58 protein-coding genes, 1 other RNA gene and 2 other annotated features (2 of these 61 running past the window's edge) are annotated in these 57671 nt (G+C 44.1%); of the genes, 6 read left to right on the forward strand and 53 right to left on the reverse strand.

Annotated features, from left to right (window positions below):
• Both mnmH and QT716_RS06045 read left to right on the forward strand, forming a co-directional pair.
• Positions 1-878, forward strand: partial view of a tRNA 2-selenouridine(34) synthase MnmH gene (mnmH, locus tag QT716_RS06040; protein WP_317935149.1) — the 3' portion only. 166 nt of this gene lie to the left of the window's left edge; only the last 878 of its 1044 coding nucleotides appear in the window; the start codon falls outside the window, past its left edge; it ends in the stop codon at positions 876-878.
• 337 nt (positions 879-1215) lie between these two features.
• The gene (locus tag QT716_RS06045) at positions 1216-1386 is read left to right on the forward strand and encodes a hypothetical protein (protein WP_317935150.1); all 171 of its coding nucleotides are present in this window, start codon (positions 1216-1218) and stop codon (positions 1384-1386) included.
• Here the strand turns inward: QT716_RS06045 and QT716_RS06050 are convergent.
• The 4 genes from QT716_RS06050 to hisS form a co-directional block, all read right to left on the reverse strand.
• Positions 1383-2153, reverse strand: a complete 771-nt coding sequence (locus QT716_RS06050) for a tRNA threonylcarbamoyladenosine dehydratase (protein ID WP_317935151.1) — start codon at positions 2151-2153, stop codon at positions 1383-1385. The two genes, QT716_RS06045 and QT716_RS06050, sit on opposite strands and share 4 nt — an antisense overlap.
• 83 nt (positions 2154-2236) lie before the next feature.
• Positions 2237-2418: non-coding RNA, 6S RNA (ssrS, locus tag QT716_RS06055), on the reverse strand.
• 84 nt (positions 2419-2502) lie between these two features.
• The gene (aspS, locus tag QT716_RS06060) at positions 2503-4275 is read right to left on the reverse strand and encodes an aspartate--tRNA ligase (RefSeq protein ID WP_398292583.1); all 1773 of its coding nucleotides are present in this window, start codon (positions 4273-4275) and stop codon (positions 2503-2505) included.
• Between the two features lie 15 nt (positions 4276-4290).
• A complete protein-coding gene (hisS, locus tag QT716_RS06065) occupies positions 4291-5562 on the reverse strand; it encodes a histidine--tRNA ligase (RefSeq protein WP_317935152.1) in 1272 nt (423 codons plus the stop codon).
• Positions 5563-5628: 66 nt separating this feature from the next.
• Positions 5629-5864 (reverse strand) — a binding site (T-box leader).
• 115 nt (positions 5865-5979) lie between these two features.
• Here hisS and QT716_RS06070 point away from each other — a divergent pair.
• Positions 5980-7521, forward strand: coding sequence for an N-acetylmuramoyl-L-alanine amidase (locus QT716_RS06070; RefSeq protein WP_317935153.1), 1542 nt, complete (start codon positions 5980-5982; stop codon positions 7519-7521).
• 46 nt (positions 7522-7567) lie between these two features.
• Here QT716_RS06070 and dtd read toward each other — a convergent pair whose 3' ends face one another.
• From dtd to QT716_RS06105, 7 genes are all read right to left on the reverse strand, one after another.
• Positions 7568-8008, reverse strand: coding sequence for a D-aminoacyl-tRNA deacylase (gene dtd, locus QT716_RS06075; protein ID WP_317935154.1), 441 nt, complete (start codon positions 8006-8008; stop codon positions 7568-7570).
• 17 nt (positions 8009-8025) lie between these two features.
• The gene (locus QT716_RS06080; RefSeq protein ID WP_317935155.1) at positions 8026-10224 is read right to left on the reverse strand and encodes a RelA/SpoT family protein; all 2199 of its coding nucleotides are present in this window, start codon (positions 10222-10224) and stop codon (positions 8026-8028) included.
• 191 nt (positions 10225-10415) lie between these two features.
• Positions 10416-10928 (reverse strand): adenine phosphoribosyltransferase, encoded by a 513-nt coding sequence (locus QT716_RS06085; protein WP_317935156.1) that lies wholly within the window; start codon positions 10926-10928, stop codon positions 10416-10418.
• Positions 10919-13270, reverse strand: a complete 2352-nt coding sequence (gene recJ, locus QT716_RS06090) for a single-stranded-DNA-specific exonuclease RecJ (RefSeq protein ID WP_398292723.1) — start codon at positions 13268-13270, stop codon at positions 10919-10921. Before recJ ends, QT716_RS06085 begins: the two co-directional genes overlap by 10 nt.
• Positions 13271-13377: 107 nt before the next feature.
• A complete protein-coding gene (locus QT716_RS06095) occupies positions 13378-13722 on the reverse strand; it encodes a LapA family protein (protein WP_317935158.1) in 345 nt (114 codons plus the stop codon).
• A 94-nt stretch (positions 13723-13816) separates the two neighbouring features.
• Positions 13817-16096 carry a protein translocase subunit SecDF gene (gene secDF / locus QT716_RS06100; RefSeq protein WP_317935159.1) on the reverse strand — a complete coding sequence of 760 codons (2280 nt, stop codon included), beginning with the start codon at positions 16094-16096 and terminating at the stop codon, positions 13817-13819.
• A 124-nt stretch (positions 16097-16220) separates the two neighbouring features.
• Entirely contained in the window at positions 16221-16532 is a 312-nt protein-coding gene (locus QT716_RS06105) for a post-transcriptional regulator (RefSeq protein WP_317935160.1), read from the reverse strand.
• A gap of 100 nt (positions 16533-16632) precedes the next feature.
• Between QT716_RS06105 and QT716_RS06110 the strand changes: the two genes are divergently transcribed.
• Positions 16633-18153 (forward strand): putative polysaccharide biosynthesis protein, encoded by a 1521-nt coding sequence (locus tag QT716_RS06110; protein WP_317935161.1) that lies wholly within the window; start codon positions 16633-16635, stop codon positions 18151-18153.
• Here QT716_RS06110 and QT716_RS06115 read toward each other — a convergent pair.
• The 41 genes from QT716_RS06115 to QT716_RS06315 form a co-directional block, all read right to left on the reverse strand.
• Positions 18144-18785: a DUF421 domain-containing protein gene (locus QT716_RS06115; RefSeq protein WP_317935162.1), complete on the reverse strand. Its 642-nt coding sequence runs from the start codon at positions 18783-18785 to the stop codon at positions 18144-18146. The two genes, QT716_RS06110 and QT716_RS06115, sit on opposite strands and share 10 nt — an antisense overlap.
• Positions 18786-18899: 114 nt before the next feature.
• Entirely contained in the window at positions 18900-19175 is a 276-nt protein-coding gene (gene yajC, locus QT716_RS06120; protein ID WP_317935163.1) for a preprotein translocase subunit YajC, read from the reverse strand.
• 36 nt (positions 19176-19211) lie between these two features.
• Positions 19212-20351 carry a tRNA guanosine(34) transglycosylase Tgt gene (gene tgt / locus QT716_RS06125; protein WP_317935164.1) on the reverse strand — a complete coding sequence of 380 codons (1140 nt, stop codon included), beginning with the start codon at positions 20349-20351 and terminating at the stop codon, positions 19212-19214.
• Between the two features lie 2 nt (positions 20352-20353).
• Positions 20354-21403 carry a tRNA preQ1(34) S-adenosylmethionine ribosyltransferase-isomerase QueA gene (gene queA / locus QT716_RS06130; protein WP_317935165.1) on the reverse strand — a complete coding sequence of 350 codons (1050 nt, stop codon included), beginning with the start codon at positions 21401-21403 and terminating at the stop codon, positions 20354-20356.
• Between the two features lie 28 nt (positions 21404-21431).
• Entirely contained in the window at positions 21432-22436 is a 1005-nt protein-coding gene (gene ruvB / locus QT716_RS06135) for a Holliday junction branch migration DNA helicase RuvB (RefSeq protein WP_317935166.1), read from the reverse strand.
• A 39-nt stretch (positions 22437-22475) separates the two neighbouring features.
• Positions 22476-23081, reverse strand: a complete 606-nt coding sequence (ruvA, locus tag QT716_RS06140) for a Holliday junction branch migration protein RuvA (RefSeq protein WP_317935167.1) — start codon at positions 23079-23081, stop codon at positions 22476-22478.
• A 116-nt stretch (positions 23082-23197) separates the two neighbouring features.
• Entirely contained in the window at positions 23198-24085 is an 888-nt protein-coding gene (locus tag QT716_RS06145; RefSeq protein WP_317935168.1) for a phosphotransferase, read from the reverse strand.
• A gap of 6 nt (positions 24086-24091) precedes the next feature.
• Positions 24092-25252: a LysM peptidoglycan-binding domain-containing protein gene (safA, locus tag QT716_RS06150; protein WP_317935169.1), complete on the reverse strand. Its 1161-nt coding sequence runs from the start codon at positions 25250-25252 to the stop codon at positions 24092-24094.
• Between the two features lie 141 nt (positions 25253-25393).
• The gene (pheA, locus tag QT716_RS06155; RefSeq protein WP_317935371.1) at positions 25394-26278 is read right to left on the reverse strand and encodes a prephenate dehydratase; all 885 of its coding nucleotides are present in this window, start codon (positions 26276-26278) and stop codon (positions 25394-25396) included.
• A 14-nt stretch (positions 26279-26292) separates the two neighbouring features.
• Positions 26293-26748 carry an ACT domain-containing protein gene (locus QT716_RS06160; RefSeq protein WP_317935170.1) on the reverse strand — a complete coding sequence of 152 codons (456 nt, stop codon included), beginning with the start codon at positions 26746-26748 and terminating at the stop codon, positions 26293-26295.
• A 35-nt stretch (positions 26749-26783) separates the two neighbouring features.
• On the reverse strand, positions 26784-28076 hold the full coding sequence (gene obgE / locus QT716_RS06165) for a GTPase ObgE (protein ID WP_317935172.1): 1293 nt from the start codon (positions 28074-28076) through the stop codon (positions 26784-26786).
• An 11-nt stretch (positions 28077-28087) separates the two neighbouring features.
• Positions 28088-28612, reverse strand: coding sequence for a Spo0B domain-containing protein (locus QT716_RS06170; RefSeq protein WP_317935173.1), 525 nt, complete (start codon positions 28610-28612; stop codon positions 28088-28090).
• Between the two features lie 135 nt (positions 28613-28747).
• The gene (gene rpmA, locus QT716_RS06175; RefSeq protein WP_317935174.1) at positions 28748-29038 is read right to left on the reverse strand and encodes a 50S ribosomal protein L27; all 291 of its coding nucleotides are present in this window, start codon (positions 29036-29038) and stop codon (positions 28748-28750) included.
• 12 nt (positions 29039-29050) lie between these two features.
• Positions 29051-29377 carry a ribosomal-processing cysteine protease Prp gene (locus QT716_RS06180; protein WP_317935175.1) on the reverse strand — a complete coding sequence of 109 codons (327 nt, stop codon included), beginning with the start codon at positions 29375-29377 and terminating at the stop codon, positions 29051-29053.
• A gap of 6 nt (positions 29378-29383) precedes the next feature.
• A complete protein-coding gene (gene rplU, locus QT716_RS06185) occupies positions 29384-29692 on the reverse strand; it encodes a 50S ribosomal protein L21 (protein WP_317935176.1) in 309 nt (102 codons plus the stop codon).
• A gap of 14 nt (positions 29693-29706) precedes the next feature.
• Positions 29707-29781 (reverse strand) — a sequence feature (ribosomal protein L21 leader region).
• 44 nt (positions 29782-29825) lie between these two features.
• A complete protein-coding gene (locus QT716_RS06190; protein ID WP_317935177.1) occupies positions 29826-30437 on the reverse strand; it encodes a site-2 protease family protein in 612 nt (203 codons plus the stop codon).
• The gene (locus QT716_RS06195; RefSeq protein WP_317935178.1) at positions 30434-30985 is read right to left on the reverse strand and encodes a hypothetical protein; all 552 of its coding nucleotides are present in this window, start codon (positions 30983-30985) and stop codon (positions 30434-30436) included. Before QT716_RS06195 ends, QT716_RS06190 begins: the two co-directional genes overlap by 4 nt.
• A gap of 150 nt (positions 30986-31135) precedes the next feature.
• Positions 31136-31933 (reverse strand): septum site-determining protein MinD, encoded by a 798-nt coding sequence (minD, locus tag QT716_RS06200; RefSeq protein WP_317935179.1) that lies wholly within the window; start codon positions 31931-31933, stop codon positions 31136-31138.
• 1 nt (position 31934) lies between these two features.
• Entirely contained in the window at positions 31935-32606 is a 672-nt protein-coding gene (minC, locus tag QT716_RS06205; protein WP_317935180.1) for a septum site-determining protein MinC, read from the reverse strand.
• 26 nt (positions 32607-32632) lie between these two features.
• On the reverse strand, positions 32633-33154 hold the full coding sequence (gene mreD / locus QT716_RS06210; RefSeq protein ID WP_317935181.1) for a rod shape-determining protein MreD: 522 nt from the start codon (positions 33152-33154) through the stop codon (positions 32633-32635).
• Complete coding sequence (mreC, locus tag QT716_RS06215) at positions 33151-34044, reverse strand: rod shape-determining protein MreC (RefSeq protein WP_317935182.1); 894 nt, start codon at positions 34042-34044, stop codon at positions 33151-33153. Before mreC ends, mreD begins: the two co-directional genes overlap by 4 nt.
• Positions 34045-34063: 19 nt before the next feature.
• Positions 34064-35095, reverse strand: a complete 1032-nt coding sequence (locus QT716_RS06220) for a rod shape-determining protein (RefSeq protein WP_317935183.1) — start codon at positions 35093-35095, stop codon at positions 34064-34066.
• A gap of 89 nt (positions 35096-35184) precedes the next feature.
• On the reverse strand, positions 35185-35883 hold the full coding sequence (gene radC, locus QT716_RS06225; protein WP_317935184.1) for a RadC family protein: 699 nt from the start codon (positions 35881-35883) through the stop codon (positions 35185-35187).
• Positions 35883-36485 (reverse strand): Maf family protein, encoded by a 603-nt coding sequence (locus QT716_RS06230; protein WP_317935185.1) that lies wholly within the window; start codon positions 36483-36485, stop codon positions 35883-35885. The genes radC and QT716_RS06230 overlap by 1 nt, the downstream gene beginning before the upstream one ends.
• A 96-nt stretch (positions 36486-36581) precedes the next feature.
• On the reverse strand, positions 36582-37253 hold the full coding sequence (locus tag QT716_RS06235) for a hypothetical protein (protein WP_317935186.1): 672 nt from the start codon (positions 37251-37253) through the stop codon (positions 36582-36584).
• Between the two features lie 87 nt (positions 37254-37340).
• Positions 37341-38096: a prepilin peptidase gene (locus tag QT716_RS06240; protein ID WP_317935187.1), complete on the reverse strand. Its 756-nt coding sequence runs from the start codon at positions 38094-38096 to the stop codon at positions 37341-37343.
• Positions 38093-38797, reverse strand: coding sequence for a pilus assembly protein PilO (locus QT716_RS06245; RefSeq protein WP_317935188.1), 705 nt, complete (start codon positions 38795-38797; stop codon positions 38093-38095). The genes QT716_RS06240 and QT716_RS06245 overlap by 4 nt, the downstream gene beginning before the upstream one ends.
• Positions 38781-39512, reverse strand: coding sequence for a hypothetical protein (locus QT716_RS06250; protein WP_317935189.1), 732 nt, complete (start codon positions 39510-39512; stop codon positions 38781-38783). Before QT716_RS06250 ends, QT716_RS06245 begins: the two co-directional genes overlap by 17 nt.
• On the reverse strand, positions 39502-40473 hold the full coding sequence (gene pilM, locus QT716_RS06255; protein WP_317935190.1) for a type IV pilus biogenesis protein PilM: 972 nt from the start codon (positions 40471-40473) through the stop codon (positions 39502-39504). The genes QT716_RS06250 and pilM overlap by 11 nt, the downstream gene beginning before the upstream one ends.
• A gap of 37 nt (positions 40474-40510) precedes the next feature.
• On the reverse strand, positions 40511-40951 hold the full coding sequence (locus QT716_RS06260; protein WP_317935191.1) for a type II secretion system protein: 441 nt from the start codon (positions 40949-40951) through the stop codon (positions 40511-40513).
• 119 nt (positions 40952-41070) lie between these two features.
• Positions 41071-42282: a type II secretion system F family protein gene (locus tag QT716_RS06265; RefSeq protein ID WP_317935192.1), complete on the reverse strand. Its 1212-nt coding sequence runs from the start codon at positions 42280-42282 to the stop codon at positions 41071-41073.
• Positions 42283-42284: 2 nt separating this feature from the next.
• On the reverse strand, positions 42285-43322 hold the full coding sequence (locus tag QT716_RS06270; protein ID WP_317935372.1) for a type IV pilus twitching motility protein PilT: 1038 nt from the start codon (positions 43320-43322) through the stop codon (positions 42285-42287).
• A 13-nt stretch (positions 43323-43335) separates the two neighbouring features.
• Positions 43336-44994 carry a GspE/PulE family protein gene (locus tag QT716_RS06275; RefSeq protein ID WP_317935193.1) on the reverse strand — a complete coding sequence of 553 codons (1659 nt, stop codon included), beginning with the start codon at positions 44992-44994 and terminating at the stop codon, positions 43336-43338.
• 24 nt (positions 44995-45018) lie between these two features.
• Entirely contained in the window at positions 45019-46521 is a 1503-nt protein-coding gene (locus tag QT716_RS06280) for a G5 domain-containing protein (protein WP_317935194.1), read from the reverse strand.
• 44 nt (positions 46522-46565) lie between these two features.
• On the reverse strand, positions 46566-46799 hold the full coding sequence (locus QT716_RS06285; protein ID WP_317935195.1) for a hypothetical protein: 234 nt from the start codon (positions 46797-46799) through the stop codon (positions 46566-46568).
• Between the two features lie 10 nt (positions 46800-46809).
• The gene (locus QT716_RS06290) at positions 46810-48351 is read right to left on the reverse strand and encodes a DUF7305 domain-containing protein (RefSeq protein ID WP_317935196.1); all 1542 of its coding nucleotides are present in this window, start codon (positions 48349-48351) and stop codon (positions 46810-46812) included.
• Between the two features lies 1 nt (position 48352).
• Positions 48353-48796, reverse strand: a complete 444-nt coding sequence (locus QT716_RS06295) for a hypothetical protein (protein ID WP_317935197.1) — start codon at positions 48794-48796, stop codon at positions 48353-48355.
• Entirely contained in the window at positions 48789-49232 is a 444-nt protein-coding gene (locus tag QT716_RS06300; protein WP_317935198.1) for a type IV pilus modification PilV family protein, read from the reverse strand. The genes QT716_RS06295 and QT716_RS06300 overlap by 8 nt, the downstream gene beginning before the upstream one ends.
• Before the next feature lie 133 nt (positions 49233-49365).
• Complete coding sequence (locus tag QT716_RS06305) at positions 49366-51090, reverse strand: sensor domain-containing diguanylate cyclase (RefSeq protein WP_317935199.1); 1725 nt, start codon at positions 51088-51090, stop codon at positions 49366-49368.
• A 16-nt stretch (positions 51091-51106) separates the two neighbouring features.
• The gene (locus QT716_RS06310; RefSeq protein ID WP_317935200.1) at positions 51107-52810 is read right to left on the reverse strand and encodes a GGDEF domain-containing protein; all 1704 of its coding nucleotides are present in this window, start codon (positions 52808-52810) and stop codon (positions 51107-51109) included.
• Between the two features lie 57 nt (positions 52811-52867).
• A complete protein-coding gene (locus tag QT716_RS06315) occupies positions 52868-54091 on the reverse strand; it encodes a bifunctional folylpolyglutamate synthase/dihydrofolate synthase (RefSeq protein ID WP_317935201.1) in 1224 nt (407 codons plus the stop codon).
• A gap of 88 nt (positions 54092-54179) precedes the next feature.
• On the opposite strand from QT716_RS06315, the gene QT716_RS06320 reads away from it, so the two are divergent.
• Both QT716_RS06320 and QT716_RS06325 read left to right on the forward strand, forming a co-directional pair.
• A complete protein-coding gene (locus tag QT716_RS06320; protein ID WP_317935202.1) occupies positions 54180-55046 on the forward strand; it encodes an ATP-grasp domain-containing protein in 867 nt (288 codons plus the stop codon).
• Entirely contained in the window at positions 55043-55843 is an 801-nt protein-coding gene (locus QT716_RS06325; protein ID WP_317935203.1) for an ATP-grasp domain-containing protein, read from the forward strand. Before QT716_RS06320 ends, QT716_RS06325 begins: the two co-directional genes overlap by 4 nt.
• A gap of 803 nt (positions 55844-56646) precedes the next feature.
• Here the strand turns inward: QT716_RS06325 and QT716_RS06330 are convergent.
• Positions 56647-57671, reverse strand: the 3' portion of a protein-coding gene (locus QT716_RS06330; protein ID WP_317935204.1) for a valine--tRNA ligase. 1624 nt of this gene lie beyond the right edge of the window; 1025 of the gene's 2649 nt are visible here — the last part of the coding sequence; its start codon lies off the right edge, out of view — the gene reads right to left on this strand; the stop codon is at positions 56647-56649.

A 57671-nucleotide genomic window follows, 5' to 3' on the forward strand; every position in this document is an offset into this window, starting at 1 on the left:
ATAAACAAGTTGGCCAAGCGGAAGCAAAAAAACGGGGCCTGGAGATTTTTTCGGCTAAACTTCCTGCATTCATAGCGGAGTTTGAAGCAATCGATACTTCATTAACGGTTTTTTGCTGGCGCGGAGGCATGCGCAGCAAGACAGCCGCAACGGTTTTGGATTTAATGGGCATTCACCCTCACCGGCTTACAGGCGGTATCCGCACGTATCGGCAATGGGTTGTGCAAGAGCTGGAGAATTTCAAGTATTCTCCTGAATTGATTGTATTGAACGGATATACCGGTTCAGGAAAAACCGTAATTTTGCATAAGTTGGCTGAAGCAGGCGAGCCTATCGTTGACTTAGAAGGGCTGGCTGGTCACCGGGGATCTATTTTCGGTCAAATTGGGTTGGAAGCGTCCAATCAGAAGAATTTCGAATCCCTTCTTCTGCACGATTTGAAACGTACTGCGAACGAACCAGTCGTATTCATCGAAGGCGAAAGCAAACGCATCGGAAAAGTGACAATGCCTGGTTTCTTGTTCGAGAAAAAAGAACATAGCCGACAGTTGATCATCCAGTTGCCGATTGAGGAACGCGTACGAATTACGTTGGAGGATTATCAGCCTGCAGAACGGCCAGAAGAATTCAAAGCAGCGTTTGAGCAAATCAGAAGACGGATTCATGTCCCGATTGCGAAAGAGATTGAAGAAGCATTGAACTCTGGTGATTTCGACAGTGCCACTCGCTTACTGCTTGAGCATTACTACGATCCCCGTTATCAGCACTCCACAGGAAAAGTGGACGATGATTTAAAAATAACAATTGCGGCGGACACGGTGGACGAGGCGTTCGAGAAAGTGTTGGCCTGGAAACAACAATATATGAAGATGAAATGAAAAAGCATGTGTGCTGAGAATGTATTCTCGGCACACATGCTTTTTTGGGATTTTGGGTTTGGGGTTCTTTGTGTGATAGGGATTGTTGTTGTTTGAATTGGGCGGGTTGGCGCTTGAATCGGGCGGGTTGCTGCTCGTATCGGGCGGGTTGCCTCTCGAAACGGGCGGGTTGCTGCTCCAATCGGGCGGGTTGGCGCTCGAAACGGGCGAGTCCCCGCTCGAAACGGGCGGGTTGCTGCTCCAATCGGGCGAGTCCCCGCTCGAAACGGGCGGGTTGGCGCTCGAAACGGGCGGGTTGGCGCTCGAAACGGGCGAGTCCCCGCTCGAAACGGGCGGGTTGCCACTCGTATCGGGCGGGTTGCTGCTCCAATCGGGCGAGTCCCCGCTCGAAACGGGCGGGTTGCTGCTCCAATCGGGCGGGTCGCCACTCGAATCGGGCGGGTTCCGCCACCCCATCGCAACAACGCCCACCCCCAAATTAATCCCCTACCCTTCCCTAATCACTTAGGACTTCGCATCATTCACCCGCTGCAATGGAATATCAGCTGTAATGTCATTTAATACCCAGCTAGCACACACGAGGCCGGCGACGGAAGGACAGTAGGAATTTGACGCGGGCGGCATTTTAGCCTTGCGGATATCCGCTTCCGGTTTCCCTACCGTATCTACGACGTCTGGACGGACGACAATCGGACTTTCATCGGAAAACACGACAGGCACTCCTTTATGGATTCCAAGCTTTCTCAGTCGTGTCCGGATAACCTTTGCGATGGGATCTGTATGCGTTTTTGAGATATCTGCAATCTGGAAGCGTGTCGGGTCAATTTTATTGGCAGCGCCCATACTTGAAATAATCTTAATGCCGCGCTTGTTGCATTGCTCGATAAGATGGATTTTATAACTGATCGTATCCGAAGCATCGATGACATAATCAGGCTGCTGATCGAAAAATTGTTCGGCAGTTTCTTCTGTGTAAAACATATGCAGCGGCACGATTTCACAGTCCGCATTGATGTCTTGAATGCGCTCCACCATTACCTCTACTTTAGAGCGGCCTATAGTTGATAAATACGCAACGAGCTGCCGATTAATGTTTGTAATGTCGACATCGTCTTTATCTACTAAAATGATTTTGCCTACGCCGCTGCGTGCACATGCTTCAGCAGCGAACGAACCGACGCCGCCGACTCCTAATATGGCGACAGTCGTATTCTTCATACGTTCAACGCCTTCTTTACCTATGGACAATTCGTTTCGTGAGAACTGATTCAACATTTTAATACAACCTCTCTATTTCGGGATTCAAATGTAAAAACCTCTCAGCAAGTTTGCTGAGAGGTGAAGTATTCAAATAAGAAACAAATCCCGACTGTGCCGTCTTTGTAATATCGTTTTGAACCCGCACGGTGCAGGTGGGTGCCCGATCTTCTCACTTCTGAGGTCCCATGACAGGCATGTCATCATGAGAAGAATCTAGGCTCCCGACGATTAAAGTGTTCGGTCAAAACTGTCTGGCAAATAACGAACACTTCAGGATTTGTTGTTAAATACATCTTAGCATATGCTTTCTGACGATTCAATGATTAAAGCAAAATATTAAGCTATTTATTCAGAAAAGTTCAAATTACCTATTTTCCTTATTAGCCAATTGGATGTGCAACTCGGTTAGTTGTTTTGGGTCTACAGCATCTGGTGCCGCCGTCAATAAGTCTGTCGCGCTTGCTGTTTTAGGGAATGCGATCGTGTCTCTCAGGTTGGTTGAACCAGACAGCAGCATAACCAGACGGTCGAGACCGAATGCGATTCCGCCATGTGGAGGTGTTCCATATTCGAACGCATCCAGTAGGAAACCGAATTGCTCGCGTGCTTGCTCATTCGTAAATCCTAGAGCCGCAAACATTTTTTCTTGTACGTCTCTTTCATAAATCCGAAGTGATCCTCCGCCCAATTCGTAACCGTTTAGCACTAAGTCATACGCTAATGCTTTTACTGTTTCGGGGCTTGCAACGAGTTCTTCAACATCCGCAGGCATCGTGAATGGGTGGTGAGCCGCATAGAAACGCTCGTCTTCTTCATCATATTCGAATAATGGCCAGTCAGTTACCCATAAGAAATTATATAAAGACTCGTCGATCAAGCCGCGTTCACGGCCAAATTTCATACGAAGTGCACCTAATGTGTCTGCAACCACTGATTTTTTATCTGCTGCGAATAATAATAAGTCACCCGCTTCAGCTCCAGCTGCAGCTTTTAGTGCTTCTGCTGTTTCCCCTTCGAAAAACTTAGCAATTGGGCCTTTTAAGCCTTCTTCTTCTGATTTCAGCCAAGCTAACCCTTTTGCTCCGTATACTGCTGCAAATTCTCCGAAAGCATCGATATCTTTACGTGAATAATCAGAAGCTGCACCTTTTACGTTGATCAGTTTTACTTGACCTCCTGCTTCAAGTGCACCTGTAAAGACTTTAAACGCTGTATCTTTTACGATATCGGAAACGTCAACGAGTTCCATATCGAAACGAGTATCCGGCTTGTCTGAACCGAAACGCGCCATTGCATCAGCATACGTCATACGCTTGAAAGGACCTTCAAGTTTAACGTCTTTAACATCATTCATCACTTTTTGCATCAGGCGTTCGTTCAATTCGATGATTTCTTCAATTGACATGAAACTCATTTCCATATCGATTTGAGTGAATTCCGGCTGACGGTCAGCACGCAAGTCTTCGTCACGGAAGCATCGGGCGATTTGGAAGTAACGATCGAATCCTGACACCATCAGCATCTGCTTAAACAGCTGAGGAGATTGTGGCAATGCATAGAATTCGCCATCATGTACCCGGCTTGGCACTAAATAGTCACGTGCGCCTTCCGGTGTTGACTTCGTCAAAATTGGAGTTTCCACTTCAAGGAATCCTTCTCCATCCAAGAAATTACGGACAGTTTTCGTAATATCCGAACGCATTTTGAATGTGCGGGCTAATTGTGGACGGCGAAGGTCAAGGTAACGATATTTCAACCTAAGTTCTTCGCTGACATCCGTATCATCTTCGATTAAAAACGGCGGGTTTTTTGCTTCATTGATAATTGTGAGTTCAGTAACTTGAACCTCGATACCACCTGTTTTCAAATTCGCATTCTTCGTACGCTCTTCTCGTTCAACGACTAAGCCTGTAATCGAAATGACAAATTCGCTGCGCAGTTTTTCAGCAGTTGCTAACGCTTCTTCTGAAATTGCTGGATTGAAAACTGCCTGTAAGATTCCTGTGCGGTCACGCATGTCGACAAAGATCAGCCCGCCAAGGTCACGGCGTTTTTGAACCCATCCTTTTAATGTAACTTCTTGTCCGATGTGCTGCTCATTCAATTCTCCACAATATTGGGTACGTTGTTGCATCATCACCACTGCCTCTCTTCAGTTAACCTCTGCTTGTATAATTTCAATTAGTTTTTCGACTGATACGGATTGTTGAGATCCTTCAGCCATATTTTTCAATTGAACAATTTGCTGTTCTACTTCTTCTTCACCTATTACAGTGACCCATTTCGCTTGCAAGCGGTCTGCAGACTTCATTTGCGCTTTCATTTTGCGGTCCAAGAAGTCCATATCAGCGCGGATTCCGCTTGAACGTAATTGCTGAAGAATCTGGAAGCCTTCTTGTTTCGCAGCATCTCCGAGCGTTACTACATATACATCCAGTGCATCGTCATTCGTCAAAGGAACTTGCTCCGCTTCAAGTGCCAGCAGCAGTCGTTCGATACTCATACCGAAGCCAATACCTGGTGCAGATGGGCCTCCGATTTCTTCGGACAAACCATTGTACCTTCCCCCGCCGCAAAGTGTGGTAATTGCACCAAAGCCTTCTGCTGTGCTCATAATTTCAAACGCTGTATGATTATAGTAGTCAAGACCGCGAACTAGATTTGGATCCAGCTCGTATGAGATACCCGCTTTTGTTAATAAATCCTGGAGCTTTTCAAAATAAGCACGGGATTCATCATTCAAAAAGTCTGTTAAAGAAGGCGCTGTTTTCATCAAAGGATGATCTCGGTCCACTTTACAATCAAGAATACGTAATGGGTTTTTCTCTAATCGATTTTGACAATCGGAACAAAACTCGTCAATCCGCGGTGTGAAGTGCGCAACAAGCGCATCTCGGTGAGCCGTTCTGGAATCTTTGTCCCCTAACGAATTCAAAACGAGCTTAATATCTTTTAAGCCCACTTTTTTGTATACGTCGAGTGCCAGTGCAATGACTTCTGCATCGATTGCAGGATCTGCGCTTCCTATCGCTTCCGTACCGAATTGGACGAATTGACGATATCGGCCTGCTTGTTGGCGTTCGTAACGGAACATGGGCTCGATGTAGTACAATTTGACAGGCTGGTCCACCCAGCCAAACATTTTGTGTTCGACGAATGACCGAACGACTGGCGCAGTTCCTTCTGGACGTAATGTCATCGAACGGTCACCGCGGTCTTTAAAGGTATACATCTCTTTTGTTACGATATCTGTTGTGTCACCCACTGTACGCTGGAAGAGCTCCGTTTGTTCAAACATTGGCGTACGGATTTCTTGGTAACGGTAAACTTCACACGCTTCGCGAATCATTTGTTCAACTTTTTGCCATTTCCATGATTCACTTGGAAGAATGTCTTGAGTTCCTCTTGGCACTTTAAACTTCATTGGTAAACCCCTCTCGTTTGTCTTCAGGAAAAGCGGACATACAAAAAGCCCCCACCCCTTGCGTATGCAAGGGACGAGAGCTCGATAATAGCTTCCGCGGTTCCACCCAAATTGACGCCTAAGACGTCCACTCGTATCCGGATAACGGCCGGTTCCGTCTTTCCCTAATAAGCCCGATTGGCCTTTCAGCAAAGAGTCTCGTTGGTGTTGTTCATCAAGTTAGTCTGCAGGGGGATTTCAGCCAAGTCCGCCCTTCTCTGATCAGCCACAAGCTTGAGTACTTTCCAAGTCATCGACGTAAATACTTCATGTAGTTATCAATAATAGTACCATCTGGTGAAATTGTGTCAACCTTTTTCATTTCCTCTAGTCTTTTCAGACAACTTCTTTTACAATAATGACAAAGGGGGATGAATAATGTCGAAACTTGCAAAACTCATAGCCGCTTTCCTATTGTTATCAGTCATCGTGCTGGAACCGCTTTCAGTAACTGCTGATTCACTAGAACAAACAGTTGTAGTCGATTCTCCAACGTTGAATATCCGATCTGGACCTGGACTTACCTACTCTGTTACTGGAAAGCTGAAAGACAAACAAAAAGTGCAAGTAATTGACCGTTCAGACGATTGGCTCCAAGTTTCTGTAAATGGAGAGACTGGATGGATAGCCGCTTGGCTTACGGCGTCTGCGAAAGGTGCCTCAAAAGAAAAAGGAAAAATCGTTTCACGAGTAAATTCACTAAATATCCGTTCGTCACCCTCTATAGAGTCGGCTGTTATTGGGAAATTACGCACCGGTGATCTCGCTAGCTTAGTTGAATATCAGGGTGAATGGGCTTCGATTATTGTAGATGGTTTACAAGGCTGGGTTCATACAACATACATAACTGAAGTAGATGCTGACGCCCCGGAATCATCACCTGAAAGCGCAAAAAATCCTAAAGTGACGGATGCAAATCTGTTTACTGTAAAAGTAAATAAATTAAATGTCCGTAAAAAACCGACACAATCGTCCAAACGGATTGCAACTGTTGCTAAAAACGAAACGTTTCAAATCGAACGGATTGATGGAAATTGGATTCAAATTACTTTGGAAGGAAAAAAGTCAGGCTGGGTTTATTCGTTTCATGGTGAGTTGTCCAGCGCGAACAGTGTAACATCGAACAGCAGCCCAGATACTGTTTCCATTGTAACCAATGGAACGAATATCCGGGTTCAGCCTACCACGTCTTCCGACATCGCATTGCGGGCAGATGCAGGTGAAGTATTCAAAGTAAAAGCAAAAAAAGACGATTGGTATGAAATCCAGCTGAATACTGGCGGAACAGCTTATGTTGCGGAATGGGTAGTGAATTCTTCAAATGTCTCTACAACATCTGCTGCGAAAGTTCCTAAAAAAGAAAAACGAGTTCCAGGAACTTTAAAAGGGCTCAAGATTGCGATCGATGCCGGCCATGGCGGGAATGACCGCGGCACGACTGGAATTCGCGGAAACGACGAAAAGGATCTTACCTTGCAAACTGCTGAATTGCTTTCAGGAAAACTTAAGGAAGCAGGCGCGGAAGTTGTTATGACGAGAAATTCGGATACGTATGTATCGCTCAGGAAACGTCCGTCAATTGCTCATTCAGAAGGTGCCGATGCATTTGTAAGCTTGCATTATGATGCGAATCCTGACCGCTCCATTGTTGGATTTACGACCTATTATACGAAGTCTGCCCAACAATCATTTGCTCAATCCATTAATGATGGACTTGCGGGATCTGTTGACTTGCATAACAGAGGAACGCAGTCAGCGAATTATTTAGTGCTTCGAGAAAACCAATTACCTGCTGTCCTTATTGAATTAGGCTTTTTATCCAACTCATCGGAAGAACGTGTGTTAACGAGCTCTTATTTCCGGGAGCAAGCTTCACAAGGAATCTACAAAGGACTTCTTCAATACTTTGATGGACAATAAAAAAACGTCCGTAAGCAACCGATATTCTGGCTGCTTACGGACGTTTTCATTTGGATTCGACAATAATCGTAACTGGCCCATCATTCACTAGAGAGACGTCCATCATCGCTCCAAAGACACCTGTTTCGACTGTTAGTCCATACGAACGCAATTGTTCGTTAAAGTAGTCGTAAAGAGGTTCTGCTTGCTCAGGTCTCGCGGCATCGATGAAACTTGGACGCCGGCCTTTGCTTACATTTCCATATAACGTGAATTGCGAAATCGAAAGGATTGCCCCTCCGGTTTCGTCAATTGAACGATTCATCTTCCCCTCTTCGTCTTCGAACAGGCGAAGTCCTGAAATCTTTTTTGCAACATAGGCAGCCTCTTCTTCAGTGTCTGAATGGGTCAGCCCTACGAGCAAAACGTATCCGTGTTCAATCGCCCCTGTAATTTCACCCTCAACTGAAACAGACGCTTGTTTCGATCGTTGTAAAACCACTTTCACTGCGAAACACCTCTTAGTTAATTAATAATCCGCTGTACTGAGTAAATATCCCGAACTTGTTTTATTTTATCGACAATCCTTTGTAAATGCTGCAAATCAGTGATTTTAATAGACATACTGATGTGCGCTATTTTAACTTTGTCGGCTTTACCTGAAACCGCAACAATTGGTGTTTTCGTGTCAACGACAGCCATCATAACTTCATTTAAAAGGCCTTGTCGGTCGTAACCTGTTATTTCGATATCTACTTGGAATTCTTTCTTCACACTTTCAGAACTAGATACTGCCCAATCGACGTCAATCAATCGATTATCGGATTCTTCATCAGAATGGATATTTGGACAATCGACTCGGTGAACGGAAACACCGCGGCCTTTTGTGATGAACCCGACGATTTCATCGCCAGGAACTGGGTTACAGCATTTCGAAAGGCGAATTAACAAGTTTTCCAGCCCTTTTACAACGACACCCGATTCCGTCATTGTTTGAGCTGGCTGATTTTTCAAGTCGGAAACAATTTTGTCGAGCGTATCTTTTTTCTCGCGTTCTTTACGGATCTTGTCTGTCATCCGATTGACGACTTGTTGTGCAGTAATTCCACCTGAACCGATTGCCGCATACATATCTTCTTCAGATGTAAAGCTGTATTTGTCGATCACTTTTCTTAAACTTTCAGGCGTGACCACTTCACGTAAGACATACTCTTGCTGCTTTACTTCTTTTTCAAGCAATTCTTTTCCGCGGTAAATATTTTCCTCACGGAGCTGCTTTTTAAAATATTGGCGTATTTTGTTGCGCGCTTGTGAAGTGTTAGCGATTTTTAACCAGTCTCGGCTCGGTCCGAAGGATTGTTTCGACGTTAATACTTCAATGATATCGCCTGTAAATAATTCCGTTTCGAGCGGAACCATTTTTCCATTCACTTTCGCTCCAATCGTGCGGTTACCGACTTCAGAGTGAACACGGTAGGCAAAGTCGATAGGAACTGAACCTTTCGGAAGTTCAATAACATCACCATCCGGTGTAAACACGTATACCATATCCGAGAACAAATCGAATTTCAACGACTCCATGAACTCTTCTGCATTGGATGACTCATTTTGCATCTCCAAAATTTCACGGAACCATGTGAGTTTAGAGTCGATGGTATCTGGATATTGAGCAGAAATACCTTCTTTATATGCCCAATGTGCAGCAACCCCGAACTCTGCAATTTTGTGCATTTCTTCTGTACGAATTTGCACTTCAAGAGGATCCCCTGCAGGACCTACAACCGTTGTATGAATCGATTGATATAAGTTTTGTTTGGGCATCGCAATATAATCTTTGAACCGCCCAGGCATCGGCTTCCATAAGGTATGGATAATTCCAAGGACAGCATAACAATCTTTAATGCTGTTCACGACAATCCGTACGGCTAACAAGTCATAAATTTCATTGAATTCTTTTTTCTGTAAGACCATTTTACGATAAATGGAATATAAGTGTTTCGGTCGGCCAGACAATTCAGCATGGATGTCCATCGTCCCAATTTCTGTATGAATCTGCTCCATGACATTTGCCAAGTAGTTTTCACGTTCTGCGCGCTTTTGCTTCATGAGGTTGACAATGCGGTAATACTGCTGTGGATTTAAATACCGAAGGGCGATGTCTTCCAATTCCCACTTGATTGCTGAAATCCCAAGACGATGGGCAAGAGGAGCAAAAATTTCAAGCGTTTCCGCAGAAATTCTCCGTTGTTTCTCTTCTTTGACGTACTTTAACGTCCTCATATTATGCAATCGGTCTGCAAGTTTAATAAGAATGACCCGGATATCCTGAGCCATTGCGATAAACATTTTACGGTGATTTTCCGCTTGTTTTTCTTCATTCGATTTAAACTTCAATTTTTCTAGCTTTGTGACTCCGTCTACTAGCATTGCCACTTCTTCACCGAAATCCCGGACGATGTCTTCTCTCCCGATTTCAGTATCTTCTACTACATCGTGCAAGAAGCCTGCAGCTACTGTAGATGGATCCATTTGAAGCTGTGCCAGAATGCCAGCGACTTGTACCGGATGGAGAATGTATGGTTCCCCAGAGCTTCTAAATTGCCCTTCGTGGGCTCTTTTTGCAGCTTCGTATGCTTTTTTCACAAAAGCCACGTGTTCTTCGTTCATATAAGCGCCGACAAGTTCATATATATCATGTTCCGTTAAATCCTGATTTTGAGCCATTCTCTCACCTCTTTCAAGCGATTCCGAAAAAATAATCATGCCTCTATTGTATGGCGAAAATAGAAGATTTGTAAAGAAATGAATTCATCTAACTGACTTACTGTGTCAAAAGCATGTCGAACTGCACTATATTCTGTCGAACCAATCGAAAAAACATCCCTGCGAAAAATGCAGAGATGTCAGATTTGTCATTAATACGTCATTAATGCACGGATATTATAACCGTCTAATTTTTTACGGCCGTCTAAGTAGGATAGTTCAATTAGAAAAGCACAGCCCGCAACGACCCCGCCTAGTTTTTCAACAAGCTTGACAGTCGCTTCAACGGTACCGCCTGTAGCGAGAAGGTCATCTACGATAAGTACGCGCTGTCCAGGTTTTATCGCATCTTTATGAATCGTTAACTGATCGACACCGTATTCCAAATCATAATCGACCGCAATCGTTTCACGAGGCAATTTACCTGGCTTACGAACTGGAGCAAAACCGATTTCTAAGGCATAAGCAACCGGACACCCGATGATGAAACCGCGTGCTTCAGGTCCAACGATGATATCGGCGTCCATCTCTTTTGCGTACTCAACGATTTTGTCAGTCGCATACTTATACGCTTCGCCATTGTCCATAATTGTTGTAATATCTTTAAAGCTAATTCCTTTTTTAGGATAATCAGGAACTACGGTAACAAACTGTTTCAAGTCCATACTATTTCCTCCTCGACGGCGTTATCCTGTTGAACCTTTTGAAACCATTGTTTCAGGTCTTGGTAAGGTGCATACAGCAGCCGTTCTTCCATTTCAATCTGTCGTTTGCGTTCTTGATAAGCAGGGGCTTCAGCAAGATCGCGCTTCCCTGCTGCCGGTTCAATAATTGCAACGCCATTGTCTATCTTAACAAATCCTAATTCAAAAAACACTTTCGACATGAAATAAATCGTGTCGATTTTCCAACCTTTGTGCTTGGCGAGTTGTTCTGCTTGTTTGGATAAATCGAATGTGCCCCGTTTTTTCAAGAATGCAAAGTACCATCCAAATTCTTGACGATCAGGAATTCCTTCGAAATACCGGGAATCCGGCGCATAGAAATGTGCATAGATTCTGCCTGGATTATAGTCATTCAACAATTCGGCAAGCTGCTCTTCTTGGTTTGGAATATCCAGCAAGACAATATGCTCAATCCGTTCACTTCGTGAACGTTCTTCAAATAATACGATTTCAGTCCCTTGTAGAATCGGAGTGAAATAAGTTTTTGTCTGCTGTTGAAATGCGATATAGAGCACATTGTCTTTAGGAACTGTATGAATCCATCGCAGCGGATCGCGTATGCCGCGTAAATCGAACACTTGGCGTTCATCTGAACGAATGTCCTGCAGAAGAATTTGCGGTTTTTTAAAATTGTTCCACTCGTTCACTTGCAGGTCTCCTGTTACTAAAAGCGACATGCCATGCGTCATTTCATCCGCTAAATGCCCGTCTCCGAAACTGATGGCATCGAGTTTATTTCCCCCATCCTCCAACTCCAGTTTCAAATGATTTTTAGCTGACCCGATTTTACGAATGGATCCAACTGTCACATCTTCAATCATGTACATGGGTTTTGGGAACGCCATTCCAAACGGACGTAATTGTTCCAATGATTCCAAGACGGACACTTCGATTTCATCGATTGTTAACGGCACATCGATTTCAACGGTTGCAATGAGCTGTTCGTCTGACAAAATCTGCTGGGCTTGTTCGTTCAAACGATTTCTTAAGGCATCAACATCACTTAGTGAGAGCGTCATTCCCGCTGCCATTGCATGTCCGCCGAAATGCGGAAGGATTTCTTTGTTTTTCACTAGCTCCTGATACAGGTCGAACCCATCAATACTGCGCGCGGATCCTTTTGCTGTTTCTGCAGCTGCGTCGATCGCAAGCACAATCGAAGGACGGTAAAACTTCTCAGTTAAACGGGAAGCGACAATTCCAATCACTCCTGGATTCCATCCTTCTTTAGCTAGAACAAAAACGTAAGGGATGTTTTGGCCATATTGTTCTTCAATCATCTGGAGTGCTTCTTCCGTGATCCCATTGACCAAAGCCTGGCGTTCCTTATTCAAGCGATCCAGTTCATTGGTAATCCCAGACGCGACTGCAGCGTCTTCTGCCTTCAGCAGCTCCACAGCTACATCTGCATCGCCTAAACGACCGGGTGCATTGAGACGGGGACCAACCATGAAGCCAAGCGTCTCTTCTGTGAATTGACGCTGCTCAGTGCCTCCCACTTTTGCAAGCGCTTGAATTCCTGGACGGCTCGACATGCGCAATCTCCGAATTCCTTCTTTTACGAAATATCGGTTTTCATCCAACAAAGGAACAAGGTCCGCCACTGTTCCGATCGCTGCAAACTCCAACAAATCGAGCGGTGCTTCTCCAAGTAAAGCTGTTGCTAGTTTAAATGCAACCCCTACTCCTGCCAGCTCGCCGAATGGGTAGTTTCCTTCCGGATGTCTTGGGTGAATAATCGCGTCTGCACTTGGCAGCGTGTCCCCCATCTCGTGGTGATCTGTGATAATCACATCGAGTCCGATAGATTTTGCAAAAGCTGTCTGCTCAATGCCGGAGACGCCATTATCCACGGTGATGATCAGCGTTGCACCAAGATCCGCAATTTCTTGAAATAGCTCGCAATTCGGACCGTAGCCATGTTCAAAACGGTTCGGTATAGTGAACGATACATCTGCACCAATTCGTTCCAGAGCGGTTGTCAGGACCGATACACTTGTCACGCCATCTGCATCATAGTCACCGTATACAACGATGTGCTCGTCGTTTTCTATCGCACTTTGAATTCGAGTTACCGCTTTGTCCATATCATGTAAAAGAAATGGGTCGTGTAAGACAGATGCATCAGCTTGCAGAAACGCTTGTGCATCTGCAGGTTCTTGAAAACCTCGCGACGCTAAAATTTTAGCGTGCAGCGAAGGGAGTTTCAGTTCTCGCATTAAACGATCTACGTTTTGTTGTTCAGGTCTATGTATCTTCCAATTTTTGTTTGACTTAATCAATGCATTCACTTCCTTATCGTAATTATAACGGGTAACTGCAATTTCCGAAAGGATTCGATTCCATTGAAAAACGCCTTTACTCGGATTTCGTAAAGGCGCTGCATGTCTCATTTTTTAAAATCATATTCATCTTGCATTACTTCGTGTGCAAGACCTGGAGATTTCTGAAGCATTGCAATTTCGTTTTGCTGGTTTGCAATGATGGATTCTTTCTCTGTTATCACTTTTTGAAGGTCTTTCACTTCCCTGCGTGTCCTGACTGAGCGGAACACCGCAAATAACCCGCTAGCCAATGCTCCAAGCAGAGCAGAACCTAAAATAACTAGTACGAGCGGCCAATATGCTTCTCCAAACACATAGTTCACGGGAACTTTGTCGACGTTAAAGACTGCAAATACTGCGATGATGATTGCAAATAATAATCCGAATAATAGCATCCATTGAGATTTCATAGGCGGCCTCCTTAAGATAAGTAAACATGAATTTTTGTGAAAAATAAAAACAGGTATACCTGAGTATACCTGTTAGTTGAATCATTGAAACACATTATACGACCGGCTCGTCTGAACCCCATTGTTTCTTTTCTTTTACTGTATTCAATTTACCATGCTTCTTAATTTCACGCTTTTTCAAATCGAACCAGATTTGAGCGGAAATGTAGATGGATGAATACGTTCCGGCAATAAGACCGATCAACAAGGCAATCGAGAATGGTCGGATTGCTTCAGCACCGAGGGCGATTAGCGCAACGACGACGATGAGTACGGTAAGAACCGTATTCACGGAGCGGCCGAGCGTTTGACGAAGTGATTTGTTGATAATATTCGCTAAATCATTCTCATTGTCCAAGTGACCGATTTTATGAAGGTTTTCACGAATCCGGTCAAAGGTGACAATCGTATCGTTAATGGAATAACCGACGATGGTCAGAACTGCGGCGATGAACGTGATATCAACTTCCAATCGCAAAATACTGAAGATCGCGATCATGAAGAATGCATCGTGCAGCAGTCCGAGAATAGCCGCTACACCCATCCGCCATTCAAAGCGCAATGCGACGTAGATGATAATGCCGATTGCAGCGTATAGCAATGCAAACAGGGCATTTTTAGCTAATTCTTTTCCGACTGTCGATGATACTGTCGAGATATTTGGTTCAGCCCCATATTTGTCAGCAACTTGTGCTTTCAATTCTTTAACTTCTTCTTGGCTGAACTCCTCTTTAAATCGTGCGACACCGATATTGCTTTTATCCCCAGAAATGACGATGTCTTCTGTAGGATGTCCGATGTCATCCAAGTACGTGCTGACTTCTTCTTTAGTTAACGCGCTGTCGGATAGAATTTCAGCACGTGTACCGCTTGAGAAGTCAATGCCTAAGTTCAGCTTGAAGATTCCTAGAACGATTGCACCTGCAACGATCAGCGCGATGGATATTGCATAGAAACGTTTGCGGCTGCGCACAAAGTCGAATCTATCGAACTTCGTTGTAAGTTCAAGTGTATCGACGTTTTCTGAAGCAGGATGAACCCGTTTCGGTGAAACTCCGAACCAGCCTGTTTTCCCATCGAAGTATCCACTTTTCACAAGTAGTCCGAGAAGTAAACGCGCTCCCCATACGGCAGTGATAAAGCTGACAGCGATACTGATGATGAGCATCGTTGCGAAACCTTTAACCGAGCTTGTACCAAAGATGAACAAGACTACTGCAGCTAGTAAAGTCGTAACGTTCGCATCCAAAATTGCTGTAAATGATTCTTTTGCACCTTTAGCATATGCAGTTTTGATAGAACTGCCGACACGCAGCTCTTCTTTAATACGCTCATACGTCAGGATATTGGCATCGACGGCCATACCGACCCCGAGCAGCAAGGCTGCAATGCCTGGCAGTGTGAGAACACCATTTATAAGTGTGAAGACTACCATGATCAAGAAAATGTAAACTGAAAGTGTGATGACAGCAACAATTCCTGGTACACGATAGTAAATTAACATGAATAAGAAAATCAGTGATACACCGATAATTCCGGCAGTAATGGTTTTGTCTAACGCCTGCTCACCGAATTGCGCGCCTACCGATGTGGAGTACATCTCTTCAAGGTGTACTGGAAGTGCTCCAGCATTCAAGATACCTGCAAGGTTTTTTGTTTCCTCAACTGTGAAACTACCTGAAATCTCCACGTCAGATGAGTTTATGGTTTGTCTGACGGATGGAGCTGAAATAAATGCCGGATCAGGCTTTTTCATCTCTTCTTTATATGAATCTTTGCCTTCCTCAAAGTCGAGCCAAATGACCATAACGTTTTCTGGCGGAGCTTTAGCCGAGATCTCAGAGGTAACTTGTGCGAACTTAGAAGGATCTTTCATTTCAAGAGTAACAACGGGATTTCCGCTTTCGCCGAAGTTAGCTTTTGCCTTCCCCGGTTTCAGATCATCTCCATCAAGCAATAATTTGTCGTCCGCATCACGAAAAGTTAGATTCGCTTGAGTAGATAGTAATTCACGTGCTTTTGCTTGGTCGTCTACACCAGCTAATTGAACACGAATCCGATTGTTGGACTCGATTTGGATACTTGGTTCACTAACACCGAGTACGTCAATACGATTTCTTAGTGCTTTTGCAGTATCTGCGACAACAGATTCCGTGATTTCTTCGTTATTCGAACCTGATTTCAATTGTTGTACTTCATACAAGACTTCAAATCCACCTTGTAAGTCTAGTCCTAATTTAACATTGTTTAAAATTGGGTTCGCTGTACTGCCGATCGTTGCTGCAAAAATTACAATCAACAACAAAAAGGCGACCAGGCGTCCTCTTTTCTTCATGATCCTTTTTCCCCCTCTATACGTGAAGCGGTGTAACTATGATATGTACGTAAGAAACATCAACACAACAATTATGAGACAGTGAGCGCGTCGTGTCAAATAGTAATCACGTCCAGATCCGATCTTATGAACTTTTTTTAGGGGAGAGTAATAATTGCAGTTCATCGCTATTTAAGTCTGAAAACCAATCCGATCCCCGTTGTTCTTCAATCTGTGTATACGTCATGTATTCTGCCGGTGTCAGTTCCATAACATCATTCATAATTTCATACGTTCTCATTTCAGTGATGTTGCGTTTTCTCCATTTTTTTTGAACGCAGTATTTCCAAATATCAGCTTCCGTCACAGTCGAATACCCATAAAAGTGAAATTCGTTCATTTTACTTTCGATTGCTGGGCGGACATGGTCAAACAATTGTTGGTATTTGTTATCCACTCACGATCATCCCTTCTTCGATAGGCAGTTGTAAATGTACATGTTTCCGCATACAAGTAGTGTATATGAATTGTCTGGACTTGAGAAGGAGTTGTTTTCATTGTCTTCATTTATTCGCGGGACGTTGGTCTTAATGATTGCGGTTTTTATGACTAAATTGCTTGGGTTTGTCTACAGAATTCAATTTATGCGTGTCGCAGGCGAAGAAGCTGTCGGGATATATATGACTGCGTTTCCTGCTTTCATCTTTTTCTTATCACTCGTCCAGCTGGGCGTTCCAATTGCTATAGCAAAAGTGATTGCAGAACTAAAAGCTAAAGGTGAAACCACACGTTTTTCACAAGTCATGCGCACTTCTACAATGATTACAATTTGTACGGCGCTTGTATTCATCCCGCTTTCCATTCTTTTCATCCCCTATTTGTCTGAATCCTTACTTGGGAATGCAGCATCAGCGACTGCACTGTACGTCGGTGTCGGGATTGTACCAATCGCAGCAATCGGCGGAATGATTCGCGGGTACTTTCAAGGAATTGCCCGTTTGGAAGAAACCGCTTGGTCTCAAATCATTGAGCAGTTTGTCCGTATTTTACTTATTACATGGATGCTTCCCTACTTCCTAGTGGACGGCAATGCAGCGCTTAACGCCGCCATTGCGATGATTATTACGTTACTCGCTGAAGTTGCATCGGTGTTCTATTTGTGGATGAAATATCGGAAACACAAAAAAACCAGCCGAGTTTCTAAAAACAAGGATGGTCATTATCCGCTTGGGCCATTATTATCTGTTGCACTTCCGTCATCAGGAAGCCGTCTATTCGGTACATTCACATGGTTTCTAGAGCCGATCATCTTTTTACGTGCGCTGGCAGTATCGGGCATTACCGCAGCAGCTGCAACGTCCTTGTACGGGATTATTTCCGGGGTTTTAATCCCCTTGCTTTTGTTCCCTTCCTTCATATCATATGCACTATCCGTTGTCCTAGTTCCGGCAGTCAGCGGGGCATCTGCAGCGGGTAACATCAGTAAGCTTCAAGAACGGATTCACTTATCTCTCCGTTTGTCTGCGCTAACCGGTGCATTTGCTGCAGCTGTATTTTTCATTCACGGAGAAGAAATGGCGAAAGCTTTGTTTCACATAAAAGAAGGCGCTTCTTACATGGTCATACTCGCACCAATTTTCTTCTTCTATTACATTCAAAGCCCTTTGTTTTCAATTCTTCAAGCGACGAATGAAGCGAAAGCAGCGATGATGAACTCAGTCTATGGAGGAATCGCAAAATTAGTTGTCATGTTTGCACTGGCTTCTCAACCTGGACTGCAAGAAACAGGAGCGATTTTAGCCATTGGTTTTGGTGTGCTGATTACTTCCTTTCTTCATGTTGCAACGTTACGGAAAAACAAAAAAACGAACACCGGATTTACGATGTTCGCGCTTCCCTATGCTTCGTTCATCATGACAGCCATAATGCGTCCGCTCTTTTTCCCTACTGGCAATTACGGTCTTTGGCTAGATTGTGGAATCACAGTTCTGTTTCTTACAGTCGTATTGTTTTTCACAGGACAATTACAGCGCGGTGACCTCCGTCACTTGAAAAAGATATTTGCACGTTATAAATAAGCTTGTTTCAGCTGCACCTTAAGTTCGTCTTTTTCATATGAACAATAGAAAACTTGTTTCGGATCTTCAATGCCTTTTTTCTTAAGTTCGGTCAACAGCCACTCCTCTGTTTTGTCTTGCAGGGATAGATGTCCGACATCGATATCACCATCAGAAATAAAAGGGAGGACCGGGGGGGTATCGCCATATTGAAAAACAGCCAAGTTACCGGACGTTTCTAAATAGGCATACGAGACATCGTAAACAGAACCCACTTGCTTTTCTCTCAACTGTTGGAATAGGTCGTCCAAGTTATAACGCTGTTTCCGCATTTCTTCCTCTAATATGATTCCGTCTTTTATAATCACAGTGGGATCTCCATCAACAACGTCACGAAACTTTTTGCTCTTCAATGAAATTAATGATGAAATGTATTGAATAACTAACAAAACGAGCATCGGCAAGATCGAATGCAAAAGTTTTGCATCAGGAGAGTCTAGAGCGAGCGCAGCAACTTCAGCAATGATTACAAAAACGACAACATCAATGACACTTAATTCTCCAACTTCTCTTTTTCCCATTAGCCGAAGGATGAGCACAATAAGTGCGTATAAAAAAACGGTGCGGAATGAAATTATGAGTAAATCATTCAAAAGGACACCCTCCTTTTCGTTCACAGCTTGCCCAATAAGCCGCGGGAATAAACGAAAAAAGAGCATATAAATAGACCTGCCAAGTCTTTCGGCAGGTCTTGTTTCATTTCACTATTATATAGCGGTTGTGCCCTCTGTCACACGACCGACAGCTTGACGATCAAATTGAAGTACAGCGCCATCTGCAGTCTTCAAAAATACTGAAGCTTCATCGACAGCGTCAATCGTTCCGTGCAATCCGCCGATTGTCACGACACGATCTCCACGCTTTAGGCTTGTCTGCATTTCTTTAGTCGCTTTTTGGCGTTTTTGTGCTGGTCGGATTAGCAAGAACCACATGATTGCGATCATCGCTATGAACGGCAGCAAGTTTACTAATGTTCCACTCATCTAAATTCCCCCCCTACTTTGACTAGTATACAAGAATTAAAAGTTTTTTGCATTCGGTTTGTTGAAACCATATTGTTCGAAGAACTCTTCGCGGAAATCTCCAAGACGATCCTTCCGAATTGCATCTCGTACTTGCTCCATTAAATTGAGCAAAAAGTACAAGTTATGATATGACGCGAGACGCAGTCCAAAAGTTTCATTACATTTAATTAGGTGGCGGACGTATGCACGACTGTAGTTTTTACACGTATGACAATCGCAATTTTCATCGATTGGACCGAAGTCCTTTTCATACTTCGCATTTTTAATGACGACCCGTCCATTGCTTGTCATCAACGTACCATTACGCGCAATTCGAGTTGGCAGCACACAGTCGAACATATCGATCCCGCGGATTGCACCATCAATCAATGAATCAGGTGAACCAACCCCCATCAAGTAGCGCGGTTTGTCCGAAGGGAGCAATGGCGTTGTAAATTCAAGAACACGATTCATAATATCTTTCGGCTCTCCAACAGAAAGTCCGCCAATTGCATATCCAGGGAAGTCGAGAGACGTCAGATCTTTTGCACTCTGTTTACGCAGCTCTTCAAATTCCCCGCCTTGGATGATTCCGAACAATCCTTGGTCATTTGGACGCTGGTGTGCACCCAAGCAACGTTCTGCCCAACGGGACGTCCGCTCGACACTTGCTTTCATGTAGTCATATGTCGCTGGGAACGGAGGGCATTCATCAAACGCCATCATAATGTCTGAACCGAGAGCATTTTGGATATCCATCGCTTTTTCAGGACTCAAAAATAGCTTACTTCCATTTAAATGGTGTCTGAAGTGAACACCTTCTTCTTCAATTTTACGCATGTCACTCAACGAAAACACTTGGAAGCCGCCGGAATCTGTTAAAATCGGCCGGTCCCAGTTCATGAATTTGTGCAACCCGCCAGCTTCACGAATGATTTCATGACCTGGACGGAGCCATAAATGATATGTGTTACTTAAAATAATTCCAGATCCAATTTCTTTTAACTCTTCAGGTGACATCGTTTTCACTGTCGCCATTGTTCCGACAGGCATGAAGGTCGGCGTTTCAAAAGAACCGTGCGGTGTATGGACGATTCCCAGACGCGCACCTGTTTGCTTACATGTTTTAATATGTTCGTACGTAACTGCTGGCATGATCAGTTCTCCTTCTTTCTTGACGGCCGCATGAACATCGCATCTCCGAAACTGAAGAAACGGTATTCTTCCGCGATCGCTTGGTGATAAGCATTGAGTATAAATTCACGGGTGGATAGCGCAGAAACAAGCATGACCAATGTCGATTTCGGCAAGTGGAAATTCGTGATCAGCCCATCTACAGTTTTAAATTCGTAACCCGGATAAATGAAAATTGATGTCCAGCCAGATCCTGCGACAATTTCTCCGTCGTTTTCACTGCCGATTGTTTCCAATGTACGTGTTGAAGTGGTTCCGACGGCAATCACTCGTCCACCCGCTTGTTTCGTACGATTGATAGCAGCGGCAGTCTCTTCCGTAACTTGATAGTATTCTGAGTGCATTTCATGATCTTCAATCGTGTCGACACTTACTGGACGGAATGTCCCAAGTCCAACGTGCAGCGTGATGAATTCTACGCCAACACCTTTAGCACGGAGTTCATCCAAAATTTCTTCAGTAAAGTGGAGCCCCGCAGTTGGTGCTGCAGCTGAACCCCGCTCTTTCGCAAACACCGTTTGATAACGTGATTGGTCGTCGAGCGTCTCCGTAATATAGGGAGGAAGCGGCATTTTACCGAGTGCATCGAGGAGTTCGTAAAAAATTCCTTCATACGTGAATTTAAACGTTCTGCCCCCTTGGTCCGCCACACCAATACATTGTGCTGTCAAACGGCCATCTCCGAATGAAATCACTGTTCCTTGCTTCACTCGTTTTGCAGGCTTAACAAGCGTTTCCCATTCGTTGTCGCCAGTTTCTTTCAGCAGCAGCACTTCAATCGAAGCGCCAGTTTCTTCTTTTACTCCTATCAAACGGGCTGGCAATACTTTTGTATCGTTCAATACAAGCATGTCACCTTCATGTAATTCGTCCACAATCGAACGGAATTGTTTGTGCTCCACTGCTCCTGTTTCACTATCTAAGACAAGCATCCGGCTTGCAGTTCGATCGGCAAGCGGTGTTTGTGCAATTAACCGCTGTGGTAAGTCAAAGTCGAAATCATGTACTTCCATTCCATCTAATCTCCTTAATGTCGTAAAGTTAGCGCTGTTCCGGCATTGGATAGCCGAAGTGTTCATACGCCAAATGCGTTGCTATTCTTCCGCGGGGTGTCCGCTGGAGAAAACCAATTTGCAAAAGGTACGGTTCGTAAACATCTTCCAACGTGACTGATTCTTCCCCGATGCTTGCAGCAAGCGTTTCTAATCCAACTGGGCCGCCGCGGAAACGTTCAATCATTCCGGTTAATAATTTATGGTCGATATGATCGAGTCCATGTGAATCCACTTGTAACATTTCAAGTGCTTCTTTTGCGATGTCGAGAGAAATTGTACCATTGCCCCGGACTTGCGCATAGTCCCGCACCCTGCGAAGCAATCGATTCGCAATTCGCGGAGTCCCCCGGGATCTGCGCGCAATTTCCACTGCAGCTTGATCGTCAATTTTCACATCAAATAATCCAGAACTCCGGATGACAATTTCCCTAAGCGGTTCAATCTCGTAATACTCAAGTCGCAGCGGAACTCCAAAACGATCGCGCAATGGAGCGGAAAGTGAACCTGCGCGTGTCGTTGCTCCTATTAACGTAAATGGCGGTAAATCCAGTCGAATGGACTTGGCAGACGGTCCTTTTCCGACAACGATGTCGAGACAGAAGTCTTCCATCGCAGGATACAACACTTCTTCAATGGAGCGATTGAGCCGATGGATTTCATCGATGAATAATACATCCCCAGGTTCCAATGAAGAAACAACCGCCGCCAGATCGCCAGGACGTTCAATCGCGGGGCCGCTGGTCATCCGTAAGTTTACGCCCATTTCATTGGCAATGACAGCAGCAAGTGTCGTCTTACCAAGTCCAGGCGGTCCATACAACAGCACATGGTCTAAGCTTTCACTCCGTCCTCGTGCCGCTTCTATAAAGATCGATAAATTATCCTTCACTTTATCTTGTCCAATATACTGAGCCAACAATTGCGGACGCAAAGATTGCTCGAATCCTTCATCGAAATCCGAAATTTCACTAGAAAGTACGCGTGAGTCCATTGTTCTCCCTCCCTTTTAGTCAACTCCATATCTAGCTGCTTATTGTTGTTTCAATAATAATTGAAGAGCGCGTTTCATGAACCCTTCTGTCGACAAATCTTCTGTTTCCAGCACTTTCTTCACTTTTGCAATTTCCCTTGCTGAATAGCCAAGTGCTTCTAGTGCAAGCATCGCTTCGTCCAGTGCTCCATTTTCAGTAAGCGCGAACAGCGAATCCCCTTCTTCAGGCATGTCCACTTCTGTAAACAGGTCCGACAACTTCCCTTTGAGATCTAAAATCATTTGACGCGCTGTCTTCTTCCCAACACCCGGGAATTGAACGAGGAACGTCTCATCTTCTTGCTCAATCGCACGAATTACTTGTGCAGGAATCCCACTCGCTAAAATCGCAAGTGCTCCTTTAGGTCCGATCCCAGATACGGTAATCAGTTTGCGGAACAGCTCCCGCTGCTCAAGCGACAAAAAACCCATCAGCAATTGCGCATCCTCGCGAACATGATGGTGGATGAACACTTGCTGCTCGGCTTCAGTCACATGAAACGCATATGGATTCGGTGTCAAAACCTGGTAACCGATGCCGCCCGTCTCAATCGTTATATATTCTGGTGTTACTCGAGTAATGAACCCTTTTATGTAATCATACAATGCCGCTTACCCCCTAGAATCTTATCTTTAAGTATACCACACCGACGCCGGATACACTGCAGTCAATTCATCAGAAAAAGAACTGCCAGTCGTATAATTACGGCTTTCGGCAGTCCTTATGGATAGGTAGGGTCATCTTCTAGTAAAGTATTCGAAAAATAACAGAGCTCATCCCAAGACTGAAGTGCCCGTTCGGTAAATGAATTCAGGTGGTTGGCCATAGAGTGCTGCTGCGCTAAAGGTAAAGTCGCTAAATAGGACCACTCCCGTAACAACTCATTCGGATATTGCATCATCGCAATCGCTTGTGGTCCAAGTACCTGCAACCGCGGTTCTTCTGAAAACAATCCCGCTGCATTGTATCCGACATTCGGAAGCACTCTATGAAGCCACAAACCAATTTCAATATCCGGATTGCCGACACACGCTAAGTCAAAATCGATTAAAAAGACAGTACCTTCTTCAGTTTTCAACAAGTTATGGTGGACAACATCCCCATGTAAAATTGTATGAGGAACTTCTCTTGCGCTGGCAGTTTGTAATCGGTTTAAAGCCTGCTCACTGTACCATTCAATGAGCTGAATTGCATCCTTCTGTAAATAGTTCTCGATAATTGGAAGATTGTTTTGGAACCTTTCAAGTCGCATTTCCCATTTATCGAGCAGCGGATATCGACGCAGAAACGTCACATCTTCCCATTTTACAACTGTTTGAGTTGCGTGGAGAGCTTCTAATGCAACGATTGAAGCTCTCCGGTCTGCCTGTTTCGAAAAATCTACAGATTGAGCATTCTCAAGCCATGGCTGAACAACAATAAGATCATTCCCTTTTTTCGTCACTGGAACTGTAAAGGGATAGCTCGCCATTTCCAATCGTTCATGGACTTCCCTGATTTTCCTAGCTTCGAACGGATCTGTATAGCGTTTTACTGAAAACTTTTCGCCGTCTTCTTCCAACATCCATACATTCGGTTTTATGCGGGAAAATTTCTTTCTAGTTTCCACCACGCATCAGTACGAACCCATTTGATTCGGATCATACGGACCATATGGAGTTGGATTCATTGGCGGTCTGCCGCCACCGTAATGAGGATGGACACCCATCATCGGCATTCCATAATACGGCATCGGATGCATGTTAGATCCGCAAGATGTACACAAATGCATGTATTGAGGGTGTTGCTGTGCTTGAATGCCTTGCATCGGCATTTGCTGCGGACTCCACTGCTGCGGCATCTGCTGAGGGATGTATCCTTGTTCAGGCGGGCAATATGCCGGTGGACTCAAGTCAAAATGAGACGATTCCATTTTAGGCATTGGCTTCTCAGGAGATTCCCACTGCTGCACGCTGTCGCAATGATTGGGTGATACTCCTGGTCCTTGGCCAGGCATAATCGGTAATTCGTCCTCACACTTCTCAGGTGACTCCATTGGCATCTGCCACTGCGGAGGCTGCATAGGCTCTTGCGGCATCATCGGCGGCATTTGCGGCTGCATCGGGGGCTGCATCGGTGGATAGTGATGATGCATGTGGTGCATATGCGGGTGACAGTCTGCATCATAAATCGGCATCCATCCGCACGGAACCCCGATGAACATCGGCTGCATTATCGGCGGCTGCTGAACTGGCGGTGCAGGTGCAGCAGGTGGAACTTCGCACATTGGCGACTCAGGTTTCGGCATTGGCTTCATTTCTGGTTTTAGCTCCGGCTTCGGCTGCGGTTTCATCTCAGGCTTCGGTTGCGGCTTGGGCGGTGCAGGCTGAGGCTTTACTTCCGGTTTCGGCATTGGTGCAGGCGGAATCGGCTTCACTTCCGGTTTAGGCGGAGCCGGTTTATGTTGCGGCGGTGCAGGTGCCGGCGGTTTTACAGGTTTCTCATGATGCTGCGGGTGCTTCTCATGGGGCTGAGGATTTTTTTCATGATGTTGCGGGTGCTTCTCATGGGGCTGAGGATTTTTTTCATGATGTTGCGGGTGCTTCTCTTTTTCCCCGTGCTTTTCAGGCTTCTTCCCGCCTTTACCACCTTCTGGCAGAAAAATCTTCATCCCCGGCACAATATAGTCCGGATTAGCTAAATGCGCGTTCACCTTTTTCAATTCTTCAAAAGAAATACCATATTGACGCGCTATTTTCCAAAGCGTGTCACCTTTTACAACGATATGGACATTCACTCTATAAAGTCTCCCTTCCAATCGATTCATCCTATGAACGAGCGCCCGGACATGTGAAGAAAAAATCTCTCGGGGCGCCTTCTCATTCATATATACGATTGAAGAGCGGGAAATAGTACACATTCAAAAAATCTCCGCCGGTTACTTGTCGGCAGAGATTCGTTGGTCGTACGTATAATAAGAACCGAATGATGTGACTTCACAAAGAAGGGCATCCAGCTCTTCTAGTGCGCCTTTCATCATCGGATGAGCTTCTGTTTCAGCAACGTCAATGATGAAAAAGTAATTTCCAAGTCCAGTTTTCAAGGGACGGGACTCGATTTTACTTAAGTTCAGTTTACGCCATGAGAAGACTGACAAAATTTGATGAAGCGTCCCCGGCTGATCGTCTTCAGGCAGTTTCACCATAAGTGTCGTTTTCGGAATCCCGCTATTTTCGTACGTTAACGTTTCTTTCCGAAGAGACAGCACAACAAACCGAGTATGGTTAAAGTGGAAGTCATGGATGGACTCTTCCGCGATATGGAGTCCGTATGTATCTGCAGCTAACTTGTTACCGATTGCGGCAATATTCAGGTTTGGATTCTCCGACACATACTTAGCTGCAGCTGCAGTAGAAGTCGTTTGGATGAGCGGAACTCTTCTGAAATGGTACTGCAAATACTTATGACATTGTGCGAGTGCATGAGGATGGGAATGAATTGACTCAAGAGACTCAATCGCATTTGCCTGTTGCTGATGAACCATTAAATGTTGTTGAATCGGTGTCGACAATTCAGCGTTGATGAACAAATCGCTGCCATGGAACAAATAGTCAATCGTAAGCGGTACGGAGCCTTCCAACGCGTTTTCAAGAGGAACAACAGCATAGGCAACGCGACCTTCCGTAACAGCTTCAATACAATCTGGAATAGATGCAAAAGGAACAAGAGCACCCGTTCCGAAAAAGTCTTGTGCAGCAATATGGGTAAACGAGGCTTCTGGTCCTAAATAGGCGACCGTTGGTTTTAAAGATTCTTGTTTCATCATGCGTTCTCCTCTCACAATGCGCCTGAACTGACTAAGTGAACCGAATCGACAAAGCTGGGTCCATTCAATTTATGAATGAACGCTTCCATCGAAAGTTCCATCTCAGTGACATCCAGTGACAGCGTAATATTCGCGCGCCCTTGTACGGGTATCGTTTGGTGAATAGTCAGGACATTGCAATGCGACGAAGAAATAATCTCCATCAGCACGGCAAGAGATCCTTTAAGATCTTCAAGTTGAATGAATACCGTCAGTACCCGCTCTCGCGCAATCGCTTCAAACGGGTAAACGGCGTCTTTGTATTTATAAAATGCACTTCTTGATAAGCCGACTTGTGTTGTTGCTTCCTGTATAGTGGACGCTTCCCCCGATACAAGAAGACGTTTCGCTTCCAGCATCTTTTGCATCGACTCTGTTAAGACATCTTCGCGAACTAAGTAGAATTGGTCTTCGCCGAACTGTTTCATCGTCAATCCCCCTGCACGTGCCTTGCGGCGATCCATTAATCGATAAATTCAAATTCGAAGTCAAGCAGACGAACAATATCGCCATTTTCAGCACCGCGTGCGCGAAGTGCATCGTCTACACCCATACCGCGCATTTGACGGCCGAATTTACGTACAGATTGGTCGAAGTTGAAATCGGTCATTTTGAACAAACGCTCGATTGAATAGCCAGACAATACATACGCACCGTCGTCATCACGTGTAACTTTGAAGTCTGCTGTTTCTGGCTCGTATTTGTAAAGTACAGAGTGCTCTTCTTCCGTTTCTTCCATCTCATGAAGAGGGAACTCCGGAGTGACTTCGAGTAAATCAACGATCGCATACATTAATTGTTCCAGGCCTGTACGAGTAAGGGCAGAAATCGGGAATATTTTATGTTCCGTTTCTCCTAACTTCTCCGTGAAGGCCTTCAAATTCTCTTCAGCCTCAGGCATGTCCATTTTGTTTGCAACAATAATTTGCGGACGTTCCATTAAACGCAAGTTATATTGCTCAAGTTCTGCGTTTATTGTTTCAAAATCTTCAAATGGATCCCGTCCTTCAAGACCCGACATATCGATAACATGGACAATGACGCGTGTCCGCTCGATATGACGTAAAAACTGATGTCCAAGGCCTACACCTTCGTGAGCTCCTTCAATAAGTCCTGGCAAATCTGCCATGACAAACGTCCGATGATCATCCGTTTCCACTAATCCTAAGTTTGGCACCAATGTCGTGAAGTGATAATCTGCAATTTTCGGTTTTGCGGCTGAAAGTACAGAAAGCAAAGTAGATTTACCTACACTCGGGAATCCAACAAGCCCTACATCGGCAAGCACTTTCAATTCAAGCATAATTTCACGCTCTACTCCCGGTTCTCCTTTTTCAGAAAGCTCAGGAGCTGTATTCTGAGGCGTTACAAAACGGCTGTTTCCACGTCCTCCGCGTCCTCCGCGAGCAATGACTGCCGTTTGACCATCTTCCACTAAATCCGCAATGATTTCTTTCGTTTCAACATCTGTTACGACTGTGCCAGGCGGCACTTTGACAATCATACTCGTACCGCGCGCACCATGTTGGTTTTTGTTCGCACCGTGCTCACCGCGAGGCGCTTTAAAATGGCGTTGGTAACGGAAGTCCATCAGTGTACGCAATCCTTCGTCTACCACAAACGTGACGTCTCCTCCATTACCGCCGTCCCCGCCTGAAGGACCGCCAAATGCAATATACTTTTCACGACGGAACGCAACGATACCATCGCCGCCGTTCCCGCCTTTTACATAAACTTTTACCTGATCGACAAACATGTAATTTCCTCCTATTGTCCACTGATCGTGAACGTCCAATACTCTTCGTTCTTATATAATTCTGCAGTCCAGTCGTCCTCTTCTGCTGGGCTCCATTCAATCGGCGCTGTTTGTCCGGGAAGCGTAAGCGTCACTTTCCAATCGGCCTCGGAAGCAGAGACAACGATATCTACTATATTCTCATTGAAAGGATCTGTATTGTTCTCCAATTCCAGAAACAGCTTGTTCAAAAAGGTCACAATGACTTGGTCATCGGCTTTTCGTGTTGTCGCTGAAGAACCTATATTGGTATCCAAGTGCTTTGTGTAAACAGCTTGGTTCCAGTCAAATGTGAGAATCCATGTTTCGAGAGCGGGCAAACCGAGTCCGCTAAGATGAGCCTCTTTACGCATCCGTTCAGTCGTATCCAAGATTTTAGTTCGAGCATCAGCTGCATTATCGAGGTCGATGTGCATAAGTATGAGCTGAAGTTCATTTAAAAAGTCATGCCGGGCGAATTTCACCGCATCCCGGACAGTCAACTCCGATTTTTTCATCTTTTCACCGCCTGCCATATCGTTCTTTACAGTATAGCATTATCGAGGGTTCGTTCGTCAAAAAGTTAGAACGACTTTTGAAAATAAAAAAAGACTGCACACATGGCTGCGTGCAGTCCTTTTACAATTCAATTCTTATGCTTCCTGTGTTGCAGGGACAATGCTTACTTTTTTCTTATCGCGGCCAAAACGCTCAAAGCGTACTACGCCGTCAATTTTAGCGAAAAGAGTATCGTCGCCTCCGCGGCCCACGTTTTCACCTGGGTGAACTTTCGTTCCACGCTGGCGGTAAAGAATCGAACCACCTGAAACGAATTGTCCGTCGGCACGCTTAGCGCCAAGACGTTTCGATTCGGAGTCACGACCGTTCTTTGTAGAACCTACCCCTTTTTTCGATGCGAAAAACTGAAGATCCAAACGTAACATGTGTTCCACCTCCTACTTGGTATAGGTTATTTTTATGAATTTCGAATAGTCTTGTTCAATCGTCTGCATAGAAACAATCATCGCACGCACAATTAGCTGCTGATCATGATCATCATCCGTTTCCGGAAGAACGACTTTCAAATATCCGCCTGCTTCACCTTGAGTGATTGCCGGAGTTATTCCTGTGAGTGTAATCACTGCATTTACTGCGCCAAACGACACGGCAGATGCGGCTGCACACACTAAGTCTTTCCCATGTTCTGCATAATCGGCATGTCCGCTCATCTCAAAAGAGCTGATGCGGCCAGATGGCTGTTCGTGAATGTTGAGTTGAATCATGACAGCTTACAGGTTGATGCCTTCGATAACAACCTTAGTATAAGGCTGACGATGACCCTGTTTACGGCTGTAGTTCTTTTTCGGCTTGTATTTGAAGACAGTGATCTTTTTGCCTTTGCCCTGTTTAACGATTTTCGCTGTTACAGAAGCACCTTCCACGAATGGAGCGCCAACTTTCACGTCATCTCCACCTACAAAAAGGACTTTTTCAAATGTTACTGCCTCATCAGCTTCTCCCACCAATTTCTCGATGAAGATCTCCTGACCTTGCTCAACTTTGATTTGCTTTCCACCAGTTTCAATAATTGCGTACATACTTGCACCTCCTCAAATAGTCTTAGACTCGCCTTTACAGGTGATCCTTGCGGATGCTTGTACCTGGTTCAGTGCGGTTGCAGCACGGGTGCGCTACAAATATAACATTAGAATAATACCATGAGAGGATGATTCACGTCAAGCGTTTTCTTTTTAATTGATCATATATCCTTCGGTATCTTCTATACCGAAACGCGCTAATATTTTGTAAGCATAAAAAGACGGCCAAACAAAACAAAAGTGAAGTATGAGGGAGACCTGTGATGAGCAGACTTCCAATCACGATGAGAAATCCGATTGAGAACACAAGAAATGCAGTTTGATCGAAATAGCGGCTTTCTTCCCTTTCCGCCAATGCAAGAAGCGCTTGTCCTCCGTCCAGCGGTAAGACAGGCAATAAGTTCACGAGTAGAATAAGCAGCTGAACTCGGATCACGTCTAAAGAATTCGGAAAAGAAAAACTGACAGCCACTAACAACACAAGGGCTGTCGCAACGGGTCCGCCGAGCGCTAACACCACTCTCGCTTGGCGAGAATACTCGTTGCGACCCGATATTTCAAGCTCTCCGCCGTACGGCAGAATCGTCATGGAACGTACGCGCATACCATATGCTTTCGCTGCAGCCAGATGTCCCGCTTCATGAAGCAATAAGGAAATAAATACAATGGCGTAGGCTGCGAGGCCATCCATTACAGCAAGAAGGATGAAAACCGGCAGCAAAATCGGGTGCAGCCGGAATTTCAAGGCGTCACTTCCGAAAAGAATGCCGGCAGCAGCGTCGGATCCAGCACAAGACCGTCCCGTTTCACTTTCAAGTACATCGTCCCTTCTTCCATAACTGCGAGCGTGTCCCCTTTGTCAACAGTCGTATAAGGTAATTTCCCGAAGGAACCAACGAAGCCGTACGTCACTTCATCCCCATTATCATATTGTACTGTGAGCGTTTTTCCGGATTGTCTTGTGAACCCAGTGAAAACGACCAAACCACTTCCTCGCGCAGCGATTGGCAGCGGCTCTGGATAGGACAAAATCACACCTGACTTATACGGTTGCATCGATTCATACGCAGCAAACGGATCAACGCCGACAACATCCCCGCTTACTTGAATCATTCCGGATTCTTCAGAATCGAGAATCGAAGCGACCCACTTTTTCATCACTACAAAATCTTGTCCTGTTGAAAGGTACTGAGTGACAGGTTTTTGGAGAATACCTGTTGTTTCAAGTTTTGCAACTCCTAAAATAGAAACTGTGAAGACAAGTGCAATCACCCATTTCGTCTTTCCTCTCACACGTACACCCCCTTTTTTTACAGTGTATGATGGACAGCTCCTGAATAGTCATGACCTTGAGGAATCTAGCCCGTGCAAAAGTGAACGCAGTGAGAGGTAAAAGACATAAAAAAACCCTTCTGCACGAAATCACACAGAAGGGGTAAACTCTTATTTTGTAAACAAAGCTTTCAACTTTCCGAAGAAACCGGGTTTTCCAGTGTTGACGGACATAAGCGGGACAGATTCACCAAGGATTCTGCGCGCGATATTACGGTATCCAAGCGCTGCCGGGTTATTCGGATCCATTACGACAGGTTCTCCTTTGTTGGAAGAAGAAATGACGTTTTGGTCATCCAGCACAATCCCTAACAAATCGATGGACAGATGCGTCGTGATGTCATTGACATCCAGCGTATCTCCAGAGTCGATCAGACCGCCGCGAATCCGGTTAATAATCAGTTTCGGCGGCTCGATGTCTTCTTGTTCCAGTAATCCGATAATACGGTCTGCATCCCGGACAGCTGAAATTTCTGGTGTTGTCACAACAATCGCTTTGTCAGCACCAGCCACTGCGTTTTTGTAGCCTTGTTCGATTCCGGCAGGACAGTCGATTAAAATATAATCATAATCGCGTTTCAGCTCGGTAATCAGGTCTTTCATTTGTTCTGGATTCACTGCATTTTTGTCAGTTGTTTGTGCTGCCGGCAACAAGAACAGACGATCTTCAAATCGCTTGTCCTTAACAAGTGCTTGCTGAATTCGGCAGCGGCCTTCTATTACATCGACTAAGTCATAAATGATCCGGTTCTCAAGTCCGAGAATTACATCAAGATTACGCAAGCCAATATCTGTATCGACTAAACACACTTTTTTACCTTGAAGGGCCAATGCAGTGCCGAGGTTTGCTGACGAAGTTGTTTTTCCGACTCCGCCCTTCCCAGATGTTATTACAATTGCTTCTCCCACATTAGCTGCCCCCTTTAAATGTTGACAAGCCAGGCCGCAGCAGTCTTAAATCCTGCAATCGGTCAATGGCGATGAATCCATTCGTATGCAAATACGCACACTCCATTTCGGGATGTTCCGAAAGAATGGCAAGTTCATCTGTCATCGTTTCTACTTGGTCTGCAATCATGAGGTGTGTCGCTTCAAGCCAAGAGGCAGCAATTACTGCTTCTTTGTTGCCGGCATTTCCTGCATGCGCTTTCCCTTTTAGCCTGCCTAATATATAAATACTTCCAGCTGCAGACACATGGCCATTTGGATTGACGTCGCCAATGACGACTAAGTCGCCCTTCGCTCGGACTTCCTGACCAGACCGGACAATTCCGATGTACGTTTCGGACTGTCTTTCTGTCACGCGCCGGTTGCATTCTTCCATCGTGATCACATCACTTTGAATCTTTGAAACTCGTAAATTACCAGGAGTCTCTACAACTTTAATAATTTCTTTAGCTGTTTCGTCATTACAATAACGGGACCCTGTATGAATTTGGACTTCAACAGCCCCGTCTAGTCCTGGATCTTGTGCTTTCTTACCTAACTCTTCCAATAGTTCGGAGTAGGCACACTTATCGTCCAGTCGCAAAACGAGTCCATCTTTTGTCCCTTTAATTGTTACACATTGTTGTTTCGACACTTGCGTCACCCGCCCTATGCGAAAAATTACATACCGACTTGCTTCTCTCTGACTCGTTTGTAAAGTAGATTCCTAAAGATCCAGCCAAACAAAATGATGAATACCGAATTAGCAATAACCGTCGGTACGAGTCTCGCTGTCAAAAATACATCAAATCCAATTGAAGTGAGTGAAATCATACTTGCGAAGAAAAATGACATCATCTCCAATAACACAACCATTACTACCGACAAGAGCATAACCGTCAAAGTGGACCGATGGACTTGGCGAATGATCACTGAAGCTAAGAAACAAATGAGCGGATAGAGAAACGTATATATCCCAATAATATCAATGTGATACATATCATACAAGAGGCCAAATAATAAACCATAGATAACTGCCTTGCGAAGATCGTAAAAAGAGGCGATGAACACCAAATATACAATGACAAAACGAGGGACAAGTGTGTAGCGCACATCCCCCAGTTCTATCGGTGAAAACAGACTAAAAACCGGCTCTAAAAAAAACAATACTACGGCAATTAGAGGGATGATGATCCGAATCATGATCCATCCTCCCCCTCTGCCGCAGAGCTTCCAGCATCATCTGTCCCTTTTACAGTTTCAGATTGTCGTTTCGCGACCATTACGTGATCCAGCATAGAAAACTCAGCAGCCGGACGAACGTAAGCCAATTTCGTCAACCCGTAATCATCCGTTGACACTTCCGTAACTTCCCCGATCAGCAATCCTTTCGGAAAAATTCCGCCAAGGCCGGAAGACATGACTTTTTGACCTTTTTTCACTTCAAATCCGGAATCGATCCGTTTCATAATCAATTCGCCACGTTCAGGATCGTATCCTTCCATCAGGCCGAAAATGTCTTTCTTCCCTGGAATCATTGCAGATACCCGGAAGTTCTGATTTTCTGTTGACAGCAATTCGACAGTGGACGTAAATGGTGTCACAAGCACTACTTTCCCAACAAGTCCATTTGCAGTAAGCACGGCCATATTGCGTTCCACGCCTTGTTTTTCACCTTTATCGATAATAATTTTTTCTTCCCATTGATCGGGATTCCGTGAAATAACAGTCGCTTGGATTGGATCATACGCACGCAGATCATCTTTTTTGTCGATAATCTTACGTAAACGAGCGTTTTCCTCTTTCACATCAGTCAATTCCACTTCTGTGGATGCATACTCCGTCAGACGAGATTTCAATGTCTTATTTTCTTCATATGTATTCAAGATTCCATCAATGTCATCGAAAAAAGTAGTGATGGAATGCGCCGGCTTGGAAAACAAGGATTGTCCAAAACCGACTACATCTTTTACCATCTTTTCTGGGAGGTTGGCGCTTTGCCGGTCTTTAAGAGAGAAAGCTATCAATGCCACAAGGACGATGACGCCAACAAGCAGTAAAATTAAACGTTTATTCGAAAAAAATCGCGGCATTGCCGATATCCTCCCTCAATTATTTCGCTTGCATTTTTTTAATAACGTCAAAGTTATCAAGTGCTTTACCTGTGCCGATTGCTACGCAGTCTAGTGGATCTTCTGCGATGAAAACAGGCATATTTGTTTCATCTGAAATGACTTTGTCCAGATTACGTAAAAGCGCACCACCGCCTGTAAGGACGATTCCGCGTTCCATAACGTCTGCAGACAATTCTGGAGGTGTTGTTTCCAACGTCTTCTTAACGCCATCGATAATTTGCAAGAGTGATTCACGAAGCGCTTCAGCGATTTCTTTTTGAGAGATTTCTAACGTTTTCGGAAGACCTGTTAACAAGTCACGGCCACGAATTTCCATCTTCTCAGTGTTTTCGCCTTCAGATTCTTCGACTTCACCTGCTGAACCGATTTCAATTTTAATCGCTTCTGCAGTGCGCTCACCGATTGTCAGATTATACGTTTTACGGATATAACTGATGATCGCTGCGTCCATTGTGTCACCACCGACACGAATCGACTCACTTGTCACAATTCCTCCAAGTGAAATAACTGCAACTTCAGTCGTTCCGCCACCGATGTCAACAACCATACTACCTGTAGGTTCCCAAACTGGCAGATTCGCACCAATTGCAGCTGCAAATGGTTCTTCGATTGTATACGCATCTTTCGCGCCTGCCTGACGTGCTGCGTCAATAACTGCGCGCTGCTCGACAGAAGTGATTCCGTAAGGCACACAGACCATAACGTTCGGCTTTTTCCATGCGCCGCCAGAAGCTTTTGTCGCTTCTTTCATGTAATGCTCGATCATTGCTGTCGTAATGTCGAAGTCAGCAATTACTCCGTCTTTCATAGGTCGTGTTGCAACGATCGATCCTGGCGTACGTCCGATCATATTTTTCGCAGCACTACCTACAGCCACGATTTCATTTGTCATCGTATTTTTCGCAACTACGGATGGTTCCCGCAGAACAATTCCTTTTCCTTTAATGAAAACCAACGTATTGGCGGTGCCGAGGTCAATCCCGACATCTCTCGCTCCTAGTCCAAACAAATTCGTTCTTCCTTTCTGCACTACCGTTTTATAAAGCTTCTTAAAAGCATACACCATAGTATAACGGAAAGGCGAACAAATTCACAGTGTCACATGTACCCTTTCTCTTTTAATGAGATAAAACGCTGATCTCCAATAATAATGTGGTCCAGAAGATCGATGCCCATCAGCTCACCCGCGTCAAGTAAGCGCTTCGTCACTTCAATATCTTCAGGTGAAGGCGTCGCGTTTCCTGACGGGTGATTATGCGCAACGACGATCGATGCAGCAGACCGCTTTACCGCTTCTCTAAAAATTTCTCGCGGATGCACGATGGAGGAATTCAGACTTCCGATAAAAATCGTCTGCTTATGGAGAACTTCGTTTTTCACATTTAAAAAGAGCACAACAAAATGTTCTTGCGTCAATTTCGACATATCGGTCATTAAGAAAGCTGCGGCATCTTCAGGAGATTTAATGGCATATCGGCCATCTTGCGCAACGGAATAAATCCGTTTCCCGAGTTCTGCAGCCGCTAAGATTTGAACCGCTTTCGCATCTCCAATCCCTTTTACCGCTGTCAACTCTTCGATTGTGACATCACGCAGATCCTGGATTTTATCAAACTCGGAAAGCAGCTTATTCGCAAGGACGAGCACGGATTCTTTTTTAGAACCTGTTCTAAGTAAAATTGCAACTAACTCCTGATTCGACAGACTCGAGGCACCTTGGCGTGTCATCCTCTCACGCGGCCGATCTGCAAAATGGATATCCCGAATCATTAACGTCTCCTTATATCCAGTCGGCATCAGCGCTTGTCTCCTTTCACCCAGATGAGCGATTCTTTTCGTAAGACATGCGCGAGTTCCGCGATTGGCAGTCCGACGACATTATTGTAATCACCTGAGATTTCTGCGACAAGAAGTCCGCCTGCAGTTTGAATTCCATAGCCACCTGCTTTGTCCAGCGGGTCACCCGTTGCTGCGTATGCTTCTATGAGTGACTGATCTAAGTTTTGAAAAGTAACTTCCGTAGTCGACGTAAATTGGGTGCACGCGCCTTCTCTTAATAACGTAACGCCGGTTATCACACTGTGAGTTTGTCCCGAAAGCTCTTGTAGAAATTTAACTGCTTGTGAAGCGGTTTTCGGCTTCGGGAATACCTTTCCGTTTATCGTGACGATCGTATCGGCGCCAATAATTAGCGCACCGGGATGATCTTCATATATAGCGGACGCCTTAATGGACGACAGTGATTGAGCATAGGTTTCCGGCAATTCACCATTTTCTATCGGACGCTCTTCCACATCACTTGCGTGGACGATGAATGGCAGCCCTAAACTGCTTAGTAATTCTTTTCTGCGCGGTGATGCCGAAGCTAAAATAATGGTTTCATTTGATTCAAAAAACATTGTTAAACGCCCCCTTTGCCACATCATACGACAATGTGAGAAAGAAGAAAATTGTTCCAAAAAGTCAATAATGGCGATTCGGCCCTCTTTTCGGCGTTAAAATTCGAGTTTCGCACACTCTCCAGACTCCGCATAATGAGATAATATGTGCATTCGAATGATGTTCAAATCATCTGTAAACGCCGTTATGGCAGCGATATTGCTCGCAAACGCGTCTTTTTTATCGGTCCCTTTTGCTTGTTTTTGTGAAGTGACCAAATCCTGAATTTCGGAAATTTCTGTTGCGTTCAGAATCGTTGCCAGCAATTCTCCTTCCCCGCTGCTGCACGCAAGCGGAGAAACCTTGACCTGCTTGCGGAATGCGCCTGGATCACCAGCAGGATCCGCATCAATTTCGTTCGGTCCGAGAGCACTCCAAACATAAAATTGACCGTCCACTTTTACGATTGCTGCTTTCGGCAAGTTTTCATCGGACATGAAGGAAGCAGCAGATTCTTTGGATGAAAACACACCATGCTGTTTCGCATACATCGTCATCGGCGCACCCGCAGCCGGCGCTTCCTTCTTTTCAGAATCTCCAGCTTCCCCTTTATCGCTCGTTGCTGGTCCACTCGCAGGAACTTCGGTATTCGGGGATGCCGCACTTTCCGGTTTTTCAGTTTTCAGTAAGATGAAACCAACAATCGCAACGGCTGCAATGCCGAGTAAAACACCTTGCACGAGCGCTAGCATTATAGTCATTTTCGTATACTTTTTCTTGAAGTTCATTACAATCCCCCCATTTCATTAACCGTAACAAAAAGGAAATGAAAAAGAACAAGACTGGTGTCGTCTTGTTCAAGAAAATTGTTCGACCTATATAAACATTGTCAGATACCATCCGACAAGCGCGTTGCCATAAAAATAACAAATAATTGCTGCGGCTGAAATGGACGGCCCAAATGGAACAGGGGTTTTCCGGCCTTGCTTCGTTCTGCGCAAGTGAATAATCCCGACAACAGAACCGATGGAAGCCGCTAAAAATAATGTCAGCAGCGTCAATTCGGTACCTAGAACGAGTCCGATGACGAGAAACAGCTTGATGTCGCCGCCTCCCATGCCCCCTTTAGAGACAATCGCAATGAGAAGTAAGATCAGGAAACCTGCCGCCGCACCAAGAAAACTATCCCACCACGGTGTCAAAGGCTGAATGATCCGCATAACGAGTAGAGCGATACCAAATGGCAGTAAGATTTTATTCGGAATTAACATGTACGCAATGTCTGAGACGGTAATGATGATAAGCATCGAAACAAATAACAGCGCAACAATCAGTTCTAATGTAAAACCAAATTGATAGAATGAAAACGCAAATAGAATTCCAGTTACAAGTTCCATTAAAGGATAGACCGGACTGATTTTAGTGCCACAGCCCCGACATTTCCCTTTTAGAAACACGAATGACAACACGGGTACTAAATCGATGAATGTAAGCTGTCTATCGCACACAGTACAATGAGATGGCGGGGAGACTATCGATTCTTTTTTAGGGACCCGTAAGCCGACGACGTTATAGAACGAGCCAAATACAAGGCCGTAGACGAAGAAAAAGCCCGTCCATACCGTCGTCATTCGCTATCTCCTTCACCGGCTTGTGCAGTAGGATCTTCTTTCCCCGCAGGCATCGGCGCGTCCAGTTTCGGCACTTCGGGGATGAGTTCCTTCAGGTCAGGACGGTAAAATGCCTGGAATGAAACCGTTAATTCCAGAGGCTCTTTTTCCGTTTCGACTTCGCGTCGTTCTTCAGGCGTCGTGAAATCAATCGATTGAACGACAGAAATACGTTCCGTCGCTTCCACTTCACGGATAAATCGATCCAGTTCTTCATAAGAAGCGGCTGTCAATTGGACGTCAACGAGCAATTGCTGAAGGGATAGCGATGGATCTTCCGTTTCTGTTTGCGTTTCATCAATCGATTCAGGCGGCAACCCTTCCACTAGTCCTTGGGTGAACGCTACGTCACGGATCAGCACATTCGACTTCACTTCCGCTTTTTCCAGCTGGAGTAACAGGACGTCTTCTAGCGGCAATACAGGAACTTGTCGCTGCAATGGACGCGTACTCGAAGAAACATCCTCAGGTTTTGCCGCAACTTGCCGCTGCAGCTCGAATAATACTTCCCGCTGGTCCGCTAATGAATTCACAACGCGTTCATTCTCTTCTTTTGCAGGCGCATAGAGTTGGAACCACGTATAGCTGACTAGCACTAAGAAAAAAATGATCGCCAGCACGAGTAGGACGATGTCTTTTTGACGTTTAGTTAGAGTCCGCATCGGATCCCTCCTCTTCTGGCACAGCGGTATCTTCATCATTTGTAGTGTCTGCTGGTGTTTCTTCAGCATCAGACGCTGTTTCTTCTTCCGTTGCATCTTCAGGCAATACAGGTGCAGCGCCGTCAACGGTTAGACGATTGTCTGTGAAAAAGATGGTATAGGTCACAAGGTAACGTGGCAGCAAGTTGGCTGTCGCTTTCTTCTGAGGTTCAGTAGAATCCGAGTCTTCTTCATTGATATCTTCCGTTGTGATGGATTCAATAGAAGCGGTTTCGATGAATTCAGATGCCGAAATACGAGTTAGGTAATAAGCCGCTTCGGTTTTATCGTCAAATTGAATTTCTACAGTCGCTTGGTGAGGCGCGGCAAATGCAAACGAGCGGAAAAAACCGTGGCGCGGCAATTGCGAGACGAGATCGTCCAATAGCGGAGCTGTTTCATAGCGATAGTTTTGAGCCCATTGGACACTTGTTGCTAACTGATCATATACTTGAGCGGTATCGGAGCGGTTTAACCGTTCCGTCAATTCCGCTTGTGTCACTTGAAGGTTCGCAAGCTGGTCGTCCAAGCGCTCCGTATCCGACGCAGTACTGCGCGTAAGTATAAAGAAAACAAGCCAGAAAAGAAGCGCTGCGCCGAGAACGGCAAGCGCAACGTAGAGGAGAATCGATCGCTCCTTTTCCTTTTCCGGCAATAGGTTAATATCAACCAGCATGGTGCACCTCTTTCAGCGCCAATCCGATTGCACGATTGAACGACGCAGGGACTGTTCCACCGTCAGTGAACTTGAGTGGATGGGTAAGCAATGAACCCGCTTGGACATTCAGACGACCTGCAACACGAGTTAGCAATTCGTCTAAATTGTCGTATTCCCCATTAATGTACAGATGGGTGATGGATTCGCTGCCATTCCATAAGTTATAACGATAGAAGTTCACAAGTTTTTCTAGTTCCTGTACGATTGCGCCCGGTGACAATACAGCGGAACTCGTTGTCACTTCAGTTGTCGTGACATCCAAGTCCGTCGCATTTTCCACATCTACAGGCCGCATGAACAAAGGATAATGTTGATGGAAGATCGAAACGACGAGTTTTCCGTTCGTTAAGTCTGCGAGAAGGACGTGCTCATTTCCTGTGAAATGATGCTGTTCGTGCGCAAGCCGATAAAGTGCCAGGGGTGCAATGTCCGCGACAAGCGGTTCGAACTTCGCTTCTTCGAGCACGCTTTCGTAGCCATCCAAGACGCTTTCTTTGGAAGCAATCAAAATTGCTTCATTAGATTCGGTATTCGGTAAGTACGGGACAACGTCAAAAACCGGATCATCGAAAGGCAAATAGATCGACGACCCGATTTCTATGAAAAAGTGCCCTTTTAACTCGTCATCCAAGACATCTTCCGGGTACGGCACTTTCCGGATCATTACATATGTATCGGGCGCAAGGAACTGGACACTGCGTTTCGCAATGCCCCATTCCTTCGCAAGCCCGTCAAGCACGGCAACCAAACTAGCTGAATCCACAACACGGCCATCATGCACCGTATTCGCCGGAAGTGGCACTTCCACCGCTTCTTCCACTGTCAGCGGGTGTCCCGCTTTCAGCTTCACATAACGGACGGCGTCTTCTTCAATTGTCAGGGTTACCGGCCGTTTTGGGCGGGAGAATGGTAGATTCATTGGGTTGGCTCCTTATAAAAGTAATAATATATTTATTTTATTTTTTTGGTACGTCCTTAGAATTTCCACTCTCTGTAATCATTTTACTAGTTGCATCCTCAAATGTTACAGTTTCATCGCCTTTGTATTTAGCAGAACCATTAAATTTGTTTCCTCCAGTTGCTTTGGTAACTTTCGGTTCTGCATCAGCACTTTTAGGTTTCTCGAATTTTCCTGTATCGTCCATATAATTCCCATCAACTAATGTCATTAAATTAACATCTGTAGCATCTGGATTTTCCGCAAAATACATATTAGCTGCAGATAAAATTGTTTGAGCATCTGCCTTTACAGCTTTTATTCGACTATTATCGATAATCCCACCAATTGCAGGTACAGCAATCGCTGCAATAATACCCAAAATAACAATGACTGCGAGTAGCTCGACGAGTGTCAAACCTTTTTCATTTTTCAACTTCTTCTGTAGAAACTTTTTCATTTTTCTTCCTCCTTAGTGGACGTGCTTTGTTATTAATTCTACTATACCAAAAGTTCTGTGAGAGTGGAACTATATTTCTAGTATTTTTTGAAAAATAACTAGAACTAAAGAACAATTTGTTACAAATTATCTATTTCATTAAAGAGACTGAACATCGGTAATAAAATTGCAAGGACAATAGTCCCGACTAACCCCGCAAGTAATACAATCATAATCGGTTCAATGAGTGCTTTTAGACGTTCTGTTGAAGCATCGACTTCACTCTCGTAAAAGTCCGCCACTTTCGCAAGCATTGAATCCAATGATCCTGTCTGTTCCCCGATTGCGATCATGTGCGGGATCAATGGCGGAAAAGCCCAGTGCCCTTCCATTGGCTGTGTAAGAGATCCTCCGCGTTCCAATGATTCTCGGGATTTCACCAGCACTTTCTTAATCACTTCATTTTCAACAACTTTCTCTGTCATCGAAATCGATTGTAAAATCGGAACGGAACTTGAAAATAACGAACTCAATGTGCGCGTCAATGTCGCAAGAACGGACTTCTTCACGATGTCTCCGAAAATCGGCAACCGCAGTAATAACGTATCGAGCATCATTTTTCCTGCGGGATTGTTTCTCATTAAGTAAAACCCAATCGCAATTGCAGCAACGACCATCACGAGCACATACCAATAAGAAAGCGCAAAATCACTTGCATTCATAACAAATCTAGTAAGCAGCGGCAGTTCTCCTCCGACACTGTCAAACAAGTCGACAAACATAGGCACAACGAATGTCAGCAGGAAAATGACTACGCCAACCGCAACAATGCCGACAACGACTGGATAGGACAATGCGGACATCACTTTTTGACGTGTTTTATAAGCTTTCTCATAGTGGATTGCGAGTCGATCCAGCGCGTCGTCAAGCGTACCCGACAACTCTCCCGCCTTAATCATATTAATGACCAGCGGTTCGAACGCTTTCGGGTGTTTTGCTAACGAATCGGATAACGCTCCGCCCGTCCGTAAATCCCCGTTTACTTCAGTCAAAATCTTATTAAACTGTTTGCCCTCCACTTGGAGAGATAATATGCGAATCGCTTCTACAATCGTTACGCCTGCTCGCAGCAGTGTTGAGAACTGTCGTAAAAACATGATGAAATGCTGGCGTTTCACTGGCTTTCCGATCATGATTTCTTTCGTCAGCGTCGTCTCCGCTTGTTCGCTGATCGTTTTCACACGGATGCCCTCGCGTTTCAGCTTAAGTGCAGCATCTCTTTTGTTATCGGCAACAATGATGCCAGTTTTAGCTGATTTTGCGTCTCTTCCTTCATATTTAAATCGAGCCACGGTTACGATTCCTCCTGCAAATAAGGCTCAGCGGTATCATAACTGATTACTCCGCCATCCATCAGCTCTTTGACGGATGTATTCATCATATGCATTCCGCTTGCCCGATTCGTTTGAATGACATTCGGAATTTGATGGACCTTTTCTGTACGGATTAAATTTGCAACCGCTGAATTGTTGATCATCAGTTCCGTTGCCGCGCGTCTGCCAGATCGATCTCTCGTCGGCAGCAGCCGTTGAGATAGCACCGCCGTCAGTACTCCAGCTAATTGCACTCGGATTTGCGCTTGCTGTCCATGCGGGAATACATCGATGATTCTGTCAATCGTAGAAGCAGCACTCCACGTATGCAGCGTCGCGAGCACCAAGTGACCCGTTTCCGCTGCAGTGATTGCAGTTGAGATCGTCTCTAAATCTCGCATTTCTCCAACGAGTATCACATCAGGATCTTGGCGAAGTGCGGCACGCAATCCATCTGCGAAAGAATCGGTATCGAATCCGACTTCCCGCTGATCGATGATGCTTGACCCATGACTGTGCATATACTCAATCGGATCTTCCAGCGTCAAAATATGTTTTCGGGAAGTTTGATTCAAGTAATCGATCATGGAGGCTAATGTCGTCGATTTACCTGATCCAGTTGGCCCCGTCACAAGTATCAAACCTTGTTTCGTCTCTGCCAAAGTTTTTAAAATCCCTGGCATATTCAATGATTCGATTGTCGGGATATCTGTCGGGATCGTTCTGAATGCGAGTGACGTCACGCCCCGCTGTTGAAACGCATTGACCCGAAACCTTGCAACGTTCGGGACTTCATACGAATAGTCGATCTGACCGTTATCGGTAAAATCCGGAAATAATTCATCCGGAACGGTTGCCCGTGCAACACCCATCGTAAATTGTTCATCAAGCGGGTCCGTCCCGTATCGTTTCAGATCCCCATTGATGCGGAAAACGGGTGGAGAGTCGATCGTCAAATGGATGTCCGAAGCCTTCAATTCCACCGCTTTCGTCAGCACATCATCGATCTGCTGTTTCATCATGAAATCCCTCCTATTCTGGAAGCGCAACGCGGAGAACCTCTTCCGTTGTTGTCATTCCCTGTTTTACTTTTTCCAATCCGTCGTCAATTAAGAATATAGTTCCGCTATTGACCGCAGCTTCCCGCATTTTTGCAGGCGTTGCATGGTTATTGATCAATTCACGCATCGGATCATCGATTAACAACACTTCATGGATTGCAACACGGCCGCGATAGCCCGTCATATTACAAGAAGCGCAGCCCGCTCCGCGGTTCACTTCTTCAATTGTCATGCCGCGTTTCGCGAAGATTTCTTTCTCGCGTGTAGTGGCAGGCATTCTTTTTCCGCAATCCCGGCAGACTTTTCGGATGAGACGCTGTGCGACAACCGCATTCAAAGAAGCGGTAACTAGGAACGGTTCAACGCCCATATCCAGCAATCTAGTAATTGAAGCGACAGAATCATTGGTGTGGATTGTACTTAACACGAGATGTCCTGTGAGTGATGCACGAATTGCGATTTCAACAGTATCCCGGTCCCGGATTTCTCCGACCATGACGATGTCCGGGTCTTGTCTCAAAATTGAGCGCAGTCCCGTTGCAAACGTCAACCCGACGTTTTGATTCACTTGGATTTGATTGACCCCGGAAAGCTGATATTCCACCGGGTCTTCCACAGTGATAATATTGACTTCTTCACGATTCAATTTATTAAGTGCCGCATACAATGTCGAGGATTTACCTGAACCCGTCGGCCCGGAAATCAGGACAATTCCGTTCGGTCGTTCAATTTCAGTCAAAAACCGTTCCAAATTCAACGGATTAAAGCCAAGTTTTTTCAAGTCACTCAGAGAACTGCTTAAATCCAATATCCGCATGACGATTTTTTCACCGAAAATCGTAGGAAGTGTCGAGACCCGCAAATCGATCGGTCTGAAGTCAATTGTCGTTTTGATACGGCCGTCTTGCGGAAGACGCTGTTCCGTAATATCCAAGTTAGCCAGAATCTTAATGCGGGCATTCAGCATGCCTTGCATATGTTTCGGTAGAACGCGCTCCGTTTTCAGCATGCCGTCCAACCTGAAACGAATGACGAGTTCGTTCTCCTGGGGATCCAAATGGATATCACTCGCTTTTTGTGTAACCGCTGAGACCATCAGCTGATTGACAAGTCTGACGACTGGTGAATCCAAGTCTGTCAGTTCGTCAGGCTGCTCGCTGTTGTCTTCAGGTTGATCAATAAAAATCTCATCAAACGATTCATCTTCGTAATACTTGGAAATCGTTCGCAAAATATCGTCTTTCGATGCGATGGCTGTTTCAATATGGAATCCAGTCGATAGCCGTAAATCTTCAATCGTCAAGTAGTCCATCGGATCGCTCATCGCAACAAACAATCGGTCACTTTCCGCTTTCAGCGGAACGAGCAAGTTGCGCTTAGCGAACTCTTTAGGAACAATATTGAACAATTTCGGATCGAACGGATAGCGGAATAAGTTGATATGTGGAATCCCCAGTTGGAATTCAAGCACTTCTATCAATTGCTGTTCCGTAATATAGCCGCGTCCAAGTAACGCATCCCCGAGACGCTGGTCTTTCGGTTTTTCAGCAAGCGCCATCTCTAATTGCGCCTCTGTTATCAATCCCGACTCAACTAGTAAGTCTCCTAATCTTTTTCTTGGTGCCGCCATTAAGAATCTACCTCCAAATCGGGTTTACTCGACCAATTGACCACCTTTGTCATATACGGGTTCTTTTTTATCGGGATTTGCAGTAGAATCCCCATTTGAATTTCCGCCGTTTTGAGAAGGCTTATTCGTATTCGAACCATTCGTTCCGTTAGAATTCGAATTATTAGTGCCACCCGATCCATTTTGCGAATTATTATTCGAAGAATCGTTTCCATTTGAGTTCGTTCCATCAGGAGAATTGTTGTCCGATGATGAATTATCATCGTTAGAATTAGTTCCATCAGCAATAGGGGATGAACCCGATCCAGACGAATTATTTGAATCATTCGGTCCTGAATTCCCTGACGAATCACTCGGTTGCCCGTCATTGTTACTAGATGATTCCGGTGCGATTAACGGAAGCTGTTCTACACGAGATACAGGTGGATAAAAGTCTTCTGAAACAGGCTCGGTTGAGAGAAGGGCGCCATCTTCATAGATCCTGCGCTGTACGATTATCTCGAACCCATCTTTCCCCGGTTCTGCAACAACTACTTGTCCTGTTAATAAATCTTCGCTATATTGAACGACCGTTTTCGGTTTGAATTTATTTGTTTCCGCAACATAAGGTTCGTATTCATATCGCAGCGGCAACCCTTCAATAGACACGTTTAAAGAACCATCTTTCCAATTTGCATGAACTGTATAAGACGTATCGTTAGGATTCGTCATCACATAATCCAGCCCAAGATTTGGATTAATCGCTGCTTCAAAACCAGGTTGAACGGCTTCTGTTAACGCACGGCGAACTGTTCGATCTTCCACCCAAAAGTTCGTTTGAAGCGCAGCACTGTAAAGAGCGGAAGCAAGTATCGTTTGCTCATCTTCTTCTAATAAGCCCGGCTGCACTTCATCAATGAATGTAAGTAATGAAAAAGGCGTTTTTGGCTTCATTTGGAAACCATCCAACTCTTCTAAAACATCCAACATAGGTCTTGTGAATCCATTCACTGCAACCGATGAAGTTGCGATTTCAGTAGTTGGCTGCGACGATTCCAGATAATCAGTCAATGTTACCGATTGCGGCATAATACCCGTTTCTAACTTTTTGCTAATCCCAGCCGCAATCGAGGCAATCTCGGAATCTGAAATAGTAAGCATTGGCAGCTCCTGACTGAGCAGCGTGCGAAGACCGTCTTCCGATACAGTTGCAACTAATGAATTCTCAGATTCTGACTGCGCTTGTTCTACAGTCGCAGCTGGATTGTATTCCACGAGTTCAGTTGGCATCTGGAAGGTTGTATCTTGATAGACTAAATCCGCCTGTAATTTGTCTTGCATACCCAATAGTTCAGAACGCAGTTTCACTTCTGCTTCTTGGTCAGTTTGTTTCGATAAATTAAAAGGACCCGCATAAGTATGATCTCCAAAACGTTTGCCGAATACGAATGTATCTGCTGCGGCTGAACCTGCAGTGGCGACACAGAAGAACAGCAGCGAAGCGCCCAAAATGTATATAAAATAAGTTAGAACCGATCGATTACCCACGTACTGGCCGCCTCCCCTACTTTAATTTTCAATACGATTCATATTTATTCAGCCTCTTGCTTTTTCGCAAGCAGTATCGCAGTCGCAAAAGAAAGGCCAAAAATAAATAACAAGGCATACATGAACGACATCATTTGTGATGCCAAGACCCCAACGAAAGATATTGTACTTCCTAACAAAACTATCCACATGGAGTATTTAGGAAGTTTTCCAGAAAAGAAAAATACAGCACTTACAGCTATTAAGTTTATAATTAACAATAAGATATAAATCAGCATAGTATCCCTCTTATTCTTCAATTACTTTATCAATTTTTATTACTTCAGAAAAAATCGGCTTGTATACTGGCTGTTCTTTTTCCGGAGGAGGGAAAAATTCGTCGGGATTGATGTCAAATTCGCCAAAGTTCACCGCTGTTCCTCCATCCATTGTCAAGGACTTACCAAGAATAACACCATTAACTTTTCCGCCGCCATTCAATGTGACATCAGCATTTGGTGCAAGCAGAAGTGTAGATAGTGCGCTTCCGCCACCACTAATAACGACTTTCTTTCCGCCAGTAATGATATTCCCTTGGAAACCTCCTCCGCCGGTTATGGTAATATTTGTGTTTTTAGCAAATAATGAACCATAAATTTTTTGAGCTCCAGTAACTTCTAGATTATTTGGAGTAATTTTATCGTTGTCTAAATATATTTTTAATCGTTTTGTATCTTTGGAAGTATTTATTACACTTCCTGAACCCATAGTTATCGTCTTCTTCACCATTATTGTTAAATTACCTTTTCCAACAAAGTTAATCTTTCCATTTATAATTTTTAAATCATCTACAACCAAAATTCGGTCTTCATTTCCCATGTCAATATTTAAATCATTATCTTGATCTACAATGAATTGGTTAAAGCTATAGTTTTTATCTAAACGTAAAGTGTAATTATCGGTAATCCAGTTATCAATAAATAAAGAGCCATTCATTATTACTTTTTTCCTATTATATTCATTTGGCCCAATTTCTAAATCGTTCATTTTCACCAAGGACGGATATGAAGGGAATTCAGGAAGATTAAAGTTGACCTTCCCTGGTAAGCCTAGCGGATAACCTATGTCAAGATAATGCTCCTTATTAAGAGCTTTGTTTTCAAATCCTGCTGGTACATAGATTGAACCGGTTAACTTGGAACCACCAGAAAAAGTTATTGAATTACTTTGTTCAAGGTTCGTTCCAATATTACCGTGAATAGAAGCACCGCCTGTTAAACTAATTTTATTGTTTACAAAGACAGCTGTATTATCAGGATATTTCAAGTCAGGATTTTTAATAGGAGGCAGCTCTTCGTCTTTTCCAGGCTTTTCTCCCTCATTAAGATAAGCATATTTCAACGTGACGTATTGGGTTAGCTTACGTGTTTTACTGCTGATTTTTCCAGTTGATATAACTTTCAATTTGTTTTTTTCTTCATTTTTCAAAATAGTAATTGCTACTATCGGTTTTGAGTTGTTTTGTGCATTGAATTTATAAGGATATACCGGATTATCTTTTACAGCATTTTTTACAGCGTATAAATACCTTTCCTTTTGTTCGGCTACACTCAATTTCTCAGTAGGAGCAAACTTAACTAATTCTTCCTTAGCTATTTTTTCAATATCTTTTACTGCATAGTTCAAGCCTGCTTCTGCTATGTAAAAAGCTGATTTATCATTACTTTCCTGTAGCCCCGAAGTGTGATGTCTTACAGTCAACCCCAGAATTGAAGCAGTTAGAACAGAAAAAACTAAAAGGACCATCAAAACGACTATTAACGTGTAACCATCTTCATTTTGTTTTTTCAAATCAATCTCCCTCTCTTAGGTATATTGAAGTTTGAAGATGATCACTAGTTCTTGATGATCCATTACTTACAATTAATATCGACAACGTATCTCTTGCAGGATTAAATTTCACATTAAAATCACTGATGTCAGTTGCCCATACTGAGTCATTCTTTTTCAACTCATTGTCCTGTAAACTGTAAACAACGTCCCCTATGGACAAAACAGTATGAGTTGTTCCTATTTTAATCTTGGAGTTATCGTCAACTTTTCTTATTTCCCTTGTAATGTCTTTGATTAAGAATTGAACACTTTCCTCATTCATGATTTTTTCGGATTGGGTATTATATTCCCGTTGACCAAAAAGTTGAGTAGATGCTATCAATAAAAAAACAAATGATAGTAAAACTACTACAGCCAATACCTCGACTAATGTTAACCCTTCATTATTCAATCGTTCATTCATTATCGGATCTCCAATACAACAATGATTCTGCTATAGTATTTTTAGTTCCAGTATTATCGTTAACAGTCTGGATAATAACTCTTGTGACTTTATAATTTTCATAACCAGCCGGATTTTCCAAAATGAATTCAACATCAATTTTCTCTTCTGAAGTTTCTCCTAAAAAATGAAGCTTGGATATTTTTCTGAAATGCTTTTCGTTAACTAAGAAATTGTGGACGCTTTCCAAAGGACTGCCCTTGTGGGACATTAAAACAAAGTTTTCCATTAGTTCACTAGCGTAATTAGAACCATTAATAATTTGATCGGTAGATTTGTTATGAAGTGCGGATTGACTAAATATAGACATAAAAGAAACGATAACTATGCCTAAAATAACAATCGATGCCAGAATTTCCACAAGACTCATCCCAGAGTCCCATTTAAATTTAAACACTCGTCGCACTTTCTCACCTCATTCGTTCCTTTTTCCTAGTTCTAAGCATAACGGACTGCACGTTTGAATTCAATAGCCTATCATTCAATTATTCTACAAAAAAAGACAGCTTTCGCTAGTCTTTTAATCTTTTCTATATTTCAACAGCTTGTCTGCCGTCTGCTTCGTAAACACCCACTCGATTCCGCCCAGCTTGTTTTCCTCCGATATACAGCGCCCGATCTGCATTTCGCAACAAGCTGTTCTCCGACTGGGTGTCTTCCGGAATTGAAGAAACCCCTAGGCTTACTGTCACATGTACTGCAGTTGATTGATAATCTTCCGATAAATCCGACGTGATCCTGAACAAATGCGTTTCCACTTCTGTCCGGATCCCTTCCGCCAACCTAATTGCTTCTTCTTTAGACAAGTCGGGCAGTAAGAGCACAAACTCCTCTCCCCCGTATCTCGCTAACGTACTGCCTTCGGTTTCATACTTCTTTAGAAGTTTAGCGAATTCGATCAATATCTCATTACCACTTTGGTGTCCATACGTATCATTGATAGACTTAAAATGATCGATGTCCATGATGATTGTCGAGAGCGTTTCTAGCTCCTTATTTTCGAACCGATTCATTTCTTCTCTTAACTGTTTCTTTAAATATCGGTAATTAGATAATTTTGTTAAGCCGCACACTTCACTTTTCGCGATGGTCTGTTCATAATGGAATGCTTTCATGATGGATGTTTCAAAATAACCATTCAACAAACCTACCATTTTTTTGTCCAATTCTTCGAAAAAGTTTTTTCTAAACGATGTCAACACAACGAACCCTTCCACTCGTCCTGCACGTAAGATCGGTGCTGTCATCACACTTTGTACTGCCGAACTAAACTTTAAGTGTTCTAACGATTGCACATCTCTATTCGATTTAAACGTTTCGATAGACGTAGTTGATAACGTTCGGAATGCATCGGAATGAAATTCAAAAAACTCAGCTTTACTCGATATAGATCCTGCTTCAGAACAGACGAGGAGCAACAGTTCGTTTCCGTGTCTGACATCCAAAATGTACGCTTGATCATAGTTGACCACATCCCGCAGTTTCTTAGTAAACACCTTCACTACCTCAGAAGTTTTTAAACTCTCCGTCAGCTCATGGCCAATTTCTACCGCTGAAGATAATTTATTATTCAGCTCATCTGAAAACGCAAATTTCCGTATTATTAAAAGGATGAATAAAAATGGAGCTCCAAGTAACAACACCGAAAAAGCTCCAATTATATCTGTCAGCAAACTGTACGCAATCGCCAATGGTAAAACAATCATAGTCATTGTAAAATCCCATATAGAAATCTTCTTTACCATATCTGCGGAAGTCTTCTCTAACTTCAGCATGAGGTACAATACGAAACTGTTAAAGAACGAATAAGACAAAGCATAAACCAATGCTGCAACAACAAATCCCCACGTGGACATATCCGTAAGTCTTCCTCCTACTAAGTGGAAGGTTGTTGCACTAATAATAGAAACAATACCAAACATAAGGGAATTAGTAGTAAATCGATAAAACGCGGGTAAGTTGGATTTGCGTAAAAACTGAGAGAGAAGCAGTGCGAATTGCATGAAAATCATTTCAGCAAAAAAACCGTATTGAAAAAACACGACAAAAATAATCCAGCGCTCCACTGACAGGTTAACCGATGATATTTGAAAGACCACACTCATTGCAATGATCAGCATCACAAAGTTGACGATAATAAAACCATAATCAATATCAAAATAAGGGAAATCGGAATAGCCAATATAAACGAATGTCGGAACGATGAAAAGCCATAACAAAAAGGCAATCCATTCTTTACGCGATACATTCATCATGTCCCATCCCCTCACTTCACTTCATATAACTTCCTACGCGATTACGTCCGGCTTGCTTTGCTCCAATGTATAGGGCGCGGTCTGCATTTCGCAGCAGCGCAAGCGCTTCATCCGTATCTGCAGGCGCTGCAGACACACCTATGCTCGAAGTAATATGAATAATCCTGTCATTCACATTATCAGACAAATCGTTAGTAACGATTATTTTTGACTTTTCAATCTCTTGACGTAATGTTTCAGCAAATATAAGAGCAGCTTCTTTATCGAGATCCGGCAATATATAAACGAATTCCTCGCCGCCATATCTTGCGACTGTCGCTTTTTCAGGAGCCATCCGTTGCAATAAATCTGCCAGCTGCTTCAGTACACGATTGCCATTTTCATGCCCATACGTATCATTGACCCTCTTAAAGTGGTCAATATCCAACACGACGACAGCAAGATTTTGATGAATCGTACGATTGAGTAACGCCATTTCTTTTTCCAATTGGTTTTCTAGAAACCGATAATTATATAGACCCGTAAGCGCACATCGATTACTTTCACGCTCCGCTTTTTCAATATACAGTGCTTTTTCAACTGCTACGATGAAATAAGAACTTAGAAGGTCTAACACATTTAAATGGAATTCTTTAAAGCTACCTCTCTTTTTACTTCCTAGTAAAAACACGCCTACGATTTTTTGGTGCCGGATCAACGGGACACACAATAGACTTTCAATACTATCCGGTACAGTCGTAACTGTATGATGAATCCATTCATCACGTCGAGAATAAAGAAAACCTTCTTCTCTGGACAAAATTCGTCCCGCTATCCCCACCCCGCTAGCTAATCGAACGTCTGGTGTTTCCGCCTTTAGACCTTCATAGTAAAACTGTGCCGGTTCCAGCCAACCGTCGTGATTATCGAACAAATATAAATAGTCCGCTCGAAATAATGCTGCTGTTTCAGACATAAATTTGTCAATCACTGTTTCTTCTGTCGTCATCTTCGCGAGTTGCTGACCGATTTCACCAACAGCTTGAATATAGCTATTCAAATCTTCTTTATGTGTATTTAATCTAAGAATGATAGTCACAGTAAAGAACGGAATCCCTATCAACAAAAACCCGATAAAGCCATAGTGAATCAGCAATAAATACAATGATAATGCGAGTGGAACGGCCATAATCATCCGTAAATAAAGAAGAATGGTTTCCTTCAATGTATCAAGCCGGGTTCTGCCGGTCAGAACACTATAAAGTTTAAAAATCCCGTCGTACAGCAATGAGTACACAATCTGATAAACTAATACACTGCCGATCAGCAGCCAGAAAGACATTTCTCCTACTTCGGCACCCGTCAAAAAGTAAGCAGCGGCAGCAGCGATAGACAGAAGGAAATAAGCTAACGAATTATACAGGAAGCGATATAGCACATCACCCGTTTTATACCGGGCAAACACAGCTAGCGCTACAATAATCTGTGTCAAAAGGAGCTCAGTCGTTAAACCGTACAATAAAAATATAGGAAGCGTAAACCATACAAAAAGAATGACAGATTTGCCATTGTAAATAATCGGAAAGTAAATACTGAGGAATCCAAAGAAAATAGAAAGTGTAATCCAGAGCATATTTACATCGGGGATTGGCTGCGTACTAAGAAGAAAAACGATGCCGGTCGGCACAATCAGAATCCATAGCAAAAGCAACACTACCATTGGCCGGCCTTTCAAGTTCATCGTCTTCATTCCTCCAAATCGTCATCCGGGTATGCGGAATTTTCTATCTATTGATAGTTAAATTATATGAGACCTTAGACTATTTAGCAAGTATAATGAACCTGAGACTATTTTCTTTTTATTTAGGTCTTTTGAATTACATTTGAATAACATATTATTATTTTTTACCTTTTTATTTCCAAATGAGCATTGATTATACAAAACTTCTGCAGATGCTGCGCCCGGCACATTAAAGTCGAGAAATGTAAATGAATGCGCCACTGGAATCAATTCATCTAATGTTGCTTTTACGTCTTTATTCCCCATCATGCCAATGACGAAATCGACAGTTTCCCCTGGAAATTGTTGTTGAATGGTTGACGTCAGCATTTTGGCAGCCGCTGGATTGTGAGCCCCGTCAAAAAATAGATTAGGAGCGACTTCTTCAAATCGATAGGCCAGCTGGGCTTTTGCGATACCTGATTGGATTGCTTCACACGGCAGTGACACACCTGAATGTAGCAGCGCTTCAATAGCGACTGCCGCGTTATTCGCTTGATGTGGTCCTTTCATTTTCCGGCTTGGGAGTTCAATAATTTCTGATCCGTGAAATTGTTCCGGACTTTCTTCATTCATCCAAAAATCTTGTCCATACAGATACAGAGGACTTTCCGTCTCCTTCGCAATCTCTTTTATTACTCTCGCTGCTTCTTCCGATAACTGACCGCACACTGCTGGAATTCCCTTTTTAACTATCCCGGCTTTGTGCCACGCTATCTCTTCAATGGTGTCCCCAAGAAATCCTACATGATCGATTGCAATAGACGGAATCACTGAAACAACTGGTGTGATAACATTCGTGCTGTCAAAACGTCCGCCCATTCCACATTCAATCAGCACAACATCCGGCTGGACTCTGTCAAAAGTGACAAACGCCGCAGCCGTCAGCAATTCGAAATCTGTGAGTAATCCATCGAGCCCCGCTGCTTTCATTGTCTGAAATGATTTCGTCAGTTCTTCTTCAGAACAGTTTTCACCATCCAAACGAATCTGGTCATGAATATCAATCATTGCAGGTGACGTGAATACACCCGTACTCAGTCCTGCTTCTAGAAGAATCGATTCCATGAATCGAATGGTCGAGCCTTTGCCATTTGTCCCCGCAACATGGATTGTCCGTACGTTATCTTGTGGCGACCCGAGGAGTTCCATCGCATGTTCGATCGCAGCAAGCCCCGGTTTTATATTATTATCACTGGTGATTTTTACTCTTTTTCTATATTCGTCCAACTTTGGAATCATATCTTTTCTCCACCTTATGCTAAACTTATAGTCAATCGCCTGTATCTGGCTTTTTATAAAAGTATAGCACGAGAAGGAAGGGTTTTATTTGAAGAGTTGTTGGATTATTTATAATGGCAGTTTAGTGAATGACAAATTCAGGGATCAGGCAGAACTGATTCAAGAAGCCGCTGAACGCGCAGGTGTTTCCCCTAGGATTTATAAGAATTACGAAGTGCTTATGGATGTGACAGCGCCAACCGATTCGCTTCCCGACTTTGTCGTGTTTTTGGATAAAGACATTGTGCTTGCAACATATTTGCAATCACTTGGCATTCCTGTCTTCAATGATCCCGAAGTGATTGAGCGCTGTGACAATAAAACTAAACAAGCAATTGCTCTTGCACACGATCAGATTCCGATGCCGCGCACAATTTTGGCTCCCAAAGTGTATCCGAAGTTCACTATCCGGGACAGCGGCTATTACGAACGCGTGTTGAGTGAACTGGAGCTTCCGATGATTATTAAAGAAGCACGTGGCTCGTTCGGAATGAATGTCTACCTGATAGAAACGGAACAGCAATATTACGAAAAAGTGGATGAATTGCGTGGTGTCGACTTTCTATTCCAGGAATTCATCGCCTCAAGCCGCGGTCGTGATATTCGGGTCAATGTAGTGGGTCAACAAGTAATTGCTGCCATGTACCGTCATTCCGAGACCGATTTCAGAGCAAATATTACGAATGGCGGAGTCGCTGAAGTTGTTGAGCTGACGGACGAGCAGATTGATGTTGCGCTGCGTGCTGCAAAATCTGTTGGTGCCGATTTTGCAGGCGTGGATCTGTTATTCGACCGGGACGAGCAGCCGCTTGTGTGTGAAGTGAATGCGGCTGCGCACATTCGAAATATTTATAATGTTACTGGCATTAACGTCGCGGATGCGATGATTGCATACATTTTAGAGGTGATTCGATGAAAGGGTTTATCTATTATGAAGAGGCCGACGCGGTCCGTAATCGTTGGTTCATTGACGAACTCATAAAAGCAGGCAGCGTGTACGATCTCGACGTGGAACTGCGAGTTGAGGATGAGACGGGGTTAGATTCTGCTGATTTCATTGTCTATCGCGGGCGGGATTTTGAAGTGAGCAGGAAATGGGAGCAGGACGGCATGCTTGTTGTGAACCGCAGTGAGGTGAACCGGATTGCGAATGATAAATTGCAGACGTTTCAACTTGGTGCGCTGCTAGGCATTCCTGCAATTCCAACTAAGTTGGTGACGTCAGCTGATGCGATTCACGAGTATCCGGTCGTTGTGAAAACTGTCGATGGTCATGGTGGAGAAGATGTTCACTTGTGTGAAACTGTTGCTGAGGTTGAACAGACGATTTCACGCTATATCGGGAGGCAGCTGCTCGTGCAACCATTCATAGAACATAATTCATCAGATATCCGTTTGTACGTCATTGGTGACGAAGTTGTTGGATCGGTTCGGCGTACGGGTGTGAATAATTTCAAGGCAAATGTCACTTTGGGCGGAACCGCTGAACGATTTGATGCACCTGCTCCGCTTCGGGACTTTGCGGAAAGAATCGCGAAAGCATTGAAAAGTGATTATATCGGGGTTGACTTCATTCAAAATAACGGCGGCGTTTGGCTGTTAAATGAAATCGAGGATCCTGTTGGAGCGCGGTCGCTTTATGAGACGAGCGAACTCAATGTGGCGCAGGAAGTTATGCGGCATATCCATAAAAAGTTGTTGAAATCCTTATGAAGTGCATAGTTTGCACTTTGTAAGGGTTTTTTATTTGGTAAAGGGCAGTTTTTTGATTGTCCGACAGAATAGGTGGATTGTCCGACACTTGGAGCATGTTGCTATACACTAGGTGGTGTTTCTCCATCACTATGGGACATTTCTCCGATACTTCGCTAAATTTCTCGATAACGAGACACAATTCACGTGCTTTAAGGGATTAATTGGTAGGCGCTTCGCGCTTTTTTGTTCGTATCCTCTCCATTAAAATGATTCTCCTTACACGTTATGAGCGATTTCCGAGATTTATGAGCACTTTCACAGCATTATGAGCACATTTCAACTTTTATGAGCGTTCTGCGAGGTTTATGAGCACTTCTCAACTTTTATGAGCGTTCTGCGAGGTTTATGAGCACTTCCCAAGTTTTATGAGCGTTTCCCGAGATTTATGAGCACTTCCCAAGTTTTATGAGCGTTTCTCGAGATTTATGAGCACTTCCCAAGTTTTATGAGCGTTCCGCGAGATTTATGAGCACTTCCCAAGTTTTATGAGCGTTTCCCGAGATTTATGAGCTGTTTCCGCGATTTATGAGCACTTTTCAAGTTTTATGAGCACTTGCCGAGATTTATGAGCACTTCTCATGATTTATGAGCACTTTTCAATTTTTATGAGCACTTACCGAGATTTATGATCACTTTCCAAGTTTTATGAGCGTTTCCCGAGATTTATGAGCACTTTCTAAGATTTATGAGCATTCTACCTACACCCCATGCACTTCTCTAAACAAAGCAAAAAGGGCTTTCGCTAGAAAGCCCTTCCTCCTTTAAATCTCTTTCAATTCTTCGATGCGGCGCTGAACAGCTGCGTGTTTTTCGAGATAGTCCGCTTCTTTGGCACGTTCTTCGTCGACAACAGACTGTGGTGCTTTGGAAACGAACCGTTCGTTGGACAATTTGCCTTGAACACGTTTCACTTCACCTGCCCATTTGTCGAGCTCTTTACCGAGACGCGCAATTTCTTCGTCGATATCGAGTAAGCCTTCGAGCGGCATGAAGAGTTCTGCACCTGTAACAACTGCAGACATCGACTTGCCCGGGGCTTGGATATCCACTCCGATTTGGAGAGTCTCCGGATTACAGAACTTTTCCAAGTACGCCCAGTTTTCATCTAGCACGTCAACTGTCGCTTCGTCTTTCGCAGAAATGTACAGCGGTACTTGACGGCTCATCGGCGTATTCACTTCCCCACGGATTGCACGAACCGCTTTGATGACGTCCGTCAATAACTTCATATGACCTGAACGCTCGTCGTTCGTAAGTGCAGCATCTGCAACCGGCCATGCCGCAACTGTGATTGACTCGCCTTCGTGCGGCAAGTTCTGCCAGATCTCTTCTGTAATGAATGGCATCAATGGGTGCAGCAAACGCATTGTATTATCAAGAACATACGCAAGCACTGAACGCGTCATATGCTTCGCTTTTTCATCTTCTCCATACAATGGCAACTTCGCCATCTCGATATACCAGTCACACAAATCATCCCAGATGAAGTTATAAAGCGCGCGGCCGACTTCACCGAATTCATAGCGATCGGATAGTTTTGTTACAGAGTCGATTGTTTCGTTGAGACGAGTTAAAATCCAGTCGTCTGCAACAGAGCGTTCTCCGGACAAATCGATTTCTTCATATTTCAAGCCTTCCATGTTCATCAGCGCAAATCGGGAAGCATTCCAGATTTTGTTGGCAAAGTTCCAGATGGCTTCAACTTTTTCAGTCGAGTAGCGAAGATCTTGACCAGGAGAAGATCCTGTAGCTAGGAAGTAACGCAATGCGTCGGCACCGTACTGAT

Source organism: Sporosarcina aquimarina, from assembly GCF_033253705.1.
In the GTDB taxonomy this organism is placed as follows: Bacteria; Bacillota; Bacilli; order Bacillales_A; family Planococcaceae; genus Sporosarcina; species Sporosarcina aquimarina.

Bases quoted from the DNA above. Each gene is read 5' to 3' on its own strand.
- QT716_RS06050 (WP_317935151.1), bottom strand. From the start codon at position 2,153: ATGTTGAATCAGTTCTCACGAAACGAATTGTCCATAGGTAAAGAAGGC.
- aspS (WP_398292583.1), bottom strand. From the start codon at position 4,275: ATGATGCAACAACGTACCCAATATTGTGGAGAATTGAATGAGCAGCAC.
- hisS (WP_317935152.1), bottom strand. From the start codon at position 5,562: ATGAAGTTTAAAGTGCCAAGAGGAACTCAAGACATTCTTCCAAGTGAA.
- QT716_RS06070 (WP_317935153.1), top strand. From the start codon at position 5,980: ATGTCGAAACTTGCAAAACTCATAGCCGCTTTCCTATTGTTATCAGTC.
- QT716_RS06080 (WP_317935155.1), bottom strand. From the start codon at position 10,224: ATGGCTCAAAATCAGGATTTAACGGAACATGATATATATGAACTTGTC.
- QT716_RS06085 (WP_317935156.1), bottom strand. From the start codon at position 10,928: ATGGACTTGAAACAGTTTGTTACCGTAGTTCCTGATTATCCTAAAAAA.
- QT716_RS06095 (WP_317935158.1), bottom strand. From the start codon at position 13,722: ATGAAATCTCAATGGATGCTATTATTCGGATTATTATTTGCAATCATC.
- secDF (WP_317935159.1), bottom strand. From the start codon at position 16,096: ATGAAGAAAAGAGGACGCCTGGTCGCCTTTTTGTTGTTGATTGTAATT.
- yajC (WP_317935163.1), bottom strand. From the start codon at position 19,175: ATGAGTGGAACATTAGTAAACTTGCTGCCGTTCATAGCGATGATCGCA.
- tgt (WP_317935164.1), bottom strand. From the start codon at position 20,351: ATGCCAGCAGTTACGTACGAACATATTAAAACATGTAAGCAAACAGGT.
- queA (WP_317935165.1), bottom strand. From the start codon at position 21,403: ATGGAAGTACATGATTTCGACTTTGACTTACCACAGCGGTTAATTGCA.
- ruvB (WP_317935166.1), bottom strand. From the start codon at position 22,436: ATGGACTCACGCGTACTTTCTAGTGAAATTTCGGATTTCGATGAAGGA.
- pheA (WP_317935371.1), bottom strand. From the start codon at position 26,278: ATGAAACAAGAATCTTTAAAACCAACGGTCGCCTATTTAGGACCAGAA.
- QT716_RS06160 (WP_317935170.1), bottom strand. From the start codon at position 26,748: ATGAAACAGTTCGGCGAAGACCAATTCTACTTAGTTCGCGAAGATGTC.
- obgE (WP_317935172.1), bottom strand. From the start codon at position 28,076: ATGTTTGTCGATCAGGTAAAAGTTTATGTAAAAGGCGGGAACGGCGGC.
- QT716_RS06170 (WP_317935173.1), bottom strand. From the start codon at position 28,612: ATGAAAAAATCGGAGTTGACTGTCCGGGATGCGGTGAAATTCGCCCGG.
- rpmA (WP_317935174.1), bottom strand. From the start codon at position 29,038: ATGTTACGTTTGGATCTTCAGTTTTTCGCATCGAAAAAAGGGGTAGGT.
- QT716_RS06180 (WP_317935175.1), bottom strand. From the start codon at position 29,377: ATGATTCAACTCAACATTCACGAACAGCCATCTGGCCGCATCAGCTCT.
- rplU (WP_317935176.1), bottom strand. From the start codon at position 29,692: ATGTACGCAATTATTGAAACTGGTGGAAAGCAAATCAAAGTTGAGCAA.
- mreD (WP_317935181.1), bottom strand. From the start codon at position 33,154: ATGATTCGGATCATCATCCCTCTAATTGCCGTAGTATTGTTTTTTTTA.
- mreC (WP_317935182.1), bottom strand. From the start codon at position 34,044: ATGCCGCGATTTTTTTCGAATAAACGTTTAATTTTACTGCTTGTTGGC.
- radC (WP_317935184.1), bottom strand. From the start codon at position 35,883: ATGCCGACTGGATATAAGGAGACGTTAATGATTCGGGATATCCATTTT.
- QT716_RS06230 (WP_317935185.1), bottom strand. From the start codon at position 36,485: ATGTTTTTTGAATCAAATGAAACCATTATTTTAGCTTCGGCATCACCG.
- QT716_RS06235 (WP_317935186.1), bottom strand. From the start codon at position 37,253: ATGAACTTCAAGAAAAAGTATACGAAAATGACTATAATGCTAGCGCTC.
- QT716_RS06240 (WP_317935187.1), bottom strand. From the start codon at position 38,096: ATGACGACGGTATGGACGGGCTTTTTCTTCGTCTACGGCCTTGTATTT.
- QT716_RS06245 (WP_317935188.1), bottom strand. From the start codon at position 38,797: ATGCGGACTCTAACTAAACGTCAAAAAGACATCGTCCTACTCGTGCTG.
- QT716_RS06250 (WP_317935189.1), bottom strand. From the start codon at position 39,512: ATGCTGGTTGATATTAACCTATTGCCGGAAAAGGAAAAGGAGCGATCG.
- pilM (WP_317935190.1), bottom strand. From the start codon at position 40,473: ATGAATCTACCATTCTCCCGCCCAAAACGGCCGGTAACCCTGACAATT.
- QT716_RS06260 (WP_317935191.1), bottom strand. From the start codon at position 40,951: ATGAAAAAGTTTCTACAGAAGAAGTTGAAAAATGAAAAAGGTTTGACA.
- QT716_RS06270 (WP_317935372.1), bottom strand. From the start codon at position 43,322: ATGAAACAGCAGATCGATGATGTGCTGACGAAAGCGGTGGAATTGAAG.
- QT716_RS06275 (WP_317935193.1), bottom strand. From the start codon at position 44,994: ATGGCGGCACCAAGAAAAAGATTAGGAGACTTACTAGTTGAGTCGGGA.
- QT716_RS06285 (WP_317935195.1), bottom strand. From the start codon at position 46,799: ATGCTGATTTATATCTTATTGTTAATTATAAACTTAATAGCTGTAAGT.
- QT716_RS06295 (WP_317935197.1), bottom strand. From the start codon at position 48,796: ATGAATGAACGATTGAATAATGAAGGGTTAACATTAGTCGAGGTATTG.
- QT716_RS06305 (WP_317935199.1), bottom strand. From the start codon at position 51,090: ATGATGAATGTATCGCGTAAAGAATGGATTGCCTTTTTGTTATGGCTT.
- QT716_RS06310 (WP_317935200.1), bottom strand. From the start codon at position 52,810: ATGAACTTGAAAGGCCGGCCAATGGTAGTGTTGCTTTTGCTATGGATT.
- QT716_RS06315 (WP_317935201.1), bottom strand. From the start codon at position 54,091: ATGATTCCAAAGTTGGACGAATATAGAAAAAGAGTAAAAATCACCAGT.
- QT716_RS06325 (WP_317935203.1), top strand. From the start codon at position 55,043: ATGAAAGGGTTTATCTATTATGAAGAGGCCGACGCGGTCCGTAATCGT.